We start from the raw sequence: 55321 nt of genomic DNA, 5'->3' as shown, positions 1-55321 counted from the left end.
GCTCGCTACCCAGCGTGCGCTGCAGTTCGACTTGCGCGCGCGCACCGGCCAGCGAGGCAGCGCTCGCATAGAGCACCAGCTTGCCGGTGGCGGAGAAATCGCAGTCGGGCGCGATGTCGGCCTGCATGGCCTCGAAGCCGGTGCGGCTCGCGGCCGCCAGCGCGAGCAGCTGCGCGGTGGTGTCGCGCGAGGTCGCGGCGTTGCATGCGGCCAGGAAGGCCAGGCCCCAGCGCCATTGCAGCGGGTCGAGCTGCGGGCGCAGCTTCAGCGGCGAAGTGGGGGAGAACAGCAGCTTGGGCAGCTGCGTCCAGATCGACGGATCGGCCAGCGGCTGCACGTACGAGTAGCTCAGCTGCGCGCCGTTGCCGCCGCTGGCGCCCGCGCCGGGCGCCGCGCGGTCGATCACCGTGACCTGGTGGCCCTGGCGCTCGAGTTGCCAGGCGGTCGCCAGGCCCACGATGCCGGCGCCGAGCACGCACACATGCATGGAGGCAACTTTCCGGAAGTGAAGAAAAAAGGGAACAGAAGAGACAGCGTGCGACTGTAGAGGCCCCTCGCCGTGCCCGGAAATGCCAAAAGAACCCAGCCCATAACCTTTGGGCATGACCCCGGGGTTAATTGGAATTGTCCCGATGTGTCACTCCTTCTTACACTGGCTGTCTGTTCAATCCAACCGATGAAGGCTCGAATGAAACTCTCCGTTTTGATGGCGTCCCTGGCTGCCGCGGTCCTCTTCACTGCACCGGCCGCACAGGCTGCCGACACGCTCGCCAAGATCGCCGAGTCCGGCAAGATCTCGCTCGCCTACCGCGAGTCGTCGGTGCCCTTCAGCTACCTGGACGGCCCCAACAAGCCGATCGGGTTCTCGGTGGAACTCTCCAACGCCGTGGTCGAGGCGGTGAAGAAGAAGTTGAACAAGCCCAACCTGCAGGTCTCGCTGATGGCGGTCACCTCGCAGAACCGCATCCCGCTGATCACCAACGGCACCATCGACCTGGAGTGCGGCTCCACCACCAACAACACCGCGCGCGGCAAGGACGTGGCCTTTGCGGTGAACCACTTCTACACGGGCACGCGCCTCTTGACGAAGAAGTCTTCCAAGATCAAGGATTACGCCGACCTGGCGAAGAAGACCGTGGCCAGCACCACCGGCACCACCAACGCGCTGGTCATGCGCAAGTACAACACCGAGAAGAACCTCGACATGAACATCGTGCTCGGCAAGGACCACGCCGACGCGTTCCTGCTGGTCGAGAGCGACCGCGCCGTGGCCTTCGCGATGGACGACATCCTGCTGTTCGGCCTCATCGCCAACTCGAAGAACCCGGCCGACTACGAAGTGGTGGGCGAGTCGCTGCAGGTCGAGCCCTACGCCTGCATGCTGCCCAAGGACGACCCGGCCTTCAAGAAGCTGGTGGACGACACCTTCACCGCCATGATGAAGAGCGGCGAGTTCGAGAAGCTCTACACCAAGTGGTTCATGCAGCCGATCCCGCCGAAGAACGTGCCGCTGAACCTGCCGATGAGCGACCAGCTCAAAGAGAACCTCAAGGCCTTCAGCGACAAGCCGGCCACCTGATCGAAGGCAAGAGAGAAAAGACATGGTCGCAGCCACACAGGTCGTCGGCATCCTCGGGGGCATGGGCCCCGCGGCGGGCGCCGACTTCGTCCGGCTCTTCGTGCAGGCCTGCGCGCAGCAGATGCGTGCGCGCGGCGAGCCGGTGCGCGACCAGTCCTTTCCCGAGCACTGGCTGGCGCAGGTGCCGGTGCCCGACCGCACCGGCGCGCTGGCCTCCGACGCGCAGGGCGCGCACCAGCCGCTCGAACCGATGCTGCAGGCGCTGGGCCGGCTGGCCGCGCTGGGCAGCCGCGCCGTGGCCATCGCCTGCAACACCGCGCATGCGTGGCACGCCAACCTGCAGGAGCGCTTTCCGCAGGTCGAGCTGCTGCACATGGCGCGCGAGACCGCGCAGCACCTGGCCGCGCAGGGCGCGAGCGAGGTGGCGCTGATGGCCACCGAAGGCACCTACCGCGTGCGGCTGTACGAGCAGGCGCTGGCCGAGGCCGGTCTGGGTTGCCATGTGCCGTCGGCCGACGAGCGCCAGACCATCATGCGCGGCATCTTCGACGGCGTGAAGGCTGGCAACCTGCCGCTGGCCGAACGCTGCTTCTCCGAGGTCGCGCTGCGGCTGGCCGAACGGCACGGCCCGGTCACGATCATCATGGGCTGCACCGAGGTGCCGCTGGGCCTGCAGGGCTCGACCGCGGTGGCGGGGCTGCGCCTCGTCGATCCGGCGCAGGTGCTGGCCGAGGCGCTGGCACGGCGGGCCTACGGCACCTGACCGCAGCCCGAAGCGGCTCGGCTGCTTTACGGTCCGGTCACACGGCCCGGCCCGATTTCGCCTACATTGCGGCGTGCGTTTTTCTACGCCACACCCCCTTGTCAGACGATTCAACCGGAGCCCTTGCATGACCTCCTTCGACGACAACCGTTCCGAATTCGATTCGCTGCGCCCCGGCGACAGCACCGAGCAGGGGGCCACGCGCCGCACCGCGCTCAAGGCCGCCCTCGGTGTCGGCTACGCCGCCGCCGTGCTGCCGGTGGCCGCGCAGACGGCCATCACCACCCCGGCCGACGGCCTGAAGGCCGGCCCCATCAAGTACACCGTCAACGGCTTCGGGGTGCCCGCCTATGCCGCGGCACCGGCTGGCAAGACGGGGCTGCCCGTGGTGCTGGTGATCCAGGAAATCTTCGGCGTGCACGAGTACATCGCCGACACCTGCCGCCGCTTCGCCGAGCTGGGCTACCTGGCCATCGCGCCCGAGCTGTACGCGCGCCAGGGCGATCCGCGCGGCTACACCGACATTCCCAAGCTGCAGGCCGACATCGTCACCAAGGTGCCCGATGCGCAGGTCATGGCCGACCTCGACGGCGCCCTGGCCTGGGCCAAGGCCAACGGCGGCGACACCAGCAAGGCCGGCATCACCGGCTTCTGCTGGGGCGGACGCATCGTGTGGCTGTATGCGGCCACGGGCAAGGTCAAGGCCGGCGTGGCCTGGTACGGCCGGCTGGTCGGGCAGGCCAGCGAATTGCAGCCGAAACACCCCGTCGACATCGCCGCCAGCCTGCAGGCGCCGGTGCTCGGCCTGTACGGCGGAAAAGACCAGGGCATCCCCCTTGACACGGTTGATAAGATGAAAGCTGCTCTGGCCGGTGGGACTCCGGCGGCCAAGGCATCGAGCTTCGTCGTGTACCCCGAAGCAGGCCACGCGTTCCACGCCGACTACCGCCCCAGCTACCTCAAGAGCGCCGCGGAAGACGGCTGGCAGCGTGCCACGGCCTGGTTCAAAGCCAATGGTGTCGCCTGACCGAAGACGGCGCCCGTAGCCACCTGCCGCCGAAGGCCGTCCGAAGTGACGGCCTTTCTCTTTTTATGAACGGAACAAGGTCATAACGGCCGTCCCTCTTGCGCAAGCAGCTATGAATTTGATAGTAATTCTCGTGGCGACCCTGGTCGCCGGCATCGGAAGCGTCTGGCTCGCGGCCCTGTTGCTGCGCGTGGGCGTGCGCAGCGGCGGCGGCGGCGTGAACCCGCAGCACCTGCTGAGCCTGGCGGCCGGCGCGCTGCTGGCCACCGCCTTCATGCACCTGCTGCCCGAGGCCTTCGAAAGCCGCATCGAACCCGCGCTGCTGTTCGCGGTGCTGCTGTTCGGGCTGGTGTTCTTCTTCCTGCTCGACAAGGCCGAGCTGTGGCACCACGGGCATGAGCACCATCACGGCGATGCCGCACCGGCGAAAGAGGGCGCGCATGACCACCACGGCCATGATCATCACGACCATTCGCACGCTCATCACCACCACGCACCGCCCACGGGCGGCGGCGGCTGGGCCGTGCTCACCGGCGACAGCGTGCACTGCTTCGGCGACGGCATCCTGATCGCCTCGGCCTTCGTCGCCGACATCCGCCTGGGTCTCGTGGCCGCGCTGGCCGTGCTCGCGCACGAGGTGCCGCACCACATCGGCGACCTCGTCGTGCTGCGCCAGAGCTCTGCCAATTCACGCGCTGCGCTGGTGAAGGTGTCGCTCGCGGGCACGATGACCATGCTCGGCGGCATTGCGGGCTGGTGGCTGGTCGATCAACTGCACGGCTGGCTGCCGTACTTCCTGGTGCTGGCGGGCAGCAGCTTCGTCTACGTGGCGCTGGCCGACCTGATTCCGCAACTGCAAAAGCGCCTGCCCGCGCGCCAGACCGCGGCGCAGATCGCGTGGCTCGCGGCGGGCATCCTGCTGGTCACGCTCGTGAGCCGCCTGGCGCACGGCGAGCATGGCCATGAGCATGGCCACGATGAAGGGCACGGCGAGCACGGCCACGTCCACAAGGACTGACGACAACGAGTGTGGGCAGCCTCGGGAGACGGGAAACTTTCCGACACCGACGTCAGCCCGTCGATCCACCGCAAGGGGCAAAACAGGCGCACCATAGAGGGCCGTTTACTCATCTGCCGAGGAATTCGATCATGACGCCCCAAGCCGATGCCACCGCGCGCTCCGCCTCATCGTCCGAAGACGACGATGACGACAGCACGCCTGCCGACGACTTCGACGAACTCGAAGCCGATGCGTCCGACGACCTGTCGGACGAAACGGGCATCGACCTCACCGATGCCAGCGAGCTCGATGCCGACAACGTGCCGGCCGACGAAGAGTTCGACCGCGTGATGAACGCGCCGGACTGATTCGCCTGACCCAGCCCGGTCAGGCCGGTTCAGGCCAGCGCGCCTGTGCCGGACGCACCGATTCGTAGAAGCGCGCCATCTGCAGCACGCCCAGGTCGTCGAAGCGACGCCCCGCGATCTGCAAGCCGATCGGCAGGCCATTTTTCGCATGGCCGCAGTTGATCGACGCGGCCGGCTGTTCCGACTGGTTGAACACCGACGTGAAGTGCGAGTCCTTCAGCAGGTTTTCCGAGCCGCTGTTGATGGCCTCCGCCGCGAACGGCAGCACCGGCGACACCGGCGACAGCACGTAGTCGAAGGGCTGCGTGGCCGCCACGGTGGCCGCGCGCAGCGCCTGCATGCGCGTGAAGGCGCGGAAGGTGTCTTCGGGCGTGAGCGAGGCGGCGAACTCGGCCGCCTGGTGGATGTAGCCGGCCGCGAGCTTGGCGCGCTCCGGCGGCATCGCGGCCAGGTCGACGCGGCAGCGCATGGTGAAGAAGTGGGCCATGCCCATGCGCATGTCCAGCGTGGTCCAGTCGGCCAGCGGCTCGACGATGGCGCCGGCCTGCTCGAACAGGCGGGCCGCGGCCAGCACGGCTTCTTTCACTTCCGCATCGATGGGCCAGCCGCCCATGGTCTCGGTCCACAAGCCGATGCGCAGGCCCTTCACGTTGCGCTCGAGCCGCTGCCACGCGAAGTCGTTCGGCGGCAGGCTCATGTAGTCGCGCGCGTCGGGGCGCGTCACCACCTGCATCAAGAGCGCGGCATCGGCCACGGTGCGCGTCATCGGGCCGATCACGCGCGCCGCGGCGGGCGGGTCGACGGGAATGCGGCCCTGGCTGGGCTTGAGGCCGAACACGCCGCAGAAGCTGGCCGGAATGCGCACCGAGCCACCGATGTCGGTGCCCAGGTGCAACGGGCCGTAGCCCGCGGCGGCGGCGGCGCCGGCGCCCGAGCTCGAACCGCCGGTGTTGCGGCCCAGGTCCCACGGGTTGCGCGTGAGCGCGTGGAAGCTCGACGGCGCCGCGCCGAGGAAGCCGAAGTCGGGCATCGTCGTCTTGGTCACGATCACCGCGCCGGCTTCGCGCAGGCGTGCGGCGGCGGGGGCGTCGGCCGTGGCGGGCGCCAGCACGGTGGCTGCGCTGCCGATCGGCGTGGGCGTGCCGCGCGTGGCGATGTTCTCCTTCAGCGTGACCGGCACGCCGTCGAGATCGCCCTGCGGCTTGCCCTGGGCCCAGCGTGCCTCGGAGGCGCGCGCCGATGCCAGCGCGGCTTCGGCGTCCAGCCCGTAGGTGGCGTGGATGTGCGGCTCCCAGCGCTCGATGCGCGCAAGCACGGCCTGTGTCACCTCGACCGGCGACAAGGCGCGGTCACGGTAGCGTTCGAGCAACTGGAGGGCACTGAGTTCGTACAGGGGTGTGGTCATGTCTTCGTTTCTTCTTTGGGTGGTGGGATGAAGGTGGGTTGAAAGAGAGGAAGAGGACGGCGCTCAGCCGCCCCCGAACGCATAGCCCTGGCCCGGCGCCGCGGCCAGCAGCGTGCGCGTGTAGGCCTCGCGTGGTGACAGCAGCACGTCGTGCGCGCTGCCTTGCTCGACGATGCGGCCCTTGTGCATCACGATGAGGCGGTCGCAGATCTGGCTGGCCACGCGCAGGTCGTGCGTGATGAACAGGATGCCGATCGACAGCCGCTGCTGGATCTCCGCGAGCAGCTTCAATATCTGGTCCTGCACCGACACGTCGAGCGCCGACACGGCCTCGTCGGCGATCAGCACGCGCGGCTCGCAGGCCAGCGCGCGCGCAATGCACAGCCGCTGGCGCTGGCCGCCCGAGAACTCGCTCGGGTAGCGGTGCAGCACCTCGGGCTGCAGCCGCACCAGCGCCATCAGCTCCTCCGCGCGCTGCCAGGCCTTGGCGTGCGGCACGCCGAAATTCACCGGCCCCTCGACGATCGACTGGCCCACCGTGCGGCGCGGGTTGAGCGAGCGGTTCGGGTCCTGGAACACGACCTGCACCATGCGCCGGAACGCCGAGCGCTGTGCGCCGCGCGAGCCCTCGATGCCCGGCACGCGGATGTCGCCGTCGGTCGGCTCGATCAGCCGCGCGATGCAGCGCGCCACGGTCGACTTGCCCGAGCCCGACTCGCCCACGATGCCGACCGTCTCGCCCGCGTGCAGCTTCAGCGACACGTCGGCCGCCGCATGCACCGTGCGGCGCTTGCCGGGCCAGCTGCCCGTGCGGTAGACCTTGCCCACGCCGCGCGCATCGAGCAGCGGCGCCTGGGCGTCGATGGGCGCGCGCAGCACCGGGGCCAGACGCGGCACGGCGTCGAGCAGCATGCGCGTGTAGGCCTCCTTCGGTCGGCGCAGCACGTCGTCTTTCGGGCCGCTCTCGACCTGCCGGCCCAGCTGCAGCACCACCACCTGGTCGGCGATGTCCGCGACCACGCCGAAGTCGTGCGTGATGAACAGCACGGCGGTGCCGTTCTCCTGCTGCATCTCGCGGATGAGCGCGAGGATCTCGGCCTGCGTGGTCACGTCGAGCGCGGTGGTGGGCTCGTCGCAGATCAGCAGGGCCGGGCGCAGGATCAGCGCGATGGCGATCACGATGCGCTGGCGCTGCCCGCCCGAGAGCTGGTGCGGGTAGGCGTCGTAGATGCGCTGCGGCTCGGGCAGCCGCACGCGCTCGAAGATGGCCAGCACGCGCGCGCGGCGCGCGGCGGCGCCCAGCGTCGTGTGCTCGGCCAGGATCTCGTCGACCTGCGCGCCGCAGCGCATCACGGGGTTGAGCGCGGTCATTGGCTCCTGGAACACCATCGCCATGCGCGCGCCGCGCAGGGCGCGCAGCCGCGCCGGGCTGGCCGCGAGCACGTCTTCGCCCTGCACCTCGATGCGCCCGGCCGAGGGCCGCAGCGACGCGGGCAGCAGACCCATCGCGGCCTGCGCGATGACCGACTTGCCGGAGCCCGATTCGCCCAGCAGGCACACGACCTGGCCGGGCATCACGTCGAACGAGATGCCGTGCACCGCGTGCGCGCGGTCGGCGCCGGCGGGCAGGTCGATGGCGAGGTCGCGCACCACGAGGCAGGGCGCGGCGGAGGTTGTGGAAGGGGTGGATGTCATGCTCAGCCTCCGCGTGCCTTGAACTTGGGATCGAGTGCGTCGCGCAGGCCGTCGCCGAGCATGTTCACGGCCAGCACCGTGAGCGCCAGGAAGAGGCCGGGCAGCAGCACGGTCGAGGGGTGCGAGGTGAAGTGCGTGCGGCCTTCGGACATGATGTTCCCCCAGGTCGGCACTTCGGACGGCAGGCCGATGCCCAGGAAGGACATCACCGCCTCCACCAGCATGGCCGCCGCGCAGATGAAGGTGCCCTGCACGATCAGCGGCGCCACCGTGTTGGGCAGGATGTGGCGCAACATCAGCTTCCAGGTCGGCGTGTCGAGCGCGACGGCCGCTTCCACGTACGGCTCTTCGCGCACCGACAGCACCACCGAGCGCACCAGCCGCGCCACGCGCGGCGTCTCGGGCACCACGATGGCCAGGATCACCGTGAGCAGGCTGGGTCGCCACACGGCCACCAGCACGATCGCGAACAGGATGCCGGGGATGGCCATCATCCCGTCCATCACCCGCATGATCACGCCGTCCAGGCGCCGGAAGTAGCCCGCCACCATGCCCACCACGAGGCCGAACGCGACCGAGCCCAGCGCCACCGCCACGCCCACCGACAGCGAGATGCGCGCGCCGTAGGCCGTGCGGCTCCACAGGTCGCGGCCCATGCTGTCGGTGCCCAGCGGGAAGAAGCGATCGAAGCTGTCGCCCGCCAGCGTGGTGAACTCGGCGCGCGCGCCGGGCGGCAGGTGCGAGTTCGCGGGGTCCATCGCGTTCGGGTCGATGGTGCCGAGCCAGGGCGCGGCCACCGCCAGCAGCAGCATCGCGGCCAGCAGGACGCCGCCGATGCGCACGCCGCCGTTGGCGAGCAGGCGGCGCAGCAGCGAGCGGGCCGGGGCCCGGGGTGCGGCGGGCGGAACCGCGGCAGAGGCAGGCGCGTCGTCGCGCAGGGAGATCGAAGTCATGGCGGGGCTTTCGAAGGAAGGTCAGTACCGGATGCGCGGATCGAGCAGCAGGTAGCTCAGGTCCACCAGCAGGTTGACCACCACGTACACGAGCGAGAAGAAGAGGGTGATCGCCTGGATCAGCGGGTAGTCGCGCGAGAGCACGGCGTCCACCGTGAGCTGGCCCAGGCCGGGGATCGCGTAGATCGTCTCGGTGACCACCACGCCGCCGATGAGGCCCGCCACGCTCAGGCCGATGACGGTGGCGATCGGCACGGCCGCGTTGGCCAGCGCGTGGCGCAGCAGCATGCGCCACTCGGCGATGCCCTTGGCGCGCGCGGTGCGCACGTAGTCTTCGGTGAGCGCCTCCGACACCGCCGCGCGCGTGACCCGCGCGATGAGTGCCGCGTACATCACGGCCAGCGTGACGCAGGGCAGCGCCAGGTGGCGCAGCCACGGGCCGATGCCGTCGCCGATGCGCTGGTAGCCCTGCGAGGGCAGCCAGCCGAGCTGCATCGAGAACAGCCAGATCATCACGTAGCCGGCCACGAACACCGGCACCGAGAAGCCGAGCACCGAGGCGCCCATGATGAAGCGGTCGAGCCGGCCGCCGCGCCGCGAGGCCGCGAGCACGCCCAGCGGCACGGCGATCAGCACCGTGAGCACCACCGTCACCGCCGCCACCGAGAGCGTGGGCTCCAGGCGCTGGCCGATCAGGTCGGTCACGCGCATCCGGTAGAAAAACGAGTAGCCGAGGTCGCCGCGCAGCACCTGGCCGAGCCAGTGCACGAACTGCGTCACGATCGATGCGTCCAGGCCCAGCTGGGCGCGGATGCGTGCGATGTCCTGCGCACTGGCCGCGTCACCGGCGATGGCCGCCGCGGGGTCGCCGGGCGTCATGCGCAGCAGCAGGAAGACGATGACGGCCACGATCAGGAGCACGGGCGCGGTGGCCAGTCCGCGGCGCAACAGGAAGTGGAGCATGTGAATCAGGTCCTTGACGAGGGGCCGGGCGTGTGGCGCGGGCAAAGGAAGTCCCGCCCGGCTGCCGCGCGAGGCGCAGCCGGTCAGGGGTGGCGATCAGAAAGGGGAGAGGGGCGGGCGCGCGGGCCGGCCTATGTCGCGGTCATGGCGATGGCGCGGACGTCTTGCGCACGTTCCAGTACAGCACCGCCGGCGACGGCAGCAGGCCGGTGATGGTGCCGCGGCGCACGGCCGTGGGCGCCTTGCCTTCGCCGAGCGGGGCGAGCACGCCGTGCTCGAGCACGACCTGCTGGATCTGCGTGGCGATCTCCTTGCGCTGCGCGAGGTCGGCGGTGGCGATGAACTTGGTCTTCAGCGCCTCGAGCTCGGGCACCACGGGCCAGCCGAAGTAGCCCTGGTCGCCGTTGCCGGTCAGCGGGCTGTAGCCGATGGGGCTGCTCGCGTCCACGCCGCCCCAGAAGGTGATGAAGGCGTTCCAGCCGCCGTTCTCGGGCAGGTCTTTCTTGGCGCGCCGGGTCACGAGCGTGGCCCAGTCGGTGGTCTGCACGTCGACGTTGAAACCCACCTGCTTGAGCAGCTGGCCGTACACCGCGGGCAGCTTGTTCAGCGCGGGCGCATCGCCCGGCAGCAGGATCACCACGGGCTTGCCGTCGTAGCCCGATTCCTTGAGCAGCTTGCGCGCCTCTTCGAACTGCGGCTTGCCGGTGTAGAAGCCCGTCTTGTCGCTCGCGTAGAGCGAGCCGCACAGGTAGATCGAGGCGCAGGGCTTGTAGAAGTCGCGGAAGGTGACCTGCGCGCGCAGCATCGCCTCCTGGTTGATGGCCAGCATCGCGGCCTTCAGCGCCTTCGGGTTGTTGAAGGGCGGCACCTTGTGGTTGTAGAGCACCGTGAAGGGGCCCGCCGGCATCACGTCGACCAGCTCGATCTTGTCGTTGGTGCGCATGCCGGTGTAGCCCGACGACGGCACGGTCTCGAGCATGTCGACCTCGCCGTTGAGCAGCGCATTGGCCTGCGTCTGCGGGTCGCGCAGCATCACCCATTCGACGCGGTCGACGTGCACCACCTTGCCGCCGGCCAGGCCCGAAGCGGGCTCCTTGCGCGGCACGTAGGCGGTGTTCTTGCGGTAGATGACGCGGTCGCCCGGGCGGAAGTCTTCCTTGGCGAGCGTGAAGGGGCCGGAGCCCACCAGCTCGTCGATCTGCTTGTCGGCGGGTGTGTCGGCCACGCGCTTGGGCATGATGAACGGCACCAGCGGGTTGGGCTTGCCGAGCGCGTCGAGCACCACGCCGAAGGGCTGCTTGAACGCCATGCGAAAGCCGTTGGGGCCGTCGGCGGCGATGCTGTCCATCGCCTCGTACATCTTCTGGCCCAGCGTGTCGCGCTTGGCCCAGCGCGCCAGCGAGGCGATCACGTCCTGGGAGGTGACCGGGGCGCCGTCGTGGAACTTCAGGCCCGGGCGCAGCGTGAAGCTCCACACCTTGTTGTCGGCGCTTGCGCTGTACTTGTCGACCATCTGCGGCTTGATGACGCCCTTCTCGTCCATCGCGAAGAGGGTGTCGTAGATCATCAGGCCGTGGTTGCGCGTGATGTTGGCGGTGGTCCAGATCGGATCGACGATCTTCAGGTCCGACGAGGGCACGGTGCGAAGCACGGTCTGGGCGGACACGGTGGCGGCGAAGCACAAAGCGAGCGCCGACAGGGAAGCCGCCGCGACGCGGCGCGGTGAAAAGTGGATTGCCATGGAGCCTTACTTCTTTCGGGAGGGAGCGGAAGACGAGGGGGAGGAAGACGGGGGCGATTCCTTGCTTTCGCGCAGCTGCACCAGCAGGAATTCGAAGATGTCGCGCGAGCCTTCTTCGGCGTCGATGAGCTTGTGCATGATGCGGCGCAGGTTCTCGATGTCGGCGACGCTCAGGCAGTCGAGAAAGCGCGCTTCCATCTCATGCCCGATGGGCTCGGCGCGCAGCACCATGTCGATGCCGGCCTGGCTGAGGCACAGGCGGATCTGCCGCGCATCCTCGGCGCCGATCTGGCGCTCGACCAGCTCGCGCTGCACCAGCGAACTCACCAGCTTGGAGACCAGCGTCTTCTCGATGGCGCAGGTCTGCACCAGCTGGCCCATGGTGATGCCGGGCGCGGCGCCGATCATGCGCAGCAGCCGCACGTCGCGGATCGACAGGCCGAGCTCGATCTCGTAGATGCGCGAGCCGCGGTCGCGCGTGCGCTGCGACGCCAGGTCGAGCAGGACGTTGAGGTAGTCGTCTTTCAGGCGAAGCGGGGCGTGCATGGCGGGTTGGTAGAAGTCTTCAATAGTTGAAATGTTCAACTATGTGGGCAAACTACGCAAGCTCCGGGCCAGCTGTCGAGGGAAATCCCCTAGGGGTGCGCCGCCAGAGGGAAAGAGCGCAAGGGAGAAAGAAAAACCGGGCCCATGAGGCCCGGCGTGTTCACCGATCCGGTGCTGCGCATGCACCAGGATGCGAAGGCGGGCGCCGTGCAGGCGCCGCCGAGGTGCGCGCTGTCAGGCCGCGTCCTGGCGCACGATCACCTGCCCGTTGCGCGCACCGCTGTGCACGCCGTGGCGCCAGGTGACGGCGCCGTTCACGATCACCGCGTCGATGCCTTCGGCCGGTTCGGTCGGCGTTTCGTAGTTCGCGGTGTCGCGCACGGTGGCGGCATTGAAGACCACCGCGTCGGCGTGGTGCCCGACCTTGAGCGCGCCGCGTTCGTGCAGGCCGAAGTTGCGCGCCGTGAGCCCGGTCATCTTCCAGACCGCCGTCTCCAGCGGGAACAGCCCCACGTCGCGGCTGTAGTGCCCAAGCACGCGCGGGAAGGTGCCCCACAGGCGCGGATGCGGCTTGTCGCCCAGCGGAATGCCGTCGGAGCCGATCATGGTTTCGTCGAAGGCGAGCACGCGCTGCACGTCGTCCTCGTCCATCATGAAATAGATGGCGCTGCCGGGCGACAGGCGCAGCGCGGCCTCTTCGCCCGACACACCCCATTCGGCCGCGATGTCCTTCAGGTCGCGGCCCGCGCATTCGGGGTGCGGCACGCTCGAAGCGATGAGCACGCGGCCGTCCATCATCCCGCGGTCGGTGCGGATCATGGTGGAGCCGGCCGTGTACGGGTAGCAGTCGAGCCCGATGCACTGGTGCTTCATCGCTTCCTGGATGAAGGGCAGCGTGACCTTGGTCTTGCCGAAGTTCTGCGTGTTCTGCACCTTGTGGTGCGACACCACCACCGGAATGTCGAGCGCGCGGCCGATGTGGAAGGTTTCTTCCAGCGACTCCATCACGCGGTCGCTCTCGTCGCGCATGTGCGTCACGTACAGCGCCTTGCGCGCCGTGAGCGGACGGCCGACCTCGATGATCTCTTCGGTCGTCGCCTTCACGGCCGGCGGGTAGAAGGTGCCGGTCGACAGGCCAATGGCGCCGGCCTGCATCGCTTCTTCGACCAGCGCCTGCATGGCGGCGATCTCCTGCGCGGTGGCGGGGCGGTCGAGGTCGGACATGGTCACGGCGCGCAGGGTCGAGTGGCCGACCATCGCCGCCACGTTGACGGACGAGGGCGTGGCGCGCAGCGCGTCGAGGTAGGCCGCGAAGGTCGTGAAGCGGTCTTCCGGCGGCGTCTCGAGCAGGCTCAGCGGCATCGGCAGGTCCATGTCGGCGCGCAGCGGCGCAGCGCTGATGCCGCAGTTGCCCGCCACCACGGTGGTCACGCCCTGCGACACCTTGAACGGCATCTGCGCGTGCGACAGCACGGCCTGGTCGTCGTGCGTGTGCGAGTCGATGAAGCCCGGCGCGACGATGCGGCCGGTGGCGTCGAGCGTCTGGTCGGCCGTGTGGCCCGCGAGCTTGCCGATGGCGGCGATGCGGCCATCGACGATGCCCACGTCGGCGTCGAAGCGCGGGGCCTTGGTGCCGTCGATCACGGTGCCGCCGTGGATCAAGAGGTCGTAGTGGGGTGTCTTGTCGGTCATGGGGGCAATGCTTTCAACGGAAGTGACAGGCGACCCAATGGCCGCCCTGGGAAGACGAAGGGCGCTCCGTCAGTTCGGGCGTCTTCTCCTTGCACACGGCCTGCGCCATCGGGCAGCGCGTGTGAAAGCGGCAGCCCGAGGGCGGGTTGGCCGGGCTCGGCGGATCGCCCTGCAGCAGCAGGCGGCGCGCGGGCGTGCGCGGGTTGGGCACGGGCACGGCCGACAGCAGGATCTCGGTGTACGGATGGCGTGGCGCCGAGAACAGCGTGTCGCGGTCGGCGATCTCCACGATGTGGCCGAGGTACATCACGGCCACGCGGTGGCTGATGTGGCGCACCACGGCGAGGTCGTGCGCCACGAACAGGTAGGCGATGCCGAACTCGGCCTGCAGGTCCATCAGCAGGTTGACCACCTGCGCCTGCACCGACACGTCGAGTGCCGACACGGGCTCGTCGCAGACGATCAGCTTGGGGTTGAGCGCCAGCGCGCGCGCAATGCCCAGGCGCTGGCGCTGGCCGCCCGAGAACTCGTGCGGAAACTTCTTCGCCGCCTCGGGCCGCAGGCCCACGCGCGAGAACAGCCACTGCACGCGCTCGCGGCGCTCGGCCACCGACACGTCGCCGAAGTTGCGCAGCGGCTCGGCCACGATGTCGCCGGCCGTGAGGCGCGGGTTCAGCGAGGCGTACGGGTCCTGGAAGATGATCTGCAGGTCGCGCCGGCGCTGGCGCATCGCGTTCGCAGGCAGGGTCAGCAGCTCTTCGCCGTTCAGCCGCACCGAGCCCGAGGTGGGCTCGACCAGCCGCATCACCGACTTGGCCGTGGTGGTCTTGCCGCAGCCCGATTCGCCGACCAGCGACAGCGTCTCGCCGTGCCCCACGGTGAACGACACGCCGTCGACCGCCTGGATCGCGGGCTTGGCCGGGCGCAGCCAGCGCCGCGGCGAGGTGTAGTGCTTGCGCAGCTCGCGCACCTGCAGCAGCGGCGCCTTGGTGGATGTTGTTGTCGTTGTTGTTGTCATGCGCTCACCTCGGCAGCCTCGTCGGTCCATTGTTCCTGCACCGCGAAGCAGGCGACCACGTGGCCGTCTCCCTGCGTCGAGAGCGGCGGTGTCTCGCGGCGGCAGCGTTCACGCGCCTGCGCGCAGCGCGCGGCAAAGGCGCAGCCGCGCCCCAGCTCGTGCGCGGCGGGCACCATGCCCGGAATCTCGTGCAGCCGCGCGCTCGAGGTGCTCATAGCGGGCATCGAGGCCATCAGCGCTCGCGTGTAGGGGTGCAGCGGGCGGTCGAAGAGGTCGACCACGTCGGCCTCTTCCACCTTCTTGCCGGCGTACATGACGACCACGCGGTCGCAGCTCTCGGCCACCACGCCCAGGTCGTGCGTGATCATCACCACGCCCATGCCCAGCTCCTTCTGCAGCCGCTTGATGAGGTCGAGGATCTGCGCCTGGATGGTCACGTCGAGCGCGGTGGTGGGCTCGTCGGCGATCAGCACCTCGGGATTGCAGGCCAGGGCCAGCGCGATCATCACGCGCTGGCGCATGCCGCCCGAGAGCTGGTGCGGGTACTCGTTCACGCGCCGCTCGGGCTCGGGAATCTGCACCAGGCGCAGCATCTCGACCGCGCGCTGCAGCGCCTCGGCGCGGCTGGCCTTCTGGTGCAGCTGCACCGTCTCGGCGATCTGCCGGCCCACGGTGAGCACCGGGTTCAGCGAGGTCATCGGCTCCTGGAAGATCATCGAGATGCGGTTGCCGCGGATCTGCCGCATCTCGCGTTCGCTGAGCTGCATCAGGTCGGTGCCGCGCAGGCGCACCGCGCCCATGTGGCGCCCGGGCGGCGTGGGCACCAGCCGCAGGATCGAGAGCGCCGTCACGCTCTTGCCGCAGCCCGATTCGCCGACCACGCCGAGCGTGCGACCCGCGCGCACGGTGTACGACACGCCGTCGACCGAGCGCACCGTGCCGGCGAGCGTGCTGAAGTAGGTGCGCAGGTTGTCGACCTCGAGCAAGGGCTCGCCGGGGGCGAGGGTGACCTGGGACATGGGAATGGTCATGGCGCGTTCCTCTTCACAGCTGCCGCGCCAGGCGCGGGTCGAGCGCATCGCGCAGGCCGTCGCCGAGCAGGTTGATGGCCAGCACCGTGGCCGCCAGCAGCAGGCCCGGGTACAGGATGATGTGGAACGCCACGGTCACGAAGTTGCGGCCCTCGGCCATCATGTTCCCCCAGCTCGGCGTCTGCGAAGGCACGCCCACGCCAAGAAAGGACAGCGCAGCCTCGGTGAGCACGGCGGCGGCGGCGACGAAGGTGGCCTGCACCACCAGCGGCGCCACGATGTTCGGCAGCACGTGCCGCACGAGGATCACCGGCAGCCGTGTGCCCACTGCATGCGCGGCCTCCACGAACAGCTGCTCGCGCAGCGTGAGCGCCAGCGAGCGCACCAGCCGCACCACGCGCGGAATCTCGGGCACGGTGATGGCGATGATCACGGTGGTGAGGCTGGCGCGCGTCACGGCCATGAGCGCAATGGCCAGCAGGATGCCGGGGATGGCCATGAGGCCGTCCATCACCCGCATGATCGGGCCGTCGGCCCAGCGCACGAAGCCCGACACCAGGCCCAGCGCGATGCCGAAGAAGGTGGCGAGCACGGCCACCGAGGCGCCGACGATCATCGACACGCGACCGCCCCACACGGCGCGGCTGAACACGTCACGGCCCAGCGCGTCGGTGCCGAACCAGTGCTCGGCCGAGGCCGGCTGCATGCGCGCCAGCGGGTCGATGTCCTGCGGGTCGTGGGTGGCGATCCAGGGGGCGGCGATGGACAGTGCGGCCACCGCGAGGAGCAGCAGCGCGCCGACGATCAGCGTCGGGTGCTTGCGCACCCAGCGCCAGCGCGGCGGTACGAAAGGAGGGTCTTCGGCGGCGTCGGCAACGGCGGTGCTGGGCACCGGCGCATCGACCTCGCGCAAGGGCAGGGCAGTGGACATGGCGTCGTGGGGCTCGTTCTTTGTTCTAGTACTGGATGCGCGGATCGAACAGGCGGTAGCTCAGATCGATCAGGAGGTTGATCAGCACGTACACGCCCGCCGACAGCAGCAGCACGCTCTGGATCACCGGGTAGTCATGACGCTGCACCGAATCGATCACCAGCCGGCCCACGCCCGGAATGGCGAACACCGTCTCGGTGACCACCACGCCGCCGATCAGGAGCGCAATGCCCGCGCCGATGGTGGTGGCGATGGGAATGGCCGCGTTGCGCAGCGCATGGCCCAGCACCGGCAGCACGCCCAGGCCCTTGGCGCGCGCGGTGCGGATGTAGTCCTCGTGCAGCACCTCGAGCACGGTGGCGCGCGTCATGCGCGTCACCAGCGCGATGTACACCAGCGCCAGGTTCACGCAGGGCAGCACCAGCGCGCGCAGCCAGGCGCCGGGGCCTTCGGAGAAGTTCACGTAGCCCTGCACCGGAAACCACGGCAGCTGCACCGCGAAGGTGTAGACCAGCAGGTAGCCCACGAGGAACACCGGCACCGAGAAGGCCAGCACCGCGAACAGCATCACGAGGCGGTCGATCCAGGTGCCCGCGCAGTAGGCCGCGAGCGTGCCCAGCGGCACGGCCGTCACCAGCGTGATGAGCATGGTCAGCGCCGCGATCGACACCGTCGGCTCCAGCCGCTGGCCGAGCAGCTGCGTCACCGGCACCTGCGTGAAGATCGAGGTGCCCAGGTCGCCGGTGAAGATCTTGCCGATCCACAACCCGAACTGCTGCCACAGTGGCAGGTTCAGGCCGAGCGCGGCGCGCAGCTTGTCGATGTCCTCGGTGGTGGCGAGGTCGCCCGCGATGAGCGCGGCCGGGTCGCCGGGCGACAGGTGGATCAGCAGGAACACCACCACGGCCACCACCGCCATCACCGGCAGCGTGGAAAGAAAGCGTCGAACGATGTAGCCCATGGCGGTGCGCGTGGCTTACTTGTCGAGCACCCAGACGGTGGGCATGCCGGCCCACATCTTGTCCAGCCCCTTGATGCTGGCGCGCGCCGCGAACGCGGCCGAGTACTGGCCCGCGTTGATGTACGGCACGGCCTCATAGGCACGCGACTGGAAGGCGTCGAGCAGTTCCTTGCGCTTGGCCGGCACGGTTTCCTTCAGCCAGGCGGTGCGCAGCTCGTCGAGCTTCTTGTCGCAGGGCCAGCCGGGCAGCGTGTTGCCGCAGGCCGCGCCCAGGTAGGCGTTGCTGATGGGCGAGTTCACGTCGAACTCGCCGGCCACCGTGACGTACATGTTCCAGCCGCCGGCGTCGGCCGCATCGCGCTTGGCGCGACGCGCGCCGATCGAGGCCCAGTCCATGGTCTGCGCATCGACGTTCAGGCCGATGCTCTTCATGGTCTGCGCGGCCATCAGCGCCTCGGCATTGAGGTAGGGCACGTCGCTGGGCACCATCAGCACCACCTTCTCGCCCTTGTAGCCGGCGTCGGCGAGCATCTTCTTCGCCTTGGCGACGTCGGCCTTGCGGAAGGGTTCCGCGCCGGCCGAGGTGTCGTTGGGGCTGCCGCAGATGAACCAGGTGGCGCAGTAGGCCATGCGCATGTCCAGCGGGAAGCCCATGGCCGCGACGAAGCGTTCCTGGTTCACGGCCTGCAACAGCGCCTGGCGCACCTTCGGGTTGTCGAAGGGCGGGTGCAGCTGGTTCATCACCAGGAAGCCCTGGTAGGCGCCGCCGGAGCCGATCTTGATGTTGCTGTCGGTGCGCAGCGGCGCGATGTAGTCGGGCGCCAGCTGCTCGATGTAGTCGACCTCGCCGCGCTTGAGCGCCGAGATCGCGCTGTTGGCGTCGGGCAGGTAGAGCCATTCGACGCGGTCGAGGCTGGTCTTCTTGCTGCCGGCCAGGCCGCTGGGCGGCTCGCTGCGTGCCACGTAGTTCGGGTTGCGCACGAACACCGTCTTGTTGCCCGGCACCCATTCGTCACGCTTGAAGATGAAGGGCCCCGAGCCGACGACCTCGGTGAGGGGCGCGGTGGCCGGCAGCTTGGCGATGCGCTCGGGCAGGATCACCGGCGGAAAGCCCGAGGGCTTGGCCAGCGCGTCGAGCACCATGCCGAAGGGCTCGTTGAGCGTGAGTGTGAAGTTGCGTGCGTCGGTCGCCTTCCACTCGGCGCCGACGGCCGTCATGGCGCGGCCCAGGCTGTCGCGCGCCGCCCAGCGCTGCAGCGAGGCCACGGCGTCGGCCGAGGTCACGGCGGCGCCGTCGGAGAACTTCAGGCCGGGGCGCAGCGTGAAGCTCCACTGCTTGCCGTCTTTCGAGGTCGTGTACTTCTCGACCATCTGCGGCTGCGGCTTGCCGGTGGCATCCTGCGCGAACAGCGTGTCGTACACCATGTGGCCGAAGTTGCGCGAGATGTAGGCCGTGGTGAAGGTCGGGTCGAGGATCTTCAGGTCGGCATGCGCCACCACCTTGAGTGTCTTGGGCGGCGTCTGGGCGAGCGCGGGAAGGCTGGCGGCCGAAAGGGCCAGGGCAGCGAGGGCAGCAAGCGTTCGTCGGGTCATCGTCGGTTCTCCGGTCGGTGGGGCGAAACAAAAAAAGAAGAGGGAGTTCAGGCGGCGACGCCGATGGGCCACTTCGGCAGGCGGGCCTTGCGGTACGGCAGGGTGGTGAGGTCGAGCGTCACGGCGCCCGGTGCGCCGGCGTAGATCACGTGCTTGGCCACCTGGGAGTACGACGCGTAGAAGTGCTGCGACGACTTGACGACCACGATCTTCTTGGCCGCGAGGTCGCAGCCCAGCTGCGTGAACAGGTCGGTGCCCATGGCCTGGTTGCGCCGCGTGATCAGCACGATGTCGATGCCGTTCACCTCGACCAGCGCGCAGTCGCCCATGGCGGTGGGCGTGTTCGACAGGCCCGTCATCACCAGGTCTTCCTGCAGCGCCTTCACGGTGCATTCGAGGTCCAGCGGGTCGCCCGACAGCGGGCTGATCTTGCCGCCGATGCGCATCTGCAGCTTCGCGCCCACGCCGGCGTCGAAGGCGATGCGCACGGCGATCGGGTCCCACATCGGGCCCAGGGCCGCGTTGGTGATGCTGCGCTCCAGCATGCGGCGCAGGATGAAGGTGGAGTCGCTCGCCGCGCCGCCGCCGGGGTTGTCGGCGCCGTCGGCCAGCACCACGGGGCCGCCGTCGAAGGCCAGGGCCTCGTCGAGCGAGTCGTCGATGCTGGGGTAGTTGACCGTGAGGCCGTCGCGCATGCCGATGACTTCGTCGGCCAGCTGGCGTGCGAGCGCATTCGCCTTGGCCTGATCGCCGTCGGTGTAGACCAGCACCTTGGTGCCCATCTCGGGCACGTCGCCCCACGAGAAGCCGTGCGTGAGCGAGACCGAGAGCACGCCGTCCTTGCCTTCGAGCGCCTGCATGCGCTGCACGAAGCTGCGCGCCGGTTCGCGCGACGTGTGGACGGTGACGATGATGTCGCAGTCGACCATCGCGACCACCGGCTTGACCTTGCCTTCCACGGCCGCGGCGCAGATGTCGACGAGCTCCAGCCCGCGTTCGAGCACGTCGGTGTGCGGATACTCCTTGAAGGAGACCATCACGTTGGCGTTGTCCACCATGGCGGGCGTGAGGTGGTTGTGCGGGTCGAGCTCGGCGCCGATCACCACGTCAGGGCCCACGATCTGGCGCACGCGCGCCAGCATGTCGCCTTCGCAGTCGTCGTAGCCGTCGGCCACCATCGCGCCGTGCAGGCCGAGCAGCACCATGTCCACCGGCAGCGCGGCGCGCAGGTCGTTCAGCATTTCGTCGCGCAGGGTTTCGTAGGCATGGCGCGTGGTGATGCCGCTGGGCTGCGCGCCCGCCACCATGCCTTCGAGCAGCGTCCAGCCCTTTTCCTTGCCGCGGATGCGCGCGGCCCACAGCGGGCCCGAGTAGATCGTCAGCGCATCGGGATGCTGGCCGGCGGGGAAGTAGCCGCGGTCCTTGAAGGAGGCGATGCCGGTCGGCATCGGGCCGAAGGTGTTGGTTTCGGTCGCGAGGGAGGCACTGAAGACACGCATGGTGATTTCTCGTGGGGAAGATTGGTGGGGAGGGAACGCGGATCAGCCGGCCGTACGCAGGCGCTGCGGGCCGAGCATCTCGGCCGTGAGCCCGAAGCCCGCGATGCGCTCGGGCAGCGGCAGGCCGCGTGCCAGCGCGGCGCAGGCCTCGCCCATGGCGGCCGAGGTCTGGATGCCGTAGCCGCCTTGCGCCGCGACCCAGAAGAAGCCGGGCGCGTCGGGCGCGAAGCCGCCCACCAGGTCGCCGTCGGCCACGAAGGAACGCAGGCCGGCCCAGGTGCGCGTGGGCCGGCGGATGGCGAGCGTGGTCGCCTCCTCGATGCGGTGCATGGCGATGGCGATGTCCATCTCTTCGGGCTGCACGTCCTGCGGCTCGACCGGGTCGGCGTTGGCCGGCGAGCCCAGCAGCATGCCGGCGTCGGGCTTGATGTACCAGCCCTCGTCGGCGGCGAACACCATCGGCCAGTGCGCCACGCTCTGGCCCTCGGGCGGCGCGAAGATGAAGGCCGAACGGCGGCGCGGCTCGATGCCCAGCGGGCGCACGCCGGCCAGCTGCGCGATCGTGTCGACCCAGGCGCCGGCGGCGTTGAGCACCACGGGCGCTTCGTACACCGCGCCGCCCGCCGTCACGCGCCAGCGGTCGCCCACGCGCTCCATGGCCGTGACGTCGGCGTCGCACACCAGCTTGCCACCGGCCTGGCGCATGCCGCGCAGGTAGCCCTGGTGGATGGCGTGCACGTCCATGTCGGAGGCGTCGGGTTCGTACACCGCGCCAGCCACCTGCTCGGGGCGCAGCGCCGGCACCATCTCGCGCGCCTGCTCGCCATCGAGGCGCTGGGCGCCGACGTTCATGGCGCGCAGCAGTTCCCAGTGCGCTTCGAGCTCGTGCAGGTGCTCGGTGCCCGCGACCATCATCGCGCCGCGCGGCGTGAGCAGCGGGTGCTCGGCAAAGCCTTCGGGCGGGTGTTCGAGGAAGGCGCGGCTGGCCATGGTGAGGGCACGCACCTGCGGCGTGCCGTAGCTCTCCATGAAGAGCGCGGCCGAACGGCCGGTGGAGTGGTAGCCCGGCTGGGCTTCGCGTTCGAGCAGGATCACGCGGGCATGCGGGGCGAGCCAGTGGGCCACCGAGGCCCCGGCGATGCCGCCGCCGATCACGAGGTAGTCGGCCACGACGGGAGTGGTTGTGCTTGTTGTCATCGCCGAAAAGTGTAGGTAGAAATTTGCGGATACGCAAATTGATTTGCGCCAACCAAGGGGAAACCATGGGTGCACCACCGAGGTGAAATTTGCGTACACGCAATTTGCGCATACGCAAAACGCATGCCGGGGCTGTCGCGCCGTGCGTGGCCGGCCGGGCGCGGGGCTGGCAGAATCACCCGGCATACCTAGAGAAAGCCAAGCGTGACTCCACACACAGGGAACCGGGGCGGGGCGAAGCCGAAGGAAGAGCCGCCCACGCTGGACCGCACCACTTTCGGCCATCGCCTGCGCACCGCGCGCAAGCGTTTCGGCTGGACGCTGGCGCAACTGGCCGAGCGCTCCGGCGTGTCGATCACCACCATCTCGCGCGCCGAGCGCGGCCAGCTCGCGCTCGGCTACGAGAACTTCACCGCGCTGGGCCGCGCGCTCGAGATGGACATGAACGCCATGTTCGCGGGCGCGGGCGTCAAGCCCGAGCAACTCGACGGCCCGGTCGTCACGCGCGCGGGCAAGGGCGTGGTCTACAAGGGGCTGGCCATCGCCTACGAGTTCCTGGGCACCACCGCCGCCGGCAAGCAGATGAGCCCCATCGTCGGCACCGTGCACGCGCGCCGCATCAACGGCCCCGAGGACTTCGTGCGCCACACGGGCGAAGAGTTCGCCTACGTGCTGTCGGGCGAGATCGACGTGTACTTCGACAACGGCGAAGTGGTGCGCCTGGCGCGCGGCGACTCGCTGTACTTCGACAGCCGCCTCGGCCATGCCTACGTGAGCGTGAGCCGCCAGCTCGCGAAGATCGTGGGCATGACCTCGGGGGAGAGCGGGCACATGAAGTCGGCGCGCGAGGCGCCTGCGATGAAGCCGGCGCGCAAGACCGTGGCGGCGAAGAAGACCGGTCGGGGCGGGAAGGGGTGAGCTCGTCGCCGGCCGGCATGGTCCGGGTCTATGTCTACGGCGCCGAAGCGACCTACAGCGGCGTCTGCGATTTCGAGTGGGATGCACCGGCCGTGGGTGGCAGGCACAAGCTCATGCTCTTCCTGGCGCAAAGTGAAGACGTCCCTCGCGAAGAGGATGCTGCGTCGGAGCTCGCGAAATTCGGATTCGTCGACCTTCGCCTTTGGGAAGGGCGCCCGGTGGATGTCGAGGCGCTGAACGATCCTCGGATGCACGCGTTCCGGAAACACTACGAAGGCGCATTCGAGGAGGGGTGCTCGATCGTCTGGTATCCCTAGCTGCCAGTAGACGGAAGGGCCTTCACTTCAAGAGCTTGAAGGTTGAGCCCGAGCGAGCACCTCGCCAGAATCGCAAATTCCGACCGACATGAAGGAGACATGACGATGTCAGAGCACCGAATTTTCGCGATGCCGTTCGCCAAGGTGTACCCCATGTACGTCCAGAAAGCGGCGCGCAAGCAGCGCACGAAGGACGAAGTCGATCAGGTCATCTGCTGGCTCACCGGCTACGACGCGGCGGGGCTGCAGCAGCAGATCGAACAGCAGAACGATTTCAGGACCTTCTTCGCGCAGGCCCCGGCGCTGCACCCGAACCGCGCGCTGATCAAGGGCGTGGTGTGCGGCGTGCGCGTCGAGGAAGTCGAAGACCCGCTGATGCAGAAGATCCGCTACATGGACAAGCTGGTCGACGAGCTGGCCAAGGGCAAGGCGATCGAGAAGATCCTGCGGACGTAGTGCGAATGGGGCCTGCCTAGCCGGTCGCCACGATGACATGCGCCTGGATCTTCCCAGCCACCGGGCCGGTGCCATGCCGGCTGGCAATCGCCTCCTCCGCGCGGTCGGTCGCGAGCTGGAGCAGGCTTGCGTCGCGCGCCTCGATCTCGTTGCGCAGCGGCGTGCCCTGGCAGTAGGCCACCGCCACCTCGCGTGCCGAGGGCGAGTGGCTCAGCTTCTCGTGCGTCTGGACCTCGATGTCGGTGAACCCCGCGCGGCGCAGGTCGTCGCGGATCTGTGCGACGTCGTGGTAGCCGTGCGGCGTGCGCGCGAGAAAGCGCGGCGGGTCGTCCGGGAACACGGTGGCGACGGCGCGGGTGACGTCGTCGGCGAAGGCGTTGTCTTCGATGCGGTCCCAGACGCTGAACACGAAGCGCCCGCCGGGTTTCAGCACGCGACGCGCCTCGCTGTAGCCGGCAACTCTGTCAGGGAAGAACATGGCGCCGAACTGGCACAGGACCACATCGAACGAGGCGTTCTCGAACGGCAGGGCGAGCGCATCGGCCTGCCGCCATTCGATGCGGTTGTCCCTCGCCTGCCGCGTGACCGCGTAGTCGAGCATGGCGGGGTTGAGGTCGGTCACCACGTAGCGCGCACCGGCGCCGAGCTGGGGTGCCAGCATCCGCGTGACCGCGCCGCTGCCGGCCGCCGTTTCCAGCACCGCGCCGGGCGAGAACGCAGCGACCAGGGCGGCCGCGTCGACGGCGTAGCCCTCGAAGATCAGGGGGACCATCAGCGTGTCGTAGAACTTCGGGATCGAGCCCGCGAACACCTTGTCGCTTTCGTCGGCCATGGGAACTCCTTGAAAGCTCTGAACAGAGCGGGCCTGCTCCCTTGCTCCAACGAGTCCGTTGCCTGTTCGGGCATGCGTGACGGGGACGATGGGCCATGGTGGCCCTGCCAGGCATCGTCGTCAACGCCGTTGCGCGGGCGTCCTCCCCTGTAGTGGGTACCGGAGATGTTGCCGGGCGTTTCGGGCGCGCCGATCGGTCGACCCCCTAACGGCCGCGGTCCCCATCGCGCACCGATTCGATCGTGCCGTTGTAGATGCGCACGATGCCGAAGAAGGTGCCCGGACCCCGGTCGTAGGTCCATTCCTCCATCGGTACGCATTGATTGGCCAGCACCGCCTCGGGGCTGCCCGGCCGATAGGGCGTGAGGACCCAGCCCAGCTGCACCATCGGCACGCAGACCATCTGCCGGTAGACCGGCTCGCCGCAGGTCTGGAGCAAGGTCGCGGGCGACGCTCCTTTTCCGACGAGGTAGCCGTTACAGGCGAGGGACTGGGCCGAGGCGGAGCCGGCAGCGAGCAGGGCTGCGGCTGCGATCGACAGCCCGGTGGCCAGGCGTGTGAAACGAGTCACACCCGGCATCGTTGACCTTCTTGAATGCTTCATGTGCGCATCGCTCACTCACGAACCAGTTGGGCGTACCGCCAGAGGCCCCAGATTGCGCCGAAGGTGATGCCGATGCCCACGCTCCAGCCCGCCGGCACATCGAATCCGATGGCCAGGATCAGCATCAAGCCGACGCTGACCAGCGCGATGAACGTCAGCGTGACGAAGTCGAAGCGCGCGACCTCGACGGCGTCTTCCGCCACGCTGCGGTTGCGCTGGCCGTGCTTGCGGCGCAGGCCTCGGAACAGCAGGACATCGAGAACGAAATCGAAGATGCCGACGACAAGGTCGGCCAGGATGCTCCACATCGGGACGCTCCATTTGCGGTGACACCCTGGGTTGTCGCTGTGCGCTCAAGGGTCCGGCCCGGGTGGTGCGGCGGAGCCGGGCGAAATGTTAGCGCGCTTCCGGCAAGGCAGGCCATCGTCCTCCGACCCGCTTCACGCCGGCATCTTCGGCGGCCAGTTGTGCGTCTCGCCGCGGCCCTCGCTGCACCACGCATACAGCGCGTCGTATATCACCAGCCCATGCTGCAGCATGGCGTGGTCATCGGCGAACACGCGCGACAGGCCCAGCGAGATGGCGTAGAGCCCCGCCGACTGCGGCGTGAGGTCGAGCCGCGCGGTGTCCGCGCCGCGCACGATGTCGGCCATCTGGTGCAGCGCAGGGTCGGCGAGCCGGTACTTCGCGAGGAAGGCGTCGAAGCTGCAGCGTTCGCCGACGTGGCTCATCTCCACGCCCGGAATGTCGTAGGACGTGGCGCCGGTGCTTTGCGCCATGGCCAGCACGTCGGCCGGCGGCACGTAGAGAAACTCGGCCTCGCGGTCGATGAAGCGCAGGATCAGCCACGGGCAGGCGATGCGGTCGATCTTCGGGCGTTCGCGGGTGATCCATTTCATGGCGTGGCTCCTGGGTCGGCAGGCTTGGGCTGGAGCGGCCGGCCGGCGGCCTGCCAGCCGTCGATGCCGCCGCGCAGATAACGGGCGTCCAGGCCCGCGGCGCGCAACCGCAGGGCCGTGCTGCGTCCCACCTCGTGGCCGTACACGCAGTAGACGACCAGCGCGCGATCGGCCGGCAGTTCGGCGGCCCAGCGATCGACCGCCGCCGGGTCGCGCCAGCGGGCACCGGGGAGCATCGACGCGGCCTGTGCGAACACGCCGGCACGGCGCACGTCGAGCAGCATCGAGCCGGCCACGTCGTCCTGCGCCGCGCCGAAGGGCTCGCTGGCGGCGTGCACCGCCTGCTGGTAGCGCGCGTACACCGGGGCCCAGTCGATGTTGGCCATGAAGGCATCGACGTACGCGCCGGCGGCGGCGCCGTGGTCCAGGTGGTAGGCGTGCTCGTACATGTCCAGCGCCAGCAGCGGCGTGCCGCCCGCCAGCGCGTGGGTGTGGTCAGCAGCCCATTGGTTGACCAGCGTGCCCTCGCGCGGCTGGAAGGTGAGCAGCACCCAGCCCGAACCGCCGCCAAGCGCCTTGCCCATCGCTGCGAATTCCTCGCGCCATCGATCGACGCTGCCGAAATTTGCCGCCAGGGCGAGCGCCATGGCGGGCTCCATCGACCGGCCATCGCCGCCGAGCGAGGCGAAGTACAGCTCGTGCAGCAGCATCGAGTTGCTGGCGATGAGCTCTTCGCGCTTGAGGCCGTTGAGCGCGAAACCGGGCATGGCGGTGAACGATGCCGTGGCGAGCTGCGCGCGGATGGCGTTGAGGCGCCTGACGGCGCCGCCATAGTTGTTCTGGTGATGGCTGTTCAGAAGCTTCTGCGACAGCCCGCGCAGCGTGGCGGGGTCGAAGGGCAATGGTTGGGGCCGGGCGTCCATGGGAACTCCTTCAGCGCGGCAGGGCAGACAGCCACGTGAGCGCCAACCCGATGGCCGCGCAGGCACCGAGCAACGTCATCACGCCGACCTTGAAGCGGAACAGGGCGATGGCCGCGGCCACGGCCATCACCGCCGAGATCGCGTCGAAGCGGCCTGCGAAGCCGTGCGGCCAGAGCACGTGGTACGCGAAGAACAGCGCCAGGTTCAGGATCACGCCCACCACCGCCGCGGTGATCGCCGACAGCGGCGCAGTGAAGCCCAGCCGGCCGTGCGTGGCCTCGATGGCGGGCCCGCCGGCCAGGATGAAGATGAACGAGGGCAGGAAGGTGAAGAAGGTGACGACGGTCGCCGCCAGCGCGCCGCCGAGGAACAGCGAGTCGGGCCCCAGCACCTGCGTCAGCCAGCCGCCGACAAAGCCGACGAAGGCCACGACCATGATGAGCGGGCCCGGCGTGGTTTCTCCCAGCGCCAGCCCGTCGATCATCTGCGTGCCGGAGAGCCAGTGGTACTGCTCGACGGCCCCCTGGTACACGTAGGGAAGCACGGCATAGGCGCCGCCGAAGGTCAGCAGTGCGGCCTTGGTGAAGAACCCTCCCATCTGCGTGAGCGTGCCATGCAGGCCCTGGGTCGCGACGAGCACGCCCATGGCCAGCAGCCACAGGCCCAGGCCGATGCCCAGGATCCTGAGCAGGTGCGCGCGTGAAAAGCGCGCGTGCGCCGGCGTGGGCGTGTCGTCGTCGATCAGCGCCGGGCCGTAGTGCTGCTGCGCGCTGCCATGGCCGCCGCCGAGCGCGAACACCTCGGGCGCCCGTCGCGCGCCGAAGTGGCCGATGAGGCCGGCGGCCAGCACGATCGCCGGAAACGGCGCATCGAACGCGAAGATGGCGACGAAGGCCGCGGCGGCGATGCCCCACATCCACCGGTTCTTCAACGCACGGCTGCCGATGCGATGCGCCGCATGCAGCACCAGCGCGGTGACCGCCGGCTTGATGCCGTAGAAGATGCCGGCCACCACCGGCACGTTGCCGAAGCGCAGGTAGACCCACGACAGCGCGATGAGGATGAACAGCGAGGGCAGCACGAACAGGGTGCCGGCCACGAGGCCGCCGCGCGTGCGGTGCATGAGCCAGCCAATGTAGGTGGCCAGTTGCTGCGCCTCGGGGCCGGGCAGCAGCATGCAGAAGTTCAGCGCGTGCAGGAAGCGCTTTTCGCTGATCCAGCGCCGCCGCTCGACCAGCTCCGCATGCATGATCGCGATCTGCCCGGCGGGCCCGCCGAAACTGATGAAGCCGAGCTTGAGCCAGAAGCGAAACGCTTCGGCAAAGGAAATGGGCGTGGGGGGCGCAGGAAGCGCGGAGGGGGCGTCAGGCAAGGCGGTGTCCACGGAAAACTCCGTTGAGGGTCACCAGCGCTTGGACGGGACACCGTCTTGCTTTGCAGCGCGGGAGGCTGTTTTCCCGCGGAAGGGCATCGTAGCAGTGGCCGTTCCTGCTGGCAACGCAGGGCCCTCAGGCCCTCTTCACGTTGCTGGAACGCACCCGTGCGTCTTTTCGGTCAGCGCACCTGCGCGCACACGCGCTTGAACACGATCCCGCTCACCGTGGTCGGACCGCCCACGGCCTTCCACTCGCTGCGCCGGGCGAGGTCGATGTCGTGCACTTCCAGCGGCCCGTTGTGGCTGATGACGCGGCGCATCTTTTCGCGCCGGCCCTTGCAGTCGTAGTCGTAGAGATAGCGCGAGGTGCGAAACGGGGTCTTGCCCACGTCGGTCTGCAGCTCGTCGTAGCGGTAGAGCGTCCACGCTTCCACGGCATCGCCATGCGGCTTGATCGAGTCGCGTTGCAGCAGCACCTGCTTGCGAGGGGTGGTGGCGATTTCGGTCCAGGTGTCGGCGGCTTGTGCGGGGACTGCAGTCAGCAAGGTCGCCGCAGCGCAGGCGGAGGCGACGAGGTGGCATGCCAGCACGGCGCGGTGCTTGGGCAGACGAGGCTTCATTGGTTTCACTCCCTGTGAATCGGTGGGCAAGCAGGCGAAGAATGCCATGCATCGCCGCGAGCGAGAACCTGCGCCTCACGTCGCGATGAACGCCGAAGGCTTCTGCCCGAGCCGCTTGCGGAACATGGTGGAGAAGGCGCCCGGGCTGTCGTAGCCCAGCTGAAGCGCCACCGCGGTCACCGAACGGCCCGTTGCCAGTTGGGCCATGGCCGAGAGCAGGCAGGCCTGGCTGCGCCATTCGGCGAACGCCATCCCGGTGTGCAGGCGGAAGAACCGGCTGAAGGTGCGCTCGCTCTGGTGCAGTTGCTGCGCCCAGGCCAGGGGCGAGGTGCGCACGTCGGGCGCGTGCAGGAAGGCGATGCACAGCGCCGCCAGCCGCGGCTCGCCCGGCAGCGGCGCGAAGAAGGGCAGGGCCGCCGCGCGGCCGACCTCCTGCAGCACCAGCGACATCAACAGGCCGTCGCGGCCGCGTTCGTCGTACAGCGCCGGCACGTCGATGGCCTCGATCAGCAACTGCCGCAGCAGCGGCGACACGGCCAGCACTTCGCACTGCGGACCGCCGCGCGGCGCGGCGGCCGGCTCGATGTAGAGGCTGCGCGTGCTGACGCCCACCATCCGCACCCGGTGCGGCTTGCCGGCCGGAATCCAGACACCGCTGTGCGGCGGCACGACCCAGGCGCCGTCGTCCGTGCCCACCTCCATCAGCCCGGTCGCGCCGTAGAGAAACTGGGCGCGGCGGTGGCTGTGCATTTCCAGCAGGGTGCCGGGCGCGTAGTCGGTGCCGATGGCCAGCACGGCGCGGGGCGTGGGGTCGAGGGTGTCGAGAGGCTGGTTGCGCACGGCAGCGGATCAGTGGGTTGGCCGGAACGCAAATATTGTTGACCGAACATCGCAAGCGCGCCAGACCCTCGGACTCTAGCCTCGAGGCTTCTTTCCGTGTCGATGGAGTGCCTTGTGTCGTTGTATGTGATGTTGGTGGTGTGCGGATGCCTGACGGGCGTCACCACCGTGCTGTTCGGTTTCGGCGGTGGATTCGTCGTGGTCCCGTTGCTCTACCAGCTGCTGTCCCAGCTGAATGCGGCCGACAGCGCCGTCGGGCAGTCGGCCATGCAGATCGCGGTGGCCACGTCCACCTGCGTGATGGTCTTCGGCGCGCTGCTGGCCACGTGGCGCCATCAGCGAGCGGGGACGCTGGACTGGTCGCACATCCGGCCGCTGCTGGGCGTGATCGGCGCCGGCGCGGTGCTGGGGGCGCTGGCAGCCACCGCGGTCCACGGGGAATGGCTGCGCCGGGCATTTGCCGCGTACCTCGCGCTGACCATCGTGGACTGCTGGCTGCGCCCCGGCTTTCTTTCGCCGGCCGTGGCGGGCAAGGCTGCGCCCTCTCTCACGGCCACGACGCTGTCGGGCCTGGCGATCGGCTGGATTGCTGCCTTCCTTGGCGTCGGCGGCAGCGTGATGACGGTGCCGCTCATGCGCCGTCGCGGCATCGAGATGAGTCGCGCGACGGCCATGGCCAATCCGCTGTCGCTGCCGGTCGCGCTGGCGGGCACGGCCACCTACGTGGCCTTGTCCGCCACCTCGACGCCGGCGTTCGGACCGTGGCATGTGGGGTATGTCGACGTGCGCGCGGCGGCGGCGCTCGTGGTGGGTTCGTGGATCGGCATCCGCGTCGCCGCGCTGTGGATCGGGCGCATTCCGGACCGCGTCCACGCCAAGGTCTACCTGGCCTTGTTGATCGTGGTGTTCGGGGCGATGGTGGTGCGCTGAGCGCACGGCACCGTCCCGCTTCACGCCATCGATGCGCCCAGCAGGAAGTCCGTGACCTCGTCCGAGAACACGCTGCGCCGCGCACCGATGAGCACGCCGTCCGCGTCCTGCGGGTCGGGCCGCGCAGGGGGCATGCCGTGGGCCACCAGGGCCTGGGCGCAGCCGACCCAGTCGCCGCCTTCGACGGGCTCGTTGAGCGAGGCCCACGACAAGGTGCCGCAGGCGTTGTCGCCGAAGCCGTGCGGCGCCTGCCAGTCGGCACCGTGTGCGAGCAGGAACCGGGTGAGCGCCGCATCGCCGCAGAACACGGCATGGTTGAGCGCCGAGGCGTCCCAGTCGCCACCACGGACTTCGAGCGGCCAGCCGAGCGTGACCATCGCCTTCACCGCGTCGCTGCAGCCCTGGGCGGCGAGCTCGGGCAGCAGGCGAAGCTGCGTGGTGTCGAGCGAGCCGAGGAGGCCGGGGTGCCGCGCCTGCAGCTCGCGCGCCGTGGCTTCGTCGCCGCGCGCGCATGCGGCGATGAAGGCTTCGCTGATGGAGAGTGGCGTCGGGTCGCCGCTCGCGGCCTGCAGCAGTTGCGCGACCTCCGTCAGCCCGAAGCGCAGGGCGACGATGTAGGCGGGTGTGCCGTCTTGCGTGAACACGTTGGGGTGCGCGCCAGCGGCCAGCAAGGCCTCGATGTGCGCCGGTGAACGGCGGCGGCGAAGGGCCCACAGCAGCGGCGAACCCCAGTCCGAGATGGGCGGACCCTGCGGCGGCTCGTTCGCGTCGCCGCCGTGTGCGAGCAGGAGGAGCAGCGTCTGGACGTCGTCCAGGTCGAGCACCCGGTACAGCGCGTTGGAGCCCGTCACGCGCGCGCCGGCTTCCAGCAGCAGCTTCGTGCAGGCGGGCTGGTCCAGCGAGTGGTACAGCGACTCGCCGTCGTTCGGGTCGGCCCCGGCGTCGAGCAGCAGCTTCGTCAGCTCAGGGTCGTGGTTCTGGCCGGCCGCGCCGTACAGCGCGGAAAGCCGCTCGGTGTCGGCCGGCGCTTCGAGCGATGCGGGAGGCCAGCGGTTGCCGGCGGACTGATCGGGCGAGGCGCCGGCCTCGAGCAGGAACTTCGCGCACGCGTGCAGGCGTTCGCGATGGCCCGGCAGTCGCATCAGGCCGGAATGCGTGACGGCGACGAGCGGCGGCAGTTGCAGCGGGCCGCCCGCGCGATGGACCCATGTCGGGTCTTGCGCGGTGGCGTGGCGCAGCGCGGCTTCATCGCCGATGGCGCAGGCCACCCAAGGGTCGCCAGCCGCCGTAAGGGCAGGGTTCTCGTCGCGCATGCGCAAGGCCGCCGCGGGCCTTGCGCGGTTCGTGCCACCAGCGATGTCGCCCGCGTACACGAGGCGCAGCCAATGGAGCACTGCTTGGGCCGGCTCATCGACCTGCGCCCTGCGGGCGAGGACAAAGCCCTGCAGGTCGGCCCACGACGCGAAGCCGTACTCGCGCGCCACGCACGACTGGGCATCGTGCAGGCGCAAGCCCTGGGCTGCGAGGGTGCCGTCAGTCTTGCCCGACGCAGCCGGCAGCGCGCTGCGAAATCGGTGAAAGGCCGCGGGATCGTTGCCGCGGTAGAGCGCCAGCAGTTCCTTGGCTTGCTTCTTCAGGTGGCCGATGTCGGGCCGGGCGGGAATGCGCTTCATGGAAACCTCCGTGCATCAGGCGCCGATGACCCGCAAATCCGGCTGCACAAAAGGCTGTGGATCGTCATGAAGAAGGCAAGTGGGTTCAACCCTTCCCGCGGGCCCGGGCGCGGCTTGCACCGCGGCCCGGATGGTAGCGGATCGGGTCAGGGCGACGCCACGCGCCGAAGTGCAGGTCACCGCTTGCGCGCCACGATGAAGGGGCGGTTCTCGCCACCCTTCGTCGCGTGGTTCTCGCTGGCAAGCACCTCGAAGCCGGCCGCCTGCAGATGCGCCCCGAGTTCTGCAGCCCGGAACACACCGGCATGCGGTGCCAGACCGATCGCGCGCATCGCGGGCAGCAAGGCCAGCCGCAAGAGCGGGGTCATGTCGCCGAGGCAGGGCGTCTTGGAGACGAACAGGCCCTGCGGCGCGAGCAGGGCGTGGATGCGGCGCAGCGTGCCGGGCAGGTCGCGCACCAGGTGGAGGTAGTTGAAGCCCAGGGCGACGTCGAAGAGGCCTTCGTCCGGTGCCAGCGTCTCGGCGGTCGCCACGCGGAACGCCAGGCCGGGCACCGGAGCGGCGGTGTGCTTCTCTTCGGCGATGGCGATCATGCCGTCGGCGATGTCCGTCGCCAGGTACGCGCGGACGTGGCCCGCGAGGCGCAGGGCCGTCGTGCCGGTGCCACAGCCCAGTTCGAGCACGCGCGCGTCGGGCTTGAACAGGGCGCGGGTCCGCTCGAGCGTGCGCGCGTAGCCGGCCTCGTCCGCGATGGCGCTCTTCGCGTAGCGGCGCGAGCTGCGGTCCCAGAATCTGGCGTCGTTCGCTAGGCTCATGGTCTTCGATGCGCGGTGTGTGGAAGGGTGCGGCGCACTGTAAACCGCCGCCTGGGTGCTGTCGCCGATTTGCACCGCTTCGCCCGCCATGTCGCTATGCTGGCGCCCGCCAATCACTCCAGGAAAAGAGACTCTCATGACCATGCGTACCTCGTCTTTCTTCTCCCTGCGTTCCGTCGCCCTGGCCTGCGGCCTGGCGCTGGGCGCCGTGGCCACCGCGCAGGCGGCGCCCGATGCGAAGCTGCTCGCCGCTGCCGAGAAGGCGCAGCCCGCCGTCATCGACAACCTGAAGGAGATGGTGTCCATCGAGTCGGGCAGCCTGAACGTCGAGGGCCTGATGAAGATGGCCGACGTGATCGAGGGGCGCCTGAAGGCGGCCGGCTTCAAGACGGAGCGCCGCAAGGCCTCGGCCGGTGCGGGTGCCGACATCGTCATCGGCACGATCAAGGGCACAGGCAAGCGCAAGATCATGCTGCAGGGCCACATGGACACGGTGTACGCGCCGGGCATCCTGAACAGCCAGCCCTACAAGGTGGACGGCAATCGCATCTACGGCCCGGGCATCGCCGACGACAAGGGCGGCCTCGCGGTGATGATGGCGTCGCTGAAGATCCTGGCCGACGCGGGCTGGCGTGACTACGACACGCTCACCGTGCTCGTGAACCCCGACGAAGAGGTGGGCTCGGTGGGTTCGGGTGAACTCATCGCCACCACGGCCGACCTGCACGACACCGTGCTGTCCTTCGAGCCGACGGCTGCCAAGGCGGTGGCCAAGGGCGAGTCGCTGCTGCTCGGCGCGGCCGGCATCGCGCAGGCCACGCTCGAGGTGAAGGGCCGCGCGGCGCACGCCGGCGCCGCGCCCGAGCTGGGCCGCAACGCGCTGTACGAGCTGTCGTACCAGATGCTGCAGACCAAGGACCTCGCCAAGGACATCCCTGGCGTGACGCTGAACTGGACCGTGGCACGCGCCACCGGCCCGATCAACCAGATCACCGAGAAGGCGCAGGCGCTGGGCGACATCCGCATCACGCAGCCCGGTGCCGAGAAGAAGCTCACCGAGGCGCTGCAGGCCAAGATCGCCAGCGGCAAGCTGATTCCCGACACCGAGACCACGGTGAAGGTCGAGGTGGGCCGCCCGGCCTTCGTCGCGGGCGCCAAGGGCCGCGCGCTGGCCGAGAAGGCGCAGGCGATCTACAAGGAGCTCGACCGCGAACTGGCGCTGACGCCGATGACCGGCGGCGGCACCGACGCGGGCTTCGCGGGCCGCTCGGGCAAGGCCACGGTGGTCGAGAGCTTCGGCCTCGCGGGCTTCGGCTACCACGCGCGCGACGAGTACATCGAGGTCGACTCGATCGTGCCGCGCCTGTACCTCGTGACGCGGCTGCTGACCGAGATCGGCAAGAACTGAGCTTGTAGCGCGCAGTGCGCCCGCGGCAGGGGCCGCGGGTTCACTGCGGTGCGTTGGGATCGCCCGGGCGGCGGCGATGGGCGGCAGCTGCCGCCGCGGCGGCCTGAGCCTGGGCTTGCTGCTGTTGCGCCTGCTGGCGTTGCATCTGTTCCTGCTGGTGCTGCTGCTGGCGCGCCTGGTTCTGCGCCGCCTGCTGTTGTTGTTGCATCTGCTGGCGCTGCATCTGCTCCTGTTGCTGGCGTTGCTGGGCCTGGGCGGCCTGCTGCTGTTGCATCTGCATCTGGCGCGCCTGTTCCATCTGGGCCTGGCGTTGCTGTTGCGCGGCTTGCGCCTGTGCCTGTTGTTGCTGTTGCAGCTGCTGCTGGCGACGGGCCTGCTCCTGTTGAGCCTGTTGCTGCATCTGCTGCGCTCGCTGGGCCTGTTCCTGCTGCGCCTGCCGTTGCCGTTGCTGTTGCTGGGCGGCCTGGGCCTGCTGCTGTTCCTGCTGGCGACGTAGCTGCTCCTGTTGCGCCTGTTGTTGCTGCATCTGTTGGCGGCGGCCCTGCTCCTGCTGGTCCTGGCGTTGTTGGCGCAACGCCTGTTCCTGTTGCTGCGCCTGCTGCTGGCGACGCGCCTGCTCTTGCTGGGCCTGTTGTTGGCGCTGCTGGTCTTGCGCGGCCTGCTGTTGCTGCATCTGCTGGCGACGGGCTTGGTCCTGCGGGTCCTGGCGTTGACGCAGTGCCTGCTCCTGTTGCGCTTGCTGCTGACGCCGTGCCTGTTCCTGCTGCGCCTGTTGTTGACGCTGCTGGTCTTGCGCGGCCTGCTGTTGCTGCATCTGCTGTCGACGGGCCTGCTCCTGCGGGTCTTGCCGCTGACGCAGTGCCTGTTCCTGTTGCGCTTGCTGTTGACGTCGTGCCTGCTCCTGCTGGGCTTGTTGCTGACGCTGCGGGTCCTGCGTGGCCTGCTGTTGCTGCATCTGCTGGCGACGGGCTTGTTCCTGCTGATCCTGGCGTTGGCGCAGGGCCTGGTCCTGCTGCATCTGCTGCTGACGGCGCGCCTGTTCCTGCTGCGCCTGCTGTTGACGCTGCTGGTTCTGCGCCGCTTGTTGCTGTTGCATCTGCTGTCGACGGGCCTGCTCCTGCTGGTCCTGGCGCTGGCGCAAGGCCTGTTCCTGCTGTACCTGTTGCTGGCGCCGTGCCTGTTCCTGTTGCGCCTGCTGTTGTTCGCGCAACTGGTTCTGGGTTGCCTGCTGCTGCACCAGCGCTTGTTGCTGTTGCTGGGCACGCGCCTGTTGCTGCAGCTGCTCTTGCTGCTGCGCTGCCTGCCATGCCGCCGCACCGGTCGGCGGGCCGCTGCGATCGCCTGCGTAGTTGTTGTTGTAGACGTTGCGCACGTTGTTGACCACCGTGGTCGAGCGCGAGACATACGTGCTGTTGTTGTAGACCACCGCAGGCCGGTAGGCCGGTGGCGGCGGTGCCGCGCGGTCGCGCCAGCGCGGCGCGCCCCAGTTCATGTTCCAGGCGTTCCAGCCCCAGCCGTGGCGCTCCAGCGCCGAGCCGACGATCACGCCGCTGCCGAAGGCCAGCGCGCCCACCGCGGCCACCTGGCCACGGCTGTAGCCGGGCTCGACCACCACCGGCGGCGGTGCATAGGCATAGCCGGGGTAGACGGCCACGGGCGTGTCGTACACCACCTGTGGGTCGTAGCGCGGCACGTACACCACGTCGGCCTGCACGGGCTCGATGGTGATGAGTTCCTCGGGCGGCTCGATCACCAGGGGGCCCGCGTACATCGGCTGCATGTCGGGCGCGGGCGTGTAGTTGGGCGGCGTCGCGGCGCGCGCCACGCGCAGCTTGTCGTTGTTCTTGAGGCGGCCGGCTTTCGACGCGCGCTGGCGCATCACCTGGATCGCGTTCATCACGTCGGCCGGGTCGTTGTAGTAGGCCTTGCCCAGCGAGGTGGTCCACGCGATGTTGCCGGCCATCTGGTCCATCACGGGCCGGAACGCGGTGAGTGACTTCACGCTCGGGTCCCACGGCTGCTGGTTGGCTGCATCGGCGAGCGGGCCGGCCTTGAGCGTGGGGTTCTGCTGCAGCCAGCCGTGGGCCGCGGTGATCTGATCGGGGTAGGTGGCTCCGGCCAGGATCTGCGCGACGAGCTTGTCGGGGTACAGCGCAATCGGTGCGACCAGCTGGTAGAGCTGCTCGGCCGAAGGCGGCGTGTAGGCGGCCGGCACCGGCGCGGCGACGGGCGCGGGGGCTGGTGCCTGGGTGGCCGGTGCTTCAGCGGCGGGAGGTGGTGGTGCGGGCTTGTCGCAGCCTGCAACGAACAACGCTGCGACGCACAGCGAAGCCATGAGGCGCCGCTGAAGGCGGGGGAGGCGGGGAGAGGGTGTCATCTGGCATGTCCTGAAGACGCCGGCATGGTGCCCGGAACTCCTTCAACGGCGGGCCAGAGCAGGCGATGACACAGCCTGCGCCCCGGATGCAACGGTCTGTGTCGGCGGTGCGCCGCCCGTCCTGTCGGCGCAGGACCACGAGACCACCGGGCGACGTGGCGATCGCCCGGGGAAGAACCTCTGTCGTTACTTGGCGCCGCCCGAATACTTGGTGACGCTGCTGGCCTTCACGTGGTAGCCGCTCACGCCCATCATCGAGTCGTTGCGCAGCGTCTGCAGCTTGCCGGTGACCCACACGGTGTCCATGGCGCGGAACTTGGCGCCCTTTTGCGGAATGACGTGCAGGATCTGGTTGGCCGGCGGCGGTGGCGTGTGGATGCAGGCGCCGAAGTAGGGCACGAGCAGGAACTCGGTGACCTCGCCCTTGGCCTCTTCGAGCGGCACGATGAAGCCAGGGATCTTCACTTCCACGCCGTTGAGCGCGGGGTTGGTGGGCGCGTTGTTCGACACCTCCTGCATCTTCATCAGCAGCTCGTTGGCGCGCGGGTCACCGTCGTCGAGCGTGCTCAGGTCGATGCCCTTGAAGGCCTTGGCCGGGTCCCAGTCCTTGGGCACCAGCTCTTCCCAGCTGATCTGGCGCGGCTGGCCCGCCGCGGCCTGGGGCGCGGTGGCGGCCGGCTTGCCGCCCAGCGGGTTGGTCGCGGTGGTGTCCTTCGGTGCGGGCTCGGCGGCCCAGGCGGCGGCTGCGAGGCCGGCGCCGGCCAGCAGCATCGACAGGGCGGTGAGCACGCGGGGTGTGGAGGTCTTCGTCATGGTCAGATTCTCGGAGAAAGGCCGTCGGCCAGCGACAGGCGGTAGGCCCGGATGCCGGGCAGCAGGCTCGCGAGCCAGCCGGCGACCAGCAGGCTCGCTGTCAGCAGCCATTCGTTCAGTGTAGGTTCGGACAGGCTCAGCGTCAGCCCGAACTGCGCCTGCAGCCATGGCGAGAGCAGGGCGATGCCGAGCACCGCCATCGTCACGCCCAGCAGCACGCCCAGCACGGTGACCAGCGCGCCTTCGAGCGCCAGCAGCGCCAGCACGTGGCGCAGGCCCGCTCCCACGGCGCGCAGCACGGCGAGCTCGCGGCGGCGTTCGTTCAGACCCGCCATCACCACCGACACCAGCCCCGCCAGGCTCACGAGCGCGACCAGGGCCGACATCAGCAGCAGCGCGTTTTCGCCGATGCCGATCACGCTCCACAGTTCGTCGAGCGCCACGCCGGGCAGGATGGCCATCAGCGGCTCGCCGGTGTACGTCGAAATCCAGCGCTGCACGCCGAACACGGCGGCGCGGTTCTTCAGGCCCACGAGCGCGGCCGTCACGTTCTTGGGCGTGAGGTCGAACTTGCGCACCTGCTCGGCGGGAATCTTCACGCCCGGCATCGGCGCGCCGCCCACCCATTCGAGGTGGATGGCTTCCATGGCCGCCAGGCCGATGTGCACCGTGCGGTCGACCGGCGTGCCGGTGCGCGCGAGCACGCCCACCACGGTGAAGGGCTTGTCGGCATGCTCGGCCACGTTGAGCTCGCCGCTGCCGTGCGCCAGCGTGATCTTCTGGCCCACGTGGTAGCCGAGCTTGTCGGCCACCTCGGCGCCGACCACGGCGTCGAACAGCGCGTCGAAGGGCTTGCCTTCGCGCAGCTTCAAGGTCTGGCGGTCGCCGTAGCGGAAGTGCGTGAAGTACTCGGGCGTGGTCGCGAGCACCGAGAAACCGCGGTGCGAATCGCCCAGCGACAGCGGCACCACCCAGTCGACGCCGGGGTGCGCCTGCAGTGCCTGCACACTCTTCCACGAGATGTTGTTGGTGGCCGCGCCGATGCGGAACACCGAGTACAGCAAGAGCTGCGTGGAGCCGGTGCGCGCGCCCACGATGAGGTCGGTGCCCGAGACCGACGAGGCGAAGTTCTCGCGCAGCTCGGTGCGGATGCGCTCGACGCCCAGCAGCAGGAAGGTCGACAGCGCGATCGAGAACACCGTCAGCGCGAGCGTGAAGCGGCGGTTCCAGGCGCTGCGCCATGCGATCGAGAAAAGAGCTCTCATGCGTCCACCGCCATCGCGCTCGATGCCGCACGGTTGATCTCCGGCAGCAGCACGTGCCGCGCGAAGCGTGGCGCGATGCGCTGGTCGTGGCTCACGAACACGAGCGCGCTGTGGTTCACGGCGCAGGCCGTGAGCAGCACGTCGAGAAAGGCTTCGCGCCGGTCTTCGTCGAGTGCGGAGGTGGGCTCGTCGGCAATGACGACCTCGGGCTGGCCGATGAGCGCGCGCGCCGCGGCCACGCGCTGCTGCTGGCCCACGGACAGCTGCAGCGCCTGGCGCTTCCACAGCGCGCGGTCCAGGCCCATCTGGTCGAGCAGGTGCTCGGCTTCGTCGCGCGAGCTGCCGTTGCGCGCGGCCTGCGCCTCGCGGCGCGCCGAGAAGCGGCAGGGCAGCAGCACGTTGTCGAGCACGCTCAGGTAGGGCAGCAGGTTGAACTGCTGGAAGATGTAGCCCACGTGCGCCACGCGGGCGCGATCGCGCTGCGTGCCCGAGAGCTTGGCCCAGTCGTGGCCCAGCAGCGTGACGCGGCCTTCGTCGGCCACCAGCACGCCGGCCAGCAGCGACAGCAGCGTGCTCTTGCCGCAGCCGCTCGGGCCGTGCAGGAACACGGATTCACCCGCCGTGATGCGCAGGGCCTCGATGTCGATGCAGGGTGTCTTCACGCCGGGCCAGGTGAAGCGCAGGGCTTCGGCGGCGAGCACGACGCGCAAGTGCGTGGTCTCGGCCTGCGGGAGGGTGCTCACGCTGTCACTTGCCCAGCGTCAGGCGGGAAGGCTGCGCCGCCTGCGCGCCGCTCGGGCGCTTCAGCTGGCGCTTGAACTGGCCTTGCGCGCTGGCGATCTGCACGTCGATCTGGCGTGCGCCCTTGAAGGCCGTAAACAGGTTCAGGTCGATGAACTTCGCGGCGGCGGCCTGTGTGCAGTTGAAGGAGAAGGAAGCGTCGAGGTCGGCATGCCCGCTCGATTCGGCCGGGTCGGGGTTGCCCAGGCCGAGCGCGCCGGAGCGCAGGTCGACGGGGCCGAGCTTGCAGTTGGCGGCGGGGTCGATGGTGAAGAGCTTGTCGGCCGCGCGCAACTGGGCGATGGCGGCTTCGACGGTCTTCTTCTCGGCGTCGGTCTTGGGCGCGCGCTCGAAGCCGACGATGTTGTCCAGCGGCGATTCCATGGCGATCACGATGGTGGGCCCGTCGATGGCCACGTCGAGCTTGAGCTGGCCGTGCACATGCGCGTGCTGTTGTTGCGCTTGTGCGGGAAGGATGGCGGCCGCGAACAGCGCGGCGGCGGTCAGTGCGAAGCCGGACGACGTGCGTCGAAGTCGGGTGTGCAGGGTGTGCATCATGGTTCTGCGCCTTGCCGGGTCGGCAGCCCCGGCGTGTTGCTCCATTCGCTCCAGCTGCCGGCATAGAGCGCGGTCGTCCCGAACCCCGCGATCTGCATCGCGAGCAGGTTGGGCACGGCGCTCACGCCGCTGCCGCACTGGTGGACGACGGTCGCCGCATCGCGCCCCGCGAGCAGTGCTTCGAACTCGGCGCGCAGTTGCGCGGCGGGCTTGAACTTGCCGTCGGGACCGATGTTGTCGGCGAAGGGCCGGTTCAGGGCCCCGGGGATGTGACCCGCGATCGGGTCCAGAGGTTCCACCTCGCCGCGGTAACGTGCACCGGCACGCGCGTCGATCAGGTTCTGGTCAGGCTGGCCGAGCCGGCGCACCACGGTGTCGGTGGTCACGAGCCTGGCGATCGGCTCGCCCTGTACGAAATTCGACTGGAAGCGCGCGGGCTCCTCGCGGTCGGTCACTTCGCCGCCCGCGGCCTGCCAGGCCTGCAGGCCGCCGTCGAGCACGGCCACGGCGTCGTGGCCCATCCACTTGAGCATCCACCACAGGCGTCCGCAGTAGTTGGCGCCGTTGCGGTCGTACACCACGGCCTGCATCGTGTTGGAGAAACCCACCGACGAGAGCCAGGCCGCGAACTTCTCGCGGCTGGGCAGCGGATGGCGCCCGCCCGAGGCGGGCACGCCGTCGTCCTGTGCCACCACCACGTCGCCGCGCGCGCCGGGCAGGCCATGCTTGGCGCTGAGGTCGGTGTCGAGGTTGGCGTACTGCGCGCCCGGGATGTGCGCGGCGGCATACAGCTGCGCGCCGGCCTCGGGCTTCATGAGGTCGAAGCTGCAGTCGAACACCATGAGGGGCGAGTCGCCCTCGCGCAGCTGCCTGAGTTGTTCGACGGAGATGAGGGTGGTGTACATGGCGGGAGCTCCTTCGAAAAATGGTTCGGCGATGGGTGCCGTGGCTGCTGCGTTCAGTGTTCCTCGGCCGGCGCCTTCGGCACGGCCCGCTGCCGCAGCACGGTGGCCGCGATGCCGCTGGCGATGATCAGTGCCATGCCGCCCCAGCCGGCCGCGTCGATGCGGTCGTCGAACAGCACCACGCTGTAGAAGGCCGCGAACACGATGCCCGAATATTGCAGGTTCGCCACCACCAGTGTGCCGGCCTGGGTCTTGGCGGTGGCGTAGGCGCGGGTCATGCACAGCTGTCCGAGGGCGGCCAAGAGGCCGATCGGCAGCAGCCACAGCGCATGCTGCCACGTCCACGAACTGCCGCCCGAAAACCCGGTCGCGGCCGTGGCGAAGGCGCCGGCCACGGCCGAGCCGACCGCGAAGTAGAAGACCGTGCGCAGCTCGGGCTCGCCGATGCGCGACAGCGCCACCACCTGCATGTAGGCAAAGGCGGCCGTGACGCCCGACAGCAGGCCCAGCATGCCCGCGAAGCCGTCGCCACCGCCCACCGTGGGCTTGAGCATGAGCACCACGCCGGCAAAGCCCGCGAGCACGGTCATCACCAGCGGGCCCTGCAGCGGCGGGCGCTCGATGCGGCCGTCGCGCCCGGGCACCGGCACCCAGGCCAGCAGCGCGCCGCCGACCAGGAAGGCCGCGACCCACACGCTGCTCATGTAGTTGAGCGTGACGGCCGTGGCCAGCGGCATGTGGGCGATGGCGTAGAACCACGCGCCCAGCGACACCACGCCGATGGTGCTGCGCCAGGCGTGCATGCCGGGGTACTTGGTGGCGAGCGAGGTGCCGCGGTTGCGCGCCAGCAGCCAGAGAAACACGATGCCGATGAGGCCGCGCCCCAGGACCATCTCACCGCTGTTGAACCATTCGGAGGCCACCTTCACGACCACGCTCATGGTGGCGAACAGAAAGGCCCCGAGCACCATCCACAGCGCTTGCATCGATTGACATCCAGATCAGAAAAAAGAAAGCCCCGGCGGGTGCGGGGCGGGGCGGCGTTCAGGCGCGTGGTTGTTGCATCGCGTTGCGGTACCACTCGTGGAACTGCTGCATGCCGTCTTCCATGGGGCTCTGGTAGGGGCCGGTCTCGTTGTCGCCGCGCAGCATGAGCGCGCGGCGGCCGGCGTCCATGCGCTCGGCGATCTCGTCGTCTTCCACGCAGGTTTCCATGTAGGCGGCCTGCTGGGCCTCGACGAACTCGCGCTCGAAGGCGACGATTTCCTCGGGGTAGAAGAACTCGACCATGTTGAGCGTCTTGGTCGGGCTCACCGGGTGCAGCGTCGACACCGTGAGCACGTGCGGGTACCACTCGATCATCACGTGCGGGTAGTAGGTGAGCCAGATCGCGCCGTACTTCGGCGGCTTGCCGTCGCGGTACTTGAGCAGTTGCTCCTGCCACTTCTGGTAGACCGGGCTGCCCGCGCGGCCCAGGCGGTTGGCCACGCCCACCGTCTGCACCGAGAACTCGGGCTTGAACTCCCAGCGCAGGTCGTCGCAGGTGACGAAGCTGCCCAGGCCGGGATGGAATGGGCCGACGTGGTAGTCCTCGAGGTAGACCTCGATGAAGGTCTTCCAGTTGTAGTTGCACTCGTGCAGCTCGACGCGGTCGAGCGCGTAGCCCGAGAAGTCGAGGTCGGCCTGCGGGCCCAGGCCCGCCATGTCGGCCGCCACGTCACGGCCGCTTCCGTCGGCGTTCTTCTCGAACAGAAGACCGTTCCATTCGGTGAGCGGGTAGTTGTGCAGGTTCAGGCACGGGTCCTGGTCGAAATGCGGGGCGCCGATCAGCGTGCCGGTGGTGCGCGCGTCTTTGGCGGCGTAGGTCCAGCGGTGCAGCGGGCAGACGATGTTGCCGCCGGTCTGGGCGTCGAGCTGGCCCCGGCCCTGCAGGATCAGGGCCTGGCGGTGGCGGCAGACGTTCGAGATGAGCTCCACGCCCTTGGGCGTGTGGACCAGCGCGCGGCCCTGGTGCTCTTGCGGCAGGGTGTGGAAGTCACCCGGCTCGGGCACGGCCAGTCGGTGCCCGACGTAGCGGGGCCCTCGCGCGAAAAGGTTCTGCATTTCGCGGGCGTACAAGGCCTCGTCGAAATACGCGGTAACTGGAAGTTGGCTCGCGGCCTGCTGCAGTTGAAGACTTAAATCAGACATGGAGGACCTGACCAAGCTCCCCACAGGGAGAAAAAAAGAAAAAAACGGAAGGCGCCGTCTGCAAGGGTGACGGCCCGAAGAGGTGTGCCGGTGCGACCGGCGGGGGAAGCGGGGATTGTACCCGGGGGGCATTTTTGCGCCCGCCGGGTTTTTGCCTCGCATGGCCGGGCGTCCTACAGGGTGTTGCAAAGGGTCGCGCACACGTGCGCAGGCTGCCCGGCGGTTCGTTGCGCCCCCGCCCTAAAATGTTCCGTTTCATCCACGATTCGTTGCATGCCCAAGGTGCCTTCTCCTTCCACGACCAGCCCGGCGGCCACGCCCGACACCGGGCCGTTGCCCGCCAGCTACGAAGCCGGGCTCCAGGAACTGGAACAACTGGTTGCAGAACTCGAAGCGGGCCAGTTGCCGCTGGACCAGCTGCTGGGCAGCTACCAGCGCGGCGCCGCACTGCTCGGCTTCTGCCGCGACAAGCTGCAGGCGGTCGAGGACCAGATCAAGGTGCTCGACGCAGGCAGCCTCAAGCCCTGGACGGCCGAATGAGCGCCGTCCCGATGACCTCCACCGCCACCACCCCCTGGGACGCGAAGACGCTGGCCGGCTGGGCCGAGCCCCACCTGGCCACGGTCGAAGCGGCGCTGTCGCGCTGGGTCGGCGTTGATGCACCGGTGCTGCTGGGCGACGCCATGCGCTATGCCGTGCTCGACGGCGGCAAGCGGCTGCGGCCACTGCTGGTGCTCGCGGCCAATGAAGCGGTCGGCGGCAACGCCCACGCCGCGCTGCGTGCGGCCTGCGCCACCGAACTCATCCACGCCTATTCGCTGGTGCACGACGACCTGCCGTGCATGGACAACGACGTGCTGCGCCGCGGCAAGCCCACCGTGCACGTGAAGTTCGGCGAAGCCGACGCGCTGCTGGCGGGCGACGCGCTGCAGGCGCTGGCCTTCGAGCTGCTCGCGCCCGAGGGCGACGAGGTGCCCGCAGCCATGCAGGCCCTGCTGTGCCGCCTGCTGGCGCGCGCCGCCGGCAGCCAGGGCATGGCCGGCGGCCAGGCCATCGACCTGGCCAGCGTCGGCATCGCACTGAACGAAACCCAGCTGCGCGAAATGCACCGCCTGAAGACCGGCGCGCTGCTGCAGGGCAGCGTCGAGATGGGCGCCGCCTGCGGCACCGTGTCGCCGGCCGCGCTGGCGGCGCTGCGCGACTACGGCGCCGCCATCGGCCTGGCGTTCCAGGTGGTCGACGACATCCTCGACGTCACCGCCGACTCGCAAACCCTGGGCAAGACCGCCGGCAAGGACGCCGCGGCCGACAAGCCCACCTACGTGTCGCTGCTCGGCCTGGACGGCGCGCGCGCGCAGGCGAGCCAGCTGCTTGCCGACGCCATCGCCGCGCTGAACAAGAGCGGCCTGGCCGACACCTCGGCACTGCGCGCCCTGGCCCACATGGTGGTCGACCGCGACCGCTGAGAAGAAAAAAGAACCCACCTCCATGGCTCCGCTGCTTCCCACTCTCCACGACCCTTCGCCGATCCGCCAGTACGACCGGGCCCAGCTCAAGCAGCTGTCCGACGAGGTGCGCGCCTGCGTGCTCGACAACGTCTCGCGCACCGGCGGCCACCTGAGCTCCAACCTCGGCACGGTCGAGCTGACGGTGGCGCTGCACCATGTGTTCAACACGCCGCACGACCGGCTGGTGTGGGACGTGGGCCACCAGACCTACCCGCACAAGATCCTCACGGGCCGGCGCGAGCGCATGCCCACGCTGCGCCAGCTCGGCGGCATCTCGGGCTTTCCGCAGCGCACCGAGAGCGAGTACGACACCTTCGGCACCGCCCACTCGTCGACCAGCATCTCGGCTGCGCTCGGCATGGCCATGGCCGCCAAGCAGAAGGGCGAGAAGCGCCATGCCGTGGCCATCATCGGCGACGGCGCGCTCACGGCCGGCATGGCCTTCGAGGCGCTCAACAACGCGGGCGTGTGCGACTGCAAGCTGCTGGTCATCCTGAACGACAACGACATGTCGATCAGCCCGCCGGTGGGCGCGCTCAACCGCTACCTCGCGCAGCTCATGAGCGGCAACTTCTATGCCGCCGCCAAGAGCGTCGGCAAGAGCGTGCTGCGCAACGCGCCGCCGCTGTTCGAGCTGGCCAAGCGCCTGGAGCAGCATGCCAAGGGCATGGTCGTGCCGGCCACGCTGTTCGAGCAGTTCGGCTTCAACTACGTCGGCCCCATCGACGGCCACGACATCGACTCGCTGGTGCCCACGCTCGAGAACCTCAAGCACCTGGACGGCCCGCAGTTCCTGCACGTGGTCACGAAAAAAGGGCAGGGCTACAAGCTCGCCGAGGCCGACCCGGTGGCCTACCACGGCCCGGGCAAGTTCGATCCGCAGGTTGGCCTGGTCAAGTCGACCACGGCCGCCAAGCAGACCTTCACGCAGGTCTTCGGCCAGTGGCTGTGCGACACGGCCGCGCACGACGGCCGCCTCGTGGGCATCACGCCCGCGATGCGCGAAGGCTCGGGGCTCGTGGAGTTCGAGAAGCGCTTTCCTGATCGCTACTACGACGTCGGCATCGCCGAGCAGCACGCCGTCACCTTCGCGGCCGGCTTGGCCTGCGAGGGCCTGAAGCCCGTGGTGGCGATCTACTCGACCTTCCTGCAGCGCGCCTACGACCAGCTGATCCACGACGTGGCGATCCAGAACCTGCCCGTGGTGTTCGCGCTCGACCGCGCAGGCCTCGTGGGCGCCGACGGCGCGACGCACGCGGGCGCGTACGACATCCCGTTCCTGCGCTGCATTCCCAACATGAGCATCGCCTGCCCGGCCGACGAGCGCGAGTGCCGCCAGCTGCTGACGAGCGCCTACGAACAGAACCACCCGGTGGCCGTGCGCTACCCGCGCGGCGCGGGCGCCGGCACCACGCCGCACCTCACGCTCGACGCGCTGCCCTTCGGCAAGGGCGAAGTCCGGCGCGAAGGCCAGCGCATCGCCATCCTCGCCTTCGGCACCTTGCTGTACCCGGCGCTCACGGCGGCCGAGTCGCTCGATGCCACCGTGGTCAACATGCGCTGGGCCAAGCCGCTCGACGTCGAGTTGCTGCTGCAGGTGGCGGGCACGCACGACGCGCTCGTCACGCTCGAAGAGGGCGCCATCATGGGCGGCGCGGGCAGTGCGGTGGTCGAGGCCCTGCAGGCCGCCGGCATCCAGAAGCCGGTGCTGCAACTGGGCCTGCCCGACCGCTTCATCGAGCACGGCGATCCGGCCAAGCTGCTCGCATCGATCGGCCTCGATGCCGACGGCATTGCCGCCGCGATCAAGAAACGCTTCGTTTGACAAGAGGTCGCAGGGTAAACCCCCGCCGGCCACCTGTAAGCGCGTTTTTACAATCAAAAGGACTCACAAAAGTCCCTGACGCGGTCACAAGCCGCGTTTTGTTTTTTCCAAAGCACTCGGAGTGAATTCAATGGATCGTCGTTCCCTCATCAAAAACGCCGGCATCGCGGGCGTTCTGGCTGCCGGCATCGCGCCCGCGGTTCACGCGCAAGCCACCGTTCGCTGGCGTCTCGCATCGAGCTTTCCCAAGTCGCTGGACACCATCTTCGGCACCGCCGAGGTGTTCTCGAAGAGCGTGAGCGACATGACGGGCGGCAAGTTCCAGATCTCCGTGCATGCAGGCGGCGAGCTGATGCCCGCCTTCGGCGTGGTCGACGGCATCCAGAGCGGCGCGGTCGAAATGGCGCACACGGCGCCTTACTACTTCTACGGCAAGGACCCGACCTTCTGCCTGGGTTGCGCCGTGCCCTTCGGCATGAACACCCGCCAGCAGAACGCCTGGATGTACGAAGGCAACGGCCTGAAGCTGATGCGCGCCTTCTACGCCAAGTACAACATCATCAACCTGCCGGGCGGCAACACGGGCGCGCAGATGGGCGGCTGGTTCCGCAAGGAAATCAAGTCGGTCGCCGACCTGAAGGGCCTGAAGTTCCGCACCAACCCGTTCGCCGGCAAGGTGCTCGAGCCTTTCGGCGTGATCCCGCAATCGATCCCCGGTGCCGACCTGTACCCCGCGCTCGAAAAGGGCACGCTGGACGGCCTGGAATGGGTCGGCCCGTACGACGACCAGAAGCTGGGCTTCAACAAGATCGCCCCGTTCTACTACTACCCCGGCTGGTGGGAAGGCGGCCCCGAGCTCGACTTCTACATCAACACCAAGGCATGGGAAAGCCTGTCGGCCGATTTCAAGGCCGTGGTCGAAGCGGCTGCCGCGCACGCCAACATCACGATGACGGCCAAGTACGACGCCAAGAACCCGATCGCGCTCAAGCAGCTCGTGGGCTCGGGCACCAAGCTGCGTCCGTTCTCGCAGGACGTGATGAACGCCGCCTTCAAGTCGGCCCAGCAGATCTACTCGGACCTGAACAACAGCAACCCCGAGTGGAAGAAGATCTACAGCGACTGGTCCAAGTTCCTGGCCGACCAGAACGCCTGGTTCCGCTACACCGAAGGCACCTTCGACCGCTTCATGCAACAGCAGAAGCTGTAAGGCACGCGGCGCCGCAACCCGGCGCTTCGCACCTCTCAAGAAAAAAGCCCCGCCGGTTTCGGCGGGGCTTTTTCATTTGGACGCGGGTTCGGGGGAGGGCGGTGGCGCGGAGGGCAGCGTGCGCATCGCCACCTGCTCGCCGAACGCGATCAGCACCTGCGGGTCGTAGGCATGGAACCAGGTGATGCCGCCGAAGCGCCGGCGCACCAGCAGGCGCGGCGCGATCACGCGCTCGAGCATGCGGATGTGCACCAGCTTGAGCTGCGCCACGTCCTGCGCGCTCACGCGCTTGTTCCACAGCCAGGTCTGCGTCAGCACGTCGCCTTCGAGGCGGGTGCGGCTGTAGACGATCCAGTAGCCGACCCAGATCACGCACAGGCCCGCCACGCCGAAGACGAACAGGCTGGTGGCCGACCAGCTGGTGGTGCGCAGCGACGGCAGGCTCCACAGCGCGAAGGCGAAGAGATCGACCACCAGCACCACTGCCAGCGTGCGCAGCAGCGGCGGGAAGGCGGCGCTTTCGAGCGGGCCGCCTTCGGTCGTTGCGGGGTGGTCTTTCGGGGCGTCGCCGGGGCGGGCGTCGCTCACGGCTTGGAGGCTTCGCCCGCCGCCGGGGCCGCCGGCGCCGGCGTTTCCTCGGGCGTCTTCTGGTTGCCGAACGGGTCTTCCATGTTCACGCCGTTGTCGGTGGCGGGCGGCGCGTTCGGGTCGACCGGCATGTCGAGGTTGACCTTGTCGATGTCGACGACCTTTTCCTTCTCGAGGAACACGGTCACCGTCTGCGGGAAGAAGATCACGATGGCCACCAGCAGCAGCTGCATCACGACCCAGGGCACGGCGCCCAGGTAGATGTCGCGCGACTCCACCTTCTTGGGCAGCGCCCCGTTCTTGAACAGGGTGTCGGCGATGCCCCGTAAATAGAACAGCGCGAAGCCGAAGGGCGGGTGCATGAACGAGGTCTGCATGTTCACGCACAGCAGCACGCCGAACCACACCATGTCGATGCCCAGCTTGTGGGCCACGGGGCCCAGCAGCGGCAGGATGATGAAGGCGATCTCGAAGAAGTCGAGGAAGAACGCCAGGAAGAACACGAAGATGTTGACCGCGATCAGGAAGCCGATCTGGCCGCCCGGCAGGCCCGAGAGCATGTGCTCGATCCACTTGGCACCGTCCACGCCCTGGAACACCAGCGAAAACACGCGCGAGCCGATCAGGATGAACACCACCATCGCCGTCAGGCGCATGGTGCCTTCCATCGCGTCCTTCATCAGCGCCCAGTTCAGGCGCCGGTGAATGAGCGCCAGCACCAGCGCGCCCACCGCGCCCATGGCACCGGCCTCGGTCGGCGTGGCGATGGCCTTGTCCATGAAGGGCAGGCCGCCCATCGAACCGAGCACCGCGAAGATCAGGATGGCCGAGGGAATGATGCCGCGCAGGCACTTGCCCCACAGCGCCCAGCCGTGCAGCGTGCGCGCCGTGGCGGGCAGGCCGGGCACGTAGTGCGGACGGATGCGCGAGACCAGGAAGGTGTAGATCGCGAAGATCACCACCTGCAGGATCGACGGGCCCCAGGCGCCCTTGTACATCTGGCCGACGTCGGTGCCGAGCTGGTCGGCCATGACGATCAGCACCAGCGAGGGCGGCACCAGCTGCGTGATGGTTCCCGAGGCGGCGAGCACGCCGGTCGAGTAGCGCATGTTGTAGCCGTAGCGCATCATGACCGGCAGCGAGATCATCGCCATCGCGATCACCTGGCCGGCCACCGTGCCGGTGATGGCGCCGAGGATGAAGCCCACGATGATCACCGAGTAGCCCAGGCCGCCGCGGATCGGGCCGAAGAGCTGGCCCATCGAGTCGAGCATGTCCTCGGCGAGCCCGCATTTCTCTAACACCGCTCCCATGAGCGTGAAGAACGGAATGGCCAGCAGCGTCTCGTTCGACAGGATGCCGAACACGTTGAGCGGCAGGTTGGCCATGAAGCCGGCCGGGAACCAGCCCATCTCGATGGCGAAGAAGCCGCAGATCAGGCCGAGGGCCGAGAGCGAAAACGCGACCGGAAACCCGATCAGCATGATCACCACGAGCCCCGCGAACATGATCGGGGCGAAATTTTCCATGTGCATGATGTCTACGTGTCCTGCTGTGCGGGAAAGGTCGGGGCGGTCTGGCGAAGCGCGACGAACGCCATCACTGCACCGGCTTCTCGTAGTGCGTGTTCATCTCGATCAGTCCGCGCAGGTAGGCGATGCGCTTGATGATCTCGGCGACACCTTGCAGGAACATCGTGCAGAAACCCACGGGCATCAGCAGCGCGGCGGGCCAGCGGATCAGCCCGCCGATGTTGCCCGACATCTCGCCCGACACCCAGGTGTTCCAGAAGAACGGCCAGGTGAGGTAGGTCAGCAGGCCCATCACCGGCAGCAGGAAGAAGGTCAGGCCGAACAGGTCGACATACACCGGCCCGTGGCCCTTGAGCTTGCCGTAGATGATGTCCACGCGCACATGCTCGTTGAAGCGCAGCACCACCGGCGCACCGAGCATCACGGTGGCGGCGAACAGATACCACTGGATCTCGAGGAAGGCGTTGTTGCTGAAGTCGAAGCCGTACCGGACGAAGGCATTGGCGGCCGAGATGAGCGACGCGGCCAGAACGGCATAGCCGGCAAATTTGCCGAGTTTTTCGCTGACCCAGTCCATGACGGCCGCGAATTTGAGGAATACAGACAAGGGGTGTCTCCCGCGAAGCCCAAGGTGAAGCGCCGGCCCCTGGTGGGGGCTGCGCGCAAAGCCCGCAATGGTATCTCGGTGAACCTTAGTATTGCCTTGACACAAACTCGGGTTTACCCGGAATCCGCGTCGGCAGAGGGCCTGTCGGGCGGTCGCCATAATGGCCCATGTCTTCGAGCCCGCCGCCTTCGACGCCCTTCGGTGCGGCGAGCCCGCCCCTGTCGATCGACTCCCCCGACATGCGCCGCGCCGGCCGCGACCTGCTCTCGCTGGCCCTCATCGATGCGCGCAACCACACGCTGCACCTGCTGTCCCTGTTCGAACAGGCGTTGGGCGAAGCCATGCGCGTGCCGCCGCAGCCGGGCGTGGTGCCGCCGGTCTGGCTGGCGGGCCACATCGGCTGGTTCGCCGAATGGTGGATCGGGCGCAACACCCAGCGCGCCTTCGGCATCGACTGCCCCGTGCGCCCCACGCGGCTGGCCGCCATCGACCCCGACGCCGACGACTGGTGGAACCCGGCCCAGGGCGCGGCCGATCGCTGCTGGTCGCCCGACCTGCCGGGCCTGGGCCAGACCAAGGCCTACCTGCTCGAAACCCTCGAGAGCACGCTCGAGCTGCTCGAGAACGCCGCCGAGACCGATGCCGGCCTGTACTTCTACCGGCTGGCGCTGTTCCATGAAGACCTGCGCGGCGAACAGCTCGTGGTGCTGGCGCAGACGCTGGGCCTGCCGCTGAACATCGAGCAGCCGCCCACCGCCGTCACGCGCGAGCCGCTGCTGCTGCCGGCCACACGCTGGGAGCTCGGCCTGCCCGAGCACAGCGGCTTCCTGTTTGCGCAAGAGGGCGCGGCGCACCGCGTCGACGTGCCCGAGTTCGAGATCGACGCCCAGCCCGTCACCTGGGACCAGTACATCGAGTTTGTCGACGACGGCGGCTACGACCGCGAGGAGCTGTGGCACAGCGACGGCTGGCGCTGGCTCGCCGCGCAGACCGAAGGCCGGCGCGGGCCGCGCCATGTGGAGCAGATCGGCGTGGCGCGCAACGGCACCGGCGGCTCGGTGCTGCAACAGCGCTTCGGCGTCACCGTGCGCGCGGCCGGGCACCACAGCGCCGTGCACCTGAGCTGGTGGGAGGCCGACGCCTGGGCGCGCTGGGCCGGCCGCCGTATCGCGACCGAGGTCGAATGGGAGATCGCGGCCCACACGGCGGCGCGGCGCGGCTTTCGCTGGGCCGACGTGCACGAGTGGACCGCAGGCACGCTGCAGCCCTGGCCGGGCTTCCGGGCCGATCCGTGGAGCGCCGGTGGCGAGTTCGATCCGGTGGCCGCCTTCGGCCGTGCGCGCGTGCTGCGCGGCGCCTCGTTCGCGACGCGTGCGCGCCTGCGCTCGCCGCGTCGCCGTGGCTTTGCGCTTCCCGATGCCGACGACGGCTTCTACGGTTTTCGCACCTGCGCGCTGTAGCCGCCTTCAGGGCCGTTCGCCGCCAGCCTCCGACGACAGCGGCGGCGCCACTTCCTCCAGCGGCTTGCGCTCCGCATCGGCTGCGTAGCGCAGCGCCAGCAGCCCCGCGACGATGACCAGCACGGCGCCGATCAGGTAGCCCACCATCACCGCGCCGCGGCTGCCGGTCTCGATCAGCATCCCGAACAGCACCGGCGCCACGAAGCCGCCCGCGCCCATGCCGATGGCATAGAAGATCGCGATGGCCATGGCGCGCATCTCGAGCGGGAACACCTCGCTCACCGTCAGGTAGGCCGAGCTGGCCGCCGCCGACGCAAGAAAGAACACCGCCGACCAGCACAGCGCCTGGCTGCGCGCGTCGAGCCAGCCCTGCATGAAGGCCCAGCCCGTGAGCGCCAGGCCCACGCCGGCCAGCACATAGGTGAGCGCGATCATCCTGCGCCGGCCCACGCTGTCGAACAGCGGGCCCAGCAGCAGCGGCCCGAGCACGTTGCCAAGCGCGAACGGAAAGATGTACAGCGCCACGCGGCCCTCGGCCACGCCGTAGAAGCGCGTGAGCACCAGCGCGTAGGTGAAGAAGATCGCGTTGTAGAAAAAGGCCTGCGACACCATCAGCGCCGTCGCCACCACGCTGCGCGCCGGGTAGCGCCGCAGCAGCACGCGCGCCACTTCGCGCATCGACGGGCTTTTGGGGCGCGCGGCGGTGTACATCACGTGGCCGTGCGCGGCGGGCAGTGGCCCGTGCTGCGCCGCCACCTCGGCCTCGATGCCCGCGACGATGCGCTCGGCCTCATCCGCGCGTCCGTGCGCGATGAGCCAGCGCGGGCTCTCGGGCACGTGGCGGCGCACCAGCAGGATCGCCACCGCCAGCACCGCGCCCAGCGCGAAGCCCGCGCGCCAGCCCCACACGGGGCCGATCACGCGCGCATCGAGCAGCACGAGGCTCAGCGCCGCGCCGAGCGCCGCACCGATCCAGAAGCTGCCGTTGATCGCGAGGTTGACGCGCCCGCGCACGCGCGCCGGAATGAGCTCGTCGATGGCCGAATTGATGGCCGCGTACTCGCCGCCGATGCCCAGCCCGGTGACGAAGCGGCACAGCGCAAAGAAGGCGAAGTTGGGTGAGAAGGCCGTGGCCAGCGTGCCCAGCGTGTAGACCACCAGCGTGAGAAGGAACAGCTTCTTGCGCCCGAGCCGGTCGGTGAGCCGGCCGAAGACCAGCGTGCCGATCACCGCGCCCGCGATGTAGATCGATCCCGACCAGCCGATTTCTGCGGCAGTGAGCCCGAGCGTGTCGGGCCGCTCCAGCACCGCGCCGATGGAGCCCACCAGCGTGACCTCGAGGCCGTCGAGGATCCAGGCCACGCCCAGCGCGATCACCACGCGCCAATGCCAGCGCGACCACGGCAGGCGGTCCAGGCGGGCAGGGATGTCGCTGCGCAGAACCGTCATGCGGGGCATTATGCGAAGCGCATCACCCCCTCGCTGTAGGACCGGTGCTGCAATGCGCCGGTCCGCTCACAGGTGCTTCAGGCCGCGACGGCCGCCGTCACCTGCCGGATGCCCATGGCTTTCAGCGTGTCGGCAATGGCCGCCACCGCGCCCGGGATGCCCGCGTCGCCGAAGTGCCCCATGCAGCCCACGCGGAAGGTCTCGACCTGCGTCAGTTTGCCGGGGTAGAGGATGTAGCCGCGCTTCTTCACCTCCTGGTAGAAGGTCTTGAAGTCGTAGTTGGCATCGTCGGGCGCATGGAAGGTGACGATGATCGGCGCCTGGATGGCCGGGTCGAGGAAAGGCCGGAAGCCCAGCGTGGCGAGGCCGTCGACCAGCGCCTTGCAGTTGCGCGTGTAGCGCCCGCCGCGCGCGGGCAGGCCGCCTTCCTCGATGTACTGCGCAATGGCGGTGTCGAGCGCGGCCACCACGTGCGTGGGCGGCGTGAAGCGCCACTGCGTGGTCTTCTCCATGTAGACCCACTGGTCGTACAGGTCCATGCTCAGCGAGTGGCAGTTGCCTTCGCACTTTTCGAGCGTGCTGCGCTTGATGACGACGAAGCCCATGCCCGGCACGCCTTCGAGGCACTTGCCCGAAGCGGCGACCACGGCGTCGAAGGGCGTCTTGCGCGCATCGATCTCCAGCGCGCCGAAGGAGCTCATTGCATCGATGATCAGGCCGCGCCCGTGCCTGGCGACGACCAGCGCGATCTCGTGCAGCGGGTTGAGCACGCCGGCGCCGGTTTCGCAGTGCACCACCGCGACGTGCGTGATACTGGGGTCGGCTGCGAGCGCGCGGTCGACGTCGGCGGGCGAGACCTGTTTCTCTTCGGTGTAGTCGATGGTGGTGAGCTTGCGGCCCAGCACCTTGCAGATCTTGGCCAGGCGCTGGCAGTAGGCGCCGTTGCTCGGCACCAGCACATGGCCGTTGCGCGGCACGATCGTGCCGATGGCTGCTTCGACCGAGAAGGTGCCGCTGCCTTGCAGGGGCACGCATTCGTGCGTGCCCGTGCCGTGCACGATGTTGAGCACTTCCTTGCGGATGCGCGCCGTGATCTGGTTGAAGTCGGCGTCCCATGAACCCCAGTCGCGCAGCATCGCTTGGCGGGTGCGGTCCGAGGTGGTCAGGGGGCCGGGCGTGAGCAGGATGGGGTGGGCGGCTTGACTCATGGTGTCTCCAGGCAGGGAAAGGGAATGAGGGGCAAAAGGGGGCGAAGGGTGAAGCGTTCGTTCAGCCGCGGCCGAGGTTGCGCCAGGCCTGCGTGCGTGCGAGCAGCACGCGGGTGAGCAGCGCGTAGGCGATGCACACCAGCGTCGAGGTGACGACGATCAGGCTGGCCAGCGCGGCGGCCGGGCCGATGTCGCCGGCGTCGTCCAGGTGCATGATCGCGACCGACGCCAGGATGGTCTCCGGCGTGTACAGGAAGATGGCGCACGACAGGCTGGCCATCGACACCACGAAGAAGTAGCGCCCGATGTCCAGGATGGCCGGCAGGCACACCGGCACCGTCACGCGCAGGAAGGTCTTGAAGAACGGCACCTTGAGCGACGCCGACACGGCCTCGAACTCGTTGTCGATCTGCTTGAGCGCCGTCACCGCCGTGAGGTGGCTCGAGGTGTAGTAGTGCACCACCATCGAGATGA

General features: G+C 68.9%; 54 protein-coding genes (2 of these 54 only partly in view). 15 read left to right on the top strand and 39 right to left on the bottom strand.

Annotated features, from left to right (window positions below; genetic code table 11):
• A protein-coding gene (locus AC57B8_RS32515; protein WP_496481862.1) for a D-amino acid dehydrogenase crosses the window boundary here: on the bottom strand, positions 1-487 show its start. It extends 740 nt beyond the left edge of the window; the window shows 487 of its 1227 coding nt (coding positions 1-487); it begins with the start codon at positions 485-487; the stop codon falls past the left edge of the window.
• A gap of 201 nt (positions 488-688) precedes the next feature.
• Between AC57B8_RS32515 and AC57B8_RS32510 the strand changes: the two genes are divergently transcribed.
• From AC57B8_RS32510 to AC57B8_RS32490, 5 genes are all read left to right on the top strand, one after another.
• Positions 689-1579 carry a transporter substrate-binding domain-containing protein gene (locus tag AC57B8_RS32510; RefSeq protein ID WP_062468917.1) on the top strand — a complete coding sequence of 297 codons (891 nt, stop codon included), beginning with the start codon at positions 689-691 and terminating at the stop codon, positions 1577-1579.
• A 22-nt stretch (positions 1580-1601) separates the two neighbouring features.
• Positions 1602-2342, top strand: coding sequence for an aspartate/glutamate racemase family protein (locus tag AC57B8_RS32505; protein ID WP_159277906.1), 741 nt, complete (start codon positions 1602-1604; stop codon positions 2340-2342).
• Between the two features lie 127 nt (positions 2343-2469).
• On the top strand, positions 2470-3369 hold the full coding sequence (locus AC57B8_RS32500) for a dienelactone hydrolase family protein (protein ID WP_062468912.1): 900 nt from the start codon (positions 2470-2472) through the stop codon (positions 3367-3369).
• Between the two features lie 112 nt (positions 3370-3481).
• Entirely contained in the window at positions 3482-4387 is a 906-nt protein-coding gene (locus AC57B8_RS32495; protein WP_139701903.1) for a ZIP family metal transporter, read from the top strand.
• 131 nt (positions 4388-4518) lie between these two features.
• Positions 4519-4737, top strand: coding sequence for a hypothetical protein (locus tag AC57B8_RS32490; protein WP_062468907.1), 219 nt, complete (start codon positions 4519-4521; stop codon positions 4735-4737).
• A gap of 19 nt (positions 4738-4756) precedes the next feature.
• Here AC57B8_RS32490 and AC57B8_RS32485 read toward each other — a convergent pair whose 3' ends face one another.
• From AC57B8_RS32485 to AC57B8_RS32420, 14 genes are all read right to left on the bottom strand, one after another.
• Positions 4757-6142, bottom strand: a complete 1386-nt coding sequence (locus AC57B8_RS32485; protein ID WP_496481861.1) for an amidase — start codon at positions 6140-6142, stop codon at positions 4757-4759.
• 63 nt (positions 6143-6205) lie between these two features.
• A complete protein-coding gene (locus tag AC57B8_RS32480; protein WP_496481860.1) occupies positions 6206-7837 on the bottom strand; it encodes a dipeptide ABC transporter ATP-binding protein in 1632 nt (543 codons plus the stop codon).
• Positions 7838-7839: 2 nt separating this feature from the next.
• Complete coding sequence (locus AC57B8_RS32475; RefSeq protein ID WP_070061793.1) at positions 7840-8790, bottom strand: ABC transporter permease; 951 nt, start codon at positions 8788-8790, stop codon at positions 7840-7842.
• Between the two features lie 21 nt (positions 8791-8811).
• Entirely contained in the window at positions 8812-9753 is a 942-nt protein-coding gene (locus AC57B8_RS32470; protein WP_070061794.1) for an ABC transporter permease, read from the bottom strand.
• Positions 9754-9895: 142 nt separating this feature from the next.
• Positions 9896-11494 (bottom strand): ABC transporter substrate-binding protein, encoded by a 1599-nt coding sequence (locus AC57B8_RS32465; protein ID WP_496481859.1) that lies wholly within the window; start codon positions 11492-11494, stop codon positions 9896-9898.
• A gap of 6 nt (positions 11495-11500) precedes the next feature.
• Positions 11501-12040, bottom strand: a complete 540-nt coding sequence (locus AC57B8_RS32460) for a MarR family winged helix-turn-helix transcriptional regulator (RefSeq protein ID WP_487850147.1) — start codon at positions 12038-12040, stop codon at positions 11501-11503.
• A gap of 234 nt (positions 12041-12274) precedes the next feature.
• The gene (locus tag AC57B8_RS32455) at positions 12275-13732 is read right to left on the bottom strand and encodes an N-acyl-D-amino-acid deacylase family protein (RefSeq protein WP_496481858.1); all 1458 of its coding nucleotides are present in this window, start codon (positions 13730-13732) and stop codon (positions 12275-12277) included.
• A gap of 13 nt (positions 13733-13745) precedes the next feature.
• Positions 13746-14750 (bottom strand): ABC transporter ATP-binding protein, encoded by a 1005-nt coding sequence (locus AC57B8_RS32450; protein WP_496481857.1) that lies wholly within the window; start codon positions 14748-14750, stop codon positions 13746-13748.
• The gene (locus AC57B8_RS32445) at positions 14747-15781 is read right to left on the bottom strand and encodes an ABC transporter ATP-binding protein (protein ID WP_159277897.1); all 1035 of its coding nucleotides are present in this window, start codon (positions 15779-15781) and stop codon (positions 14747-14749) included. The genes AC57B8_RS32450 and AC57B8_RS32445 overlap by 4 nt, the downstream gene beginning before the upstream one ends.
• Positions 15782-15794: 13 nt before the next feature.
• On the bottom strand, positions 15795-16712 hold the full coding sequence (locus AC57B8_RS32440; protein ID WP_235944270.1) for an ABC transporter permease: 918 nt from the start codon (positions 16710-16712) through the stop codon (positions 15795-15797).
• Positions 16713-16737: 25 nt separating this feature from the next.
• Complete coding sequence (locus AC57B8_RS32435) at positions 16738-17673, bottom strand: ABC transporter permease (RefSeq protein WP_056574393.1); 936 nt, start codon at positions 17671-17673, stop codon at positions 16738-16740.
• 15 nt (positions 17674-17688) lie between these two features.
• Positions 17689-19266 carry an ABC transporter substrate-binding protein gene (locus AC57B8_RS32430; RefSeq protein ID WP_492734484.1) on the bottom strand — a complete coding sequence of 526 codons (1578 nt, stop codon included), beginning with the start codon at positions 19264-19266 and terminating at the stop codon, positions 17689-17691.
• A 47-nt stretch (positions 19267-19313) separates the two neighbouring features.
• Positions 19314-20765 (bottom strand): M81 family metallopeptidase, encoded by a 1452-nt coding sequence (locus tag AC57B8_RS32425; protein ID WP_496481856.1) that lies wholly within the window; start codon positions 20763-20765, stop codon positions 19314-19316.
• A 42-nt stretch (positions 20766-20807) separates the two neighbouring features.
• Complete coding sequence (locus AC57B8_RS32420; protein WP_496481855.1) at positions 20808-21962, bottom strand: NAD(P)/FAD-dependent oxidoreductase; 1155 nt, start codon at positions 21960-21962, stop codon at positions 20808-20810.
• 204 nt (positions 21963-22166) lie between these two features.
• Here AC57B8_RS32420 and AC57B8_RS32415 point away from each other — a divergent pair, with 204 nt between their 5' ends.
• From AC57B8_RS32415 to AC57B8_RS32405, 3 genes are all read left to right on the top strand, one after another.
• Positions 22167-22880, top strand: a complete 714-nt coding sequence (locus AC57B8_RS32415; protein WP_390345616.1) for a helix-turn-helix domain-containing protein — start codon at positions 22167-22169, stop codon at positions 22878-22880.
• Complete coding sequence (locus tag AC57B8_RS32410) at positions 22877-23197, top strand: hypothetical protein (RefSeq protein WP_496481854.1); 321 nt, start codon at positions 22877-22879, stop codon at positions 23195-23197. The genes AC57B8_RS32415 and AC57B8_RS32410 overlap by 4 nt, the downstream gene beginning before the upstream one ends.
• A 105-nt stretch (positions 23198-23302) precedes the next feature.
• Entirely contained in the window at positions 23303-23653 is a 351-nt protein-coding gene (locus AC57B8_RS32405) for a DUF2200 domain-containing protein (protein ID WP_496481853.1), read from the top strand.
• A 16-nt stretch (positions 23654-23669) separates the two neighbouring features.
• On the opposite strand, the gene AC57B8_RS32400 is transcribed toward AC57B8_RS32405, so the two are convergent.
• The 8 genes from AC57B8_RS32400 to AC57B8_RS32365 all read right to left on the bottom strand — a co-directional run bounded on the left by AC57B8_RS32400 (position 23670) and on the right by AC57B8_RS32365 (position 29746).
• The gene (locus tag AC57B8_RS32400; protein WP_062468863.1) at positions 23670-24485 is read right to left on the bottom strand and encodes a class I SAM-dependent methyltransferase; all 816 of its coding nucleotides are present in this window, start codon (positions 24483-24485) and stop codon (positions 23670-23672) included.
• Between the two features lie 205 nt (positions 24486-24690).
• Positions 24691-25056: a DUF2845 domain-containing protein gene (locus AC57B8_RS32395; protein ID WP_496481852.1), complete on the bottom strand. Its 366-nt coding sequence runs from the start codon at positions 25054-25056 to the stop codon at positions 24691-24693.
• A 44-nt stretch (positions 25057-25100) separates the two neighbouring features.
• Entirely contained in the window at positions 25101-25397 is a 297-nt protein-coding gene (locus tag AC57B8_RS32390) for a hypothetical protein (protein WP_496481851.1), read from the bottom strand.
• Between the two features lie 132 nt (positions 25398-25529).
• Positions 25530-25988: a chromate resistance protein ChrB domain-containing protein gene (locus tag AC57B8_RS32385; RefSeq protein WP_496481850.1), complete on the bottom strand. Its 459-nt coding sequence runs from the start codon at positions 25986-25988 to the stop codon at positions 25530-25532.
• Positions 25985-26911, bottom strand: coding sequence for a Fe-Mn family superoxide dismutase (locus tag AC57B8_RS32380; protein ID WP_496481849.1), 927 nt, complete (start codon positions 26909-26911; stop codon positions 25985-25987). Before AC57B8_RS32380 ends, AC57B8_RS32385 begins: the two co-directional genes overlap by 4 nt.
• Positions 26912-26921: 10 nt before the next feature.
• Complete coding sequence (gene chrA, locus AC57B8_RS32375; protein ID WP_496481848.1) at positions 26922-28295, bottom strand: chromate efflux transporter; 1374 nt, start codon at positions 28293-28295, stop codon at positions 26922-26924.
• Between the two features lie 170 nt (positions 28296-28465).
• A complete protein-coding gene (locus tag AC57B8_RS32370) occupies positions 28466-28906 on the bottom strand; it encodes a surface-adhesin E family protein (RefSeq protein ID WP_495270925.1) in 441 nt (146 codons plus the stop codon).
• A 75-nt stretch (positions 28907-28981) separates the two neighbouring features.
• Positions 28982-29746, bottom strand: coding sequence for an AraC family transcriptional regulator (locus AC57B8_RS32365; RefSeq protein WP_496481847.1), 765 nt, complete (start codon positions 29744-29746; stop codon positions 28982-28984).
• 129 nt (positions 29747-29875) lie between these two features.
• On the opposite strand from AC57B8_RS32365, the gene AC57B8_RS32360 reads away from it, so the two are divergent.
• Positions 29876-30676, top strand: a complete 801-nt coding sequence (locus AC57B8_RS32360; RefSeq protein ID WP_496482257.1) for a sulfite exporter TauE/SafE family protein — start codon at positions 29876-29878, stop codon at positions 30674-30676.
• A gap of 20 nt (positions 30677-30696) precedes the next feature.
• Here the strand turns inward: AC57B8_RS32360 and AC57B8_RS32355 are convergent, their stop codons facing one another.
• Positions 30697-32349 (bottom strand): ankyrin repeat domain-containing protein, encoded by a 1653-nt coding sequence (locus AC57B8_RS32355; RefSeq protein WP_496481846.1) that lies wholly within the window; start codon positions 32347-32349, stop codon positions 30697-30699.
• A gap of 176 nt (positions 32350-32525) precedes the next feature.
• Positions 32526-33164 carry a class I SAM-dependent methyltransferase gene (locus AC57B8_RS32350; protein WP_496481845.1) on the bottom strand — a complete coding sequence of 213 codons (639 nt, stop codon included), beginning with the start codon at positions 33162-33164 and terminating at the stop codon, positions 32526-32528.
• A gap of 136 nt (positions 33165-33300) precedes the next feature.
• On the opposite strand from AC57B8_RS32350, the gene AC57B8_RS32345 reads away from it, so the two are divergent.
• Complete coding sequence (locus AC57B8_RS32345) at positions 33301-34572, top strand: M20/M25/M40 family metallo-hydrolase (RefSeq protein WP_062468836.1); 1272 nt, start codon at positions 33301-33303, stop codon at positions 34570-34572.
• A gap of 40 nt (positions 34573-34612) precedes the next feature.
• Here the strand turns inward: AC57B8_RS32345 and AC57B8_RS32340 are convergent, their stop codons facing one another.
• The 8 genes from AC57B8_RS32340 to AC57B8_RS32305 all read right to left on the bottom strand — a co-directional run bounded on the left by AC57B8_RS32340 (position 34613) and on the right by AC57B8_RS32305 (position 43460).
• Positions 34613-36907: a DUF3300 domain-containing protein gene (locus AC57B8_RS32340; protein WP_496481844.1), complete on the bottom strand. Its 2295-nt coding sequence runs from the start codon at positions 36905-36907 to the stop codon at positions 34613-34615.
• A gap of 228 nt (positions 36908-37135) precedes the next feature.
• Complete coding sequence (locus AC57B8_RS32335; RefSeq protein ID WP_070061814.1) at positions 37136-37762, bottom strand: DUF3299 domain-containing protein; 627 nt, start codon at positions 37760-37762, stop codon at positions 37136-37138.
• A gap of 2 nt (positions 37763-37764) precedes the next feature.
• Positions 37765-39027, bottom strand: coding sequence for an ABC transporter permease (locus tag AC57B8_RS32330; RefSeq protein WP_070061815.1), 1263 nt, complete (start codon positions 39025-39027; stop codon positions 37765-37767).
• On the bottom strand, positions 39024-39770 hold the full coding sequence (locus AC57B8_RS32325) for an ABC transporter ATP-binding protein (protein ID WP_095946849.1): 747 nt from the start codon (positions 39768-39770) through the stop codon (positions 39024-39026). Before AC57B8_RS32325 ends, AC57B8_RS32330 begins: the two co-directional genes overlap by 4 nt.
• A 4-nt stretch (positions 39771-39774) precedes the next feature.
• Positions 39775-40365, bottom strand: a complete 591-nt coding sequence (locus AC57B8_RS32320; protein ID WP_235926706.1) for a DUF2796 domain-containing protein — start codon at positions 40363-40365, stop codon at positions 39775-39777.
• The gene (locus AC57B8_RS32315) at positions 40362-41270 is read right to left on the bottom strand and encodes a sulfurtransferase (RefSeq protein ID WP_062468825.1); all 909 of its coding nucleotides are present in this window, start codon (positions 41268-41270) and stop codon (positions 40362-40364) included. Before AC57B8_RS32315 ends, AC57B8_RS32320 begins: the two co-directional genes overlap by 4 nt.
• A gap of 53 nt (positions 41271-41323) precedes the next feature.
• Positions 41324-42256 carry a DMT family transporter gene (locus AC57B8_RS32310; protein ID WP_235926703.1) on the bottom strand — a complete coding sequence of 311 codons (933 nt, stop codon included), beginning with the start codon at positions 42254-42256 and terminating at the stop codon, positions 41324-41326.
• A gap of 58 nt (positions 42257-42314) precedes the next feature.
• Complete coding sequence (locus AC57B8_RS32305; protein WP_095744298.1) at positions 42315-43460, bottom strand: aromatic ring-hydroxylating oxygenase subunit alpha; 1146 nt, start codon at positions 43458-43460, stop codon at positions 42315-42317.
• Positions 43461-43733: 273 nt separating this feature from the next.
• Here AC57B8_RS32305 and xseB point away from each other — a divergent pair, with 273 nt between their 5' ends.
• The 4 genes from xseB to AC57B8_RS32285 all read left to right on the top strand — a co-directional run bounded on the left by xseB (position 43734) and on the right by AC57B8_RS32285 (position 48003).
• A complete protein-coding gene (xseB, locus tag AC57B8_RS32300; protein ID WP_496481843.1) occupies positions 43734-44000 on the top strand; it encodes an exodeoxyribonuclease VII small subunit in 267 nt (88 codons plus the stop codon).
• Positions 43997-44926 (top strand): polyprenyl synthetase family protein, encoded by a 930-nt coding sequence (locus AC57B8_RS32295; RefSeq protein ID WP_496481842.1) that lies wholly within the window; start codon positions 43997-43999, stop codon positions 44924-44926. Before xseB ends, AC57B8_RS32295 begins: the two co-directional genes overlap by 4 nt.
• A 22-nt stretch (positions 44927-44948) precedes the next feature.
• Complete coding sequence (gene dxs, locus AC57B8_RS32290; protein ID WP_070061821.1) at positions 44949-46793, top strand: 1-deoxy-D-xylulose-5-phosphate synthase; 1845 nt, start codon at positions 44949-44951, stop codon at positions 46791-46793.
• 130 nt (positions 46794-46923) lie between these two features.
• Positions 46924-48003, top strand: coding sequence for a TRAP transporter substrate-binding protein (locus AC57B8_RS32285; RefSeq protein ID WP_062468808.1), 1080 nt, complete (start codon positions 46924-46926; stop codon positions 48001-48003).
• 72 nt (positions 48004-48075) lie between these two features.
• Here AC57B8_RS32285 and AC57B8_RS32280 read toward each other — a convergent pair whose 3' ends face one another.
• The 3 genes from AC57B8_RS32280 to AC57B8_RS32270 form a co-directional block, all read right to left on the bottom strand.
• On the bottom strand, positions 48076-48591 hold the full coding sequence (locus AC57B8_RS32280) for a hypothetical protein (RefSeq protein ID WP_496481841.1): 516 nt from the start codon (positions 48589-48591) through the stop codon (positions 48076-48078).
• The gene (locus AC57B8_RS32275; protein ID WP_062468805.1) at positions 48588-50126 is read right to left on the bottom strand and encodes a TRAP transporter large permease; all 1539 of its coding nucleotides are present in this window, start codon (positions 50124-50126) and stop codon (positions 48588-48590) included. Before AC57B8_RS32275 ends, AC57B8_RS32280 begins: the two co-directional genes overlap by 4 nt.
• Before the next feature lie 64 nt (positions 50127-50190).
• Positions 50191-50730: a TRAP transporter small permease subunit gene (locus AC57B8_RS32270; RefSeq protein ID WP_070061823.1), complete on the bottom strand. Its 540-nt coding sequence runs from the start codon at positions 50728-50730 to the stop codon at positions 50191-50193.
• Positions 50731-50897: 167 nt separating this feature from the next.
• On the opposite strand from AC57B8_RS32270, the gene AC57B8_RS32265 reads away from it, so the two are divergent.
• Positions 50898-52190 carry an SUMF1/EgtB/PvdO family nonheme iron enzyme gene (locus tag AC57B8_RS32265; RefSeq protein WP_496481840.1) on the top strand — a complete coding sequence of 431 codons (1293 nt, stop codon included), beginning with the start codon at positions 50898-50900 and terminating at the stop codon, positions 52188-52190.
• A gap of 6 nt (positions 52191-52196) precedes the next feature.
• On the opposite strand, the gene AC57B8_RS32260 is transcribed toward AC57B8_RS32265, so the two are convergent.
• The 3 genes from AC57B8_RS32260 to AC57B8_RS32250 form a co-directional block, all read right to left on the bottom strand.
• Entirely contained in the window at positions 52197-53639 is a 1443-nt protein-coding gene (locus tag AC57B8_RS32260) for an MFS transporter (RefSeq protein ID WP_496481839.1), read from the bottom strand.
• A gap of 77 nt (positions 53640-53716) precedes the next feature.
• A complete protein-coding gene (locus tag AC57B8_RS32255) occupies positions 53717-54847 on the bottom strand; it encodes a 2-aminoethylphosphonate--pyruvate transaminase (RefSeq protein WP_095946854.1) in 1131 nt (376 codons plus the stop codon).
• A 61-nt stretch (positions 54848-54908) separates the two neighbouring features.
• Positions 54909-55321, bottom strand: the 3' end of a protein-coding gene (locus AC57B8_RS32250; RefSeq protein WP_070061827.1) for a putative 2-aminoethylphosphonate ABC transporter permease subunit. Its footprint extends 1312 nt past the window's final position; the window shows 413 of its 1725 coding nt (coding positions 1313-1725); the start codon falls outside the window, past its right edge; its stop codon occupies positions 54909-54911.

Source organism: Variovorax sp. BGA-UO-ETr-C22, assembly GCF_059567965.1.
Note: the sequence above shows the minus strand (reverse complement) of the source record. Positions and strands in the feature narration are given on the sequence as shown.

Bases quoted from the DNA above. Each gene is read 5' to 3' on its own strand.
- AC57B8_RS32510 (WP_062468917.1), top strand. From the start codon at position 689: ATGAAACTCTCCGTTTTGATGGCGTCCCTGGCTGCCGCGGTCCTCTTC.
- AC57B8_RS32505 (WP_159277906.1), top strand. From the start codon at position 1,602: ATGGTCGCAGCCACACAGGTCGTCGGCATCCTCGGGGGCATGGGCCCC.
- AC57B8_RS32500 (WP_062468912.1), top strand. From the start codon at position 2,470: ATGACCTCCTTCGACGACAACCGTTCCGAATTCGATTCGCTGCGCCCC.
- AC57B8_RS32495 (WP_139701903.1), top strand. From the start codon at position 3,482: ATGAATTTGATAGTAATTCTCGTGGCGACCCTGGTCGCCGGCATCGGA.
- AC57B8_RS32490 (WP_062468907.1), top strand. From the start codon at position 4,519: ATGACGCCCCAAGCCGATGCCACCGCGCGCTCCGCCTCATCGTCCGAA.
- AC57B8_RS32485 (WP_496481861.1), bottom strand. From the start codon at position 6,142: ATGACCACACCCCTGTACGAACTCAGTGCCCTCCAGTTGCTCGAACGC.
- AC57B8_RS32480 (WP_496481860.1), bottom strand. From the start codon at position 7,837: ATGACATCCACCCCTTCCACAACCTCCGCCGCGCCCTGCCTCGTGGTG.
- AC57B8_RS32475 (WP_070061793.1), bottom strand. From the start codon at position 8,790: ATGACTTCGATCTCCCTGCGCGACGACGCGCCTGCCTCTGCCGCGGTT.
- AC57B8_RS32470 (WP_070061794.1), bottom strand. From the start codon at position 9,753: ATGCTCCACTTCCTGTTGCGCCGCGGACTGGCCACCGCGCCCGTGCTC.
- AC57B8_RS32465 (WP_496481859.1), bottom strand. From the start codon at position 11,494: ATGGCAATCCACTTTTCACCGCGCCGCGTCGCGGCGGCTTCCCTGTCG.
- AC57B8_RS32460 (WP_487850147.1), bottom strand. From the start codon at position 12,040: ATGCACGCCCCGCTTCGCCTGAAAGACGACTACCTCAACGTCCTGCTC.
- AC57B8_RS32455 (WP_496481858.1), bottom strand. From the start codon at position 13,732: ATGACCGACAAGACACCCCACTACGACCTCTTGATCCACGGCGGCACC.
- AC57B8_RS32450 (WP_496481857.1), bottom strand. From the start codon at position 14,750: ATGACAACAACAACGACAACAACATCCACCAAGGCGCCGCTGCTGCAG.
- AC57B8_RS32445 (WP_159277897.1), bottom strand. From the start codon at position 15,781: ATGACCATTCCCATGTCCCAGGTCACCCTCGCCCCCGGCGAGCCCTTG.
- AC57B8_RS32440 (WP_235944270.1), bottom strand. From the start codon at position 16,712: ATGTCCACTGCCCTGCCCTTGCGCGAGGTCGATGCGCCGGTGCCCAGC.
- AC57B8_RS32435 (WP_056574393.1), bottom strand. From the start codon at position 17,673: ATGGGCTACATCGTTCGACGCTTTCTTTCCACGCTGCCGGTGATGGCG.
- AC57B8_RS32430 (WP_492734484.1), bottom strand. From the start codon at position 19,266: ATGACCCGACGAACGCTTGCTGCCCTCGCTGCCCTGGCCCTTTCGGCC.
- AC57B8_RS32425 (WP_496481856.1), bottom strand. From the start codon at position 20,765: ATGCGTGTCTTCAGTGCCTCCCTCGCGACCGAAACCAACACCTTCGGC.
- AC57B8_RS32420 (WP_496481855.1), bottom strand. From the start codon at position 21,962: ATGACAACAAGCACAACCACTCCCGTCGTGGCCGACTACCTCGTGATC.
- AC57B8_RS32405 (WP_496481853.1), top strand. From the start codon at position 23,303: ATGTCAGAGCACCGAATTTTCGCGATGCCGTTCGCCAAGGTGTACCCC.
- AC57B8_RS32400 (WP_062468863.1), bottom strand. From the start codon at position 24,485: ATGGCCGACGAAAGCGACAAGGTGTTCGCGGGCTCGATCCCGAAGTTC.
- AC57B8_RS32390 (WP_496481851.1), bottom strand. From the start codon at position 25,397: ATGTGGAGCATCCTGGCCGACCTTGTCGTCGGCATCTTCGATTTCGTT.
- AC57B8_RS32385 (WP_496481850.1), bottom strand. From the start codon at position 25,988: ATGAAATGGATCACCCGCGAACGCCCGAAGATCGACCGCATCGCCTGC.
- AC57B8_RS32380 (WP_496481849.1), bottom strand. From the start codon at position 26,911: ATGGACGCCCGGCCCCAACCATTGCCCTTCGACCCCGCCACGCTGCGC.
- AC57B8_RS32370 (WP_495270925.1), bottom strand. From the start codon at position 28,906: ATGAAGCCTCGTCTGCCCAAGCACCGCGCCGTGCTGGCATGCCACCTC.
- AC57B8_RS32360 (WP_496482257.1), top strand. From the start codon at position 29,876: ATGTTGGTGGTGTGCGGATGCCTGACGGGCGTCACCACCGTGCTGTTC.
- AC57B8_RS32355 (WP_496481846.1), bottom strand. From the start codon at position 32,349: ATGAAGCGCATTCCCGCCCGGCCCGACATCGGCCACCTGAAGAAGCAA.
- AC57B8_RS32350 (WP_496481845.1), bottom strand. From the start codon at position 33,164: ATGAGCCTAGCGAACGACGCCAGATTCTGGGACCGCAGCTCGCGCCGC.
- AC57B8_RS32345 (WP_062468836.1), top strand. From the start codon at position 33,301: ATGACCATGCGTACCTCGTCTTTCTTCTCCCTGCGTTCCGTCGCCCTG.
- AC57B8_RS32340 (WP_496481844.1), bottom strand. From the start codon at position 36,907: ATGGCTTCGCTGTGCGTCGCAGCGTTGTTCGTTGCAGGCTGCGACAAG.
- AC57B8_RS32335 (WP_070061814.1), bottom strand. From the start codon at position 37,762: ATGACGAAGACCTCCACACCCCGCGTGCTCACCGCCCTGTCGATGCTG.
- AC57B8_RS32330 (WP_070061815.1), bottom strand. From the start codon at position 39,027: ATGAGAGCTCTTTTCTCGATCGCATGGCGCAGCGCCTGGAACCGCCGC.
- AC57B8_RS32320 (WP_235926706.1), bottom strand. From the start codon at position 40,365: ATGATGCACACCCTGCACACCCGACTTCGACGCACGTCGTCCGGCTTC.
- AC57B8_RS32315 (WP_062468825.1), bottom strand. From the start codon at position 41,270: ATGTACACCACCCTCATCTCCGTCGAACAACTCAGGCAGCTGCGCGAG.
- AC57B8_RS32310 (WP_235926703.1), bottom strand. From the start codon at position 42,256: ATGCAAGCGCTGTGGATGGTGCTCGGGGCCTTTCTGTTCGCCACCATG.
- AC57B8_RS32305 (WP_095744298.1), bottom strand. From the start codon at position 43,460: ATGTCTGATTTAAGTCTTCAACTGCAGCAGGCCGCGAGCCAACTTCCA.
- xseB (WP_496481843.1), top strand. From the start codon at position 43,734: ATGCCCAAGGTGCCTTCTCCTTCCACGACCAGCCCGGCGGCCACGCCC.
- AC57B8_RS32295 (WP_496481842.1), top strand. From the start codon at position 43,997: ATGAGCGCCGTCCCGATGACCTCCACCGCCACCACCCCCTGGGACGCG.
- dxs (WP_070061821.1), top strand. From the start codon at position 44,949: ATGGCTCCGCTGCTTCCCACTCTCCACGACCCTTCGCCGATCCGCCAG.
- AC57B8_RS32285 (WP_062468808.1), top strand. From the start codon at position 46,924: ATGGATCGTCGTTCCCTCATCAAAAACGCCGGCATCGCGGGCGTTCTG.
- AC57B8_RS32275 (WP_062468805.1), bottom strand. From the start codon at position 50,126: ATGCACATGGAAAATTTCGCCCCGATCATGTTCGCGGGGCTCGTGGTG.
- AC57B8_RS32265 (WP_496481840.1), top strand. From the start codon at position 50,898: ATGTCTTCGAGCCCGCCGCCTTCGACGCCCTTCGGTGCGGCGAGCCCG.
- AC57B8_RS32260 (WP_496481839.1), bottom strand. From the start codon at position 53,639: ATGACGGTTCTGCGCAGCGACATCCCTGCCCGCCTGGACCGCCTGCCG.
- AC57B8_RS32255 (WP_095946854.1), bottom strand. From the start codon at position 54,847: ATGAGTCAAGCCGCCCACCCCATCCTGCTCACGCCCGGCCCCCTGACC.